45 protein-coding genes and 1 tRNA gene (2 of these 46 cut by a window edge) are annotated in these 57,671 nt (G+C 50.2%); 33 read left to right on the top strand and 13 right to left on the bottom strand.

Annotation, left to right across the window (positions count from 1 at the left end):
* Together BV405_RS15010 and BV405_RS15015 are read left to right on the top strand one after the other, a co-directional pair.
* Positions 1-123, top strand: partial view of a GMC family oxidoreductase gene (locus BV405_RS15010; protein ID WP_245832348.1) — the 3' end only. It extends 1,515 nt beyond the left edge of the window; only the last 123 of its 1,638 coding nucleotides appear in the window; its start codon lies beyond the left edge, outside the window; the stop codon is at positions 121-123.
* Between the two features lie 125 nt (positions 124-248).
* On the top strand, positions 249-440 hold the full coding sequence (locus BV405_RS15015; protein ID WP_086481711.1) for a hypothetical protein: 192 nt from the start codon (positions 249-251) through the stop codon (positions 438-440).
* Positions 441-523: 83 nt separating this feature from the next.
* Here BV405_RS15015 and BV405_RS15020 read toward each other — a convergent pair whose 3' ends face one another.
* Together BV405_RS15020 and BV405_RS15025 are read right to left on the bottom strand one after the other, a co-directional pair.
* Entirely contained in the window at positions 524-2,194 is a 1,671-nt protein-coding gene (locus tag BV405_RS15020; protein ID WP_086481712.1) for a leucine-rich repeat domain-containing protein, read from the bottom strand.
* A 136-nt stretch (positions 2,195-2,330) separates the two neighbouring features.
* A complete protein-coding gene (locus tag BV405_RS15025; protein WP_245832349.1) occupies positions 2,331-3,392 on the bottom strand; it encodes a GlxA family transcriptional regulator in 1,062 nt (353 codons plus the stop codon).
* Positions 3,393-3,869: 477 nt separating this feature from the next.
* On the opposite strand from BV405_RS15025, the gene BV405_RS15030 reads away from it, so the two are divergent.
* The 13 genes from BV405_RS15030 (at position 3,870) to BV405_RS15090 (ending at position 18,827) form a co-directional block, all read left to right on the top strand.
* The gene (locus tag BV405_RS15030) at positions 3,870-5,093 is read left to right on the top strand and encodes an aspartate aminotransferase family protein (protein WP_086481713.1); all 1,224 of its coding nucleotides are present in this window, start codon (positions 3,870-3,872) and stop codon (positions 5,091-5,093) included.
* A 245-nt stretch (positions 5,094-5,338) separates the two neighbouring features.
* On the top strand, positions 5,339-6,382 hold the full coding sequence (locus BV405_RS15035; protein WP_086481714.1) for a cation diffusion facilitator family transporter: 1,044 nt from the start codon (positions 5,339-5,341) through the stop codon (positions 6,380-6,382).
* Between the two features lie 17 nt (positions 6,383-6,399).
* Positions 6,400-6,717, top strand: coding sequence for an ArsR/SmtB family transcription factor (locus BV405_RS15040; RefSeq protein WP_086481715.1), 318 nt, complete (start codon positions 6,400-6,402; stop codon positions 6,715-6,717).
* Positions 6,718-6,875: 158 nt separating this feature from the next.
* Complete coding sequence (locus BV405_RS15045) at positions 6,876-7,721, top strand: ion transporter (protein WP_176330178.1); 846 nt, start codon at positions 6,876-6,878, stop codon at positions 7,719-7,721.
* Positions 7,708-9,231 carry a hypothetical protein gene (locus tag BV405_RS15050; protein WP_086481717.1) on the top strand — a complete coding sequence of 508 codons (1,524 nt, stop codon included), beginning with the start codon at positions 7,708-7,710 and terminating at the stop codon, positions 9,229-9,231. Before BV405_RS15045 ends, BV405_RS15050 begins: the two co-directional genes overlap by 14 nt.
* Positions 9,232-9,240: 9 nt before the next feature.
* The gene (locus BV405_RS15055; RefSeq protein ID WP_086481718.1) at positions 9,241-10,038 is read left to right on the top strand and encodes a hypothetical protein; all 798 of its coding nucleotides are present in this window, start codon (positions 9,241-9,243) and stop codon (positions 10,036-10,038) included.
* Between the two features lie 8 nt (positions 10,039-10,046).
* Complete coding sequence (locus BV405_RS15060) at positions 10,047-11,033, top strand: hypothetical protein (protein WP_086481719.1); 987 nt, start codon at positions 10,047-10,049, stop codon at positions 11,031-11,033.
* A 150-nt stretch (positions 11,034-11,183) separates the two neighbouring features.
* Positions 11,184-12,425, top strand: a complete 1,242-nt coding sequence (locus tag BV405_RS15065; protein ID WP_086481720.1) for a hydrolase — start codon at positions 11,184-11,186, stop codon at positions 12,423-12,425.
* Positions 12,425-13,432, top strand: coding sequence for an arginine N-succinyltransferase (gene astA / locus BV405_RS15070; RefSeq protein ID WP_086481721.1), 1,008 nt, complete (start codon positions 12,425-12,427; stop codon positions 13,430-13,432). The genes BV405_RS15065 and astA (BV405_RS15070) overlap by 1 nt, the downstream gene beginning before the upstream one ends.
* Before the next feature lie 195 nt (positions 13,433-13,627).
* Complete coding sequence (gene astA, locus BV405_RS15075) at positions 13,628-14,671, top strand: arginine N-succinyltransferase (protein WP_086481722.1); 1,044 nt, start codon at positions 13,628-13,630, stop codon at positions 14,669-14,671.
* 108 nt (positions 14,672-14,779) lie between these two features.
* Positions 14,780-16,291, top strand: a complete 1,512-nt coding sequence (astD, locus tag BV405_RS15080) for a succinylglutamate-semialdehyde dehydrogenase (RefSeq protein ID WP_086481723.1) — start codon at positions 14,780-14,782, stop codon at positions 16,289-16,291.
* 20 nt (positions 16,292-16,311) lie between these two features.
* Complete coding sequence (gene astB, locus BV405_RS15085) at positions 16,312-17,649, top strand: N-succinylarginine dihydrolase (RefSeq protein ID WP_086481724.1); 1,338 nt, start codon at positions 16,312-16,314, stop codon at positions 17,647-17,649.
* A gap of 209 nt (positions 17,650-17,858) precedes the next feature.
* Complete coding sequence (locus BV405_RS15090; protein ID WP_245832350.1) at positions 17,859-18,827, top strand: metallophosphoesterase; 969 nt, start codon at positions 17,859-17,861, stop codon at positions 18,825-18,827.
* Here the strand turns inward: BV405_RS15090 and BV405_RS15095 are convergent.
* Positions 18,824-19,237: a response regulator gene (locus BV405_RS15095; RefSeq protein WP_086481725.1), complete on the bottom strand. Its 414-nt coding sequence runs from the start codon at positions 19,235-19,237 to the stop codon at positions 18,824-18,826. The two genes, BV405_RS15090 and BV405_RS15095, sit on opposite strands and share 4 nt — an antisense overlap.
* 201 nt (positions 19,238-19,438) lie before the next feature.
* Here BV405_RS15095 and BV405_RS15100 point away from each other — a divergent pair, with 201 nt between their 5' ends.
* The 3 genes from BV405_RS15100 to BV405_RS15110 all read left to right on the top strand — a co-directional run bounded on the left by BV405_RS15100 (position 19,439) and on the right by BV405_RS15110 (position 28,529).
* Positions 19,439-22,477, top strand: a complete 3,039-nt coding sequence (locus tag BV405_RS15100) for a chemotaxis protein CheB (RefSeq protein WP_140054636.1) — start codon at positions 19,439-19,441, stop codon at positions 22,475-22,477.
* A complete protein-coding gene (locus BV405_RS15105) occupies positions 22,464-24,680 on the top strand; it encodes a sensor domain-containing protein (RefSeq protein ID WP_176330179.1) in 2,217 nt (738 codons plus the stop codon). Before BV405_RS15100 ends, BV405_RS15105 begins: the two co-directional genes overlap by 14 nt.
* A 102-nt stretch (positions 24,681-24,782) precedes the next feature.
* On the top strand, positions 24,783-28,529 hold the full coding sequence (locus BV405_RS15110; protein ID WP_086481728.1) for a PAS domain-containing protein: 3,747 nt from the start codon (positions 24,783-24,785) through the stop codon (positions 28,527-28,529).
* A gap of 108 nt (positions 28,530-28,637) precedes the next feature.
* Here the strand turns inward: BV405_RS15110 and BV405_RS15115 are convergent, their stop codons facing one another.
* Positions 28,638-28,985 carry an FKBP-type peptidyl-prolyl cis-trans isomerase gene (locus tag BV405_RS15115; RefSeq protein ID WP_086481729.1) on the bottom strand — a complete coding sequence of 116 codons (348 nt, stop codon included), beginning with the start codon at positions 28,983-28,985 and terminating at the stop codon, positions 28,638-28,640.
* 229 nt (positions 28,986-29,214) lie between these two features.
* On the opposite strand from BV405_RS15115, the gene BV405_RS15120 reads away from it, so the two are divergent.
* The 4 genes from BV405_RS15120 (at position 29,215) to arsJ (ending at position 33,045) form a co-directional block, all read left to right on the top strand.
* On the top strand, positions 29,215-29,562 hold the full coding sequence (locus BV405_RS15120; RefSeq protein WP_140054640.1) for a metalloregulator ArsR/SmtB family transcription factor: 348 nt from the start codon (positions 29,215-29,217) through the stop codon (positions 29,560-29,562).
* Positions 29,563-29,586: 24 nt separating this feature from the next.
* Entirely contained in the window at positions 29,587-30,633 is a 1,047-nt protein-coding gene (gene arsB, locus BV405_RS15125) for an ACR3 family arsenite efflux transporter (RefSeq protein WP_086481730.1), read from the top strand.
* 70 nt (positions 30,634-30,703) lie between these two features.
* Positions 30,704-31,711 carry an ArsJ-associated glyceraldehyde-3-phosphate dehydrogenase gene (locus BV405_RS15130; RefSeq protein WP_086481731.1) on the top strand — a complete coding sequence of 336 codons (1,008 nt, stop codon included), beginning with the start codon at positions 30,704-30,706 and terminating at the stop codon, positions 31,709-31,711.
* Between the two features lie 5 nt (positions 31,712-31,716).
* On the top strand, positions 31,717-33,045 hold the full coding sequence (arsJ, locus tag BV405_RS15135) for an organoarsenical effux MFS transporter ArsJ (RefSeq protein WP_086481732.1): 1,329 nt from the start codon (positions 31,717-31,719) through the stop codon (positions 33,043-33,045).
* Here arsJ and BV405_RS15140 read toward each other — a convergent pair.
* Positions 33,042-35,714: an EAL domain-containing protein gene (locus BV405_RS15140; protein ID WP_176330180.1), complete on the bottom strand. Its 2,673-nt coding sequence runs from the start codon at positions 35,712-35,714 to the stop codon at positions 33,042-33,044. The genes arsJ and BV405_RS15140 overlap by 4 nt on opposite strands.
* Before the next feature lie 237 nt (positions 35,715-35,951).
* Entirely contained in the window at positions 35,952-36,431 is a 480-nt protein-coding gene (locus BV405_RS15145) for an Lrp/AsnC family transcriptional regulator (RefSeq protein ID WP_086481734.1), read from the bottom strand.
* Between the two features lie 342 nt (positions 36,432-36,773).
* Between BV405_RS15145 and BV405_RS15150 the strand changes: the two genes are divergently transcribed.
* The 6 genes from BV405_RS15150 (at position 36,774) to BV405_RS15170 (ending at position 43,358) form a co-directional block, all read left to right on the top strand.
* Positions 36,774-37,841, top strand: coding sequence for an arginine N-succinyltransferase (locus BV405_RS15150; protein WP_086481735.1), 1,068 nt, complete (start codon positions 36,774-36,776; stop codon positions 37,839-37,841).
* A gap of 225 nt (positions 37,842-38,066) precedes the next feature.
* Entirely contained in the window at positions 38,067-38,948 is an 882-nt protein-coding gene (dapA, locus tag BV405_RS15155) for a 4-hydroxy-tetrahydrodipicolinate synthase (RefSeq protein WP_086481736.1), read from the top strand.
* Positions 38,949-38,965: 17 nt separating this feature from the next.
* Positions 38,966-39,979, top strand: a complete 1,014-nt coding sequence (locus BV405_RS15160) for a hypothetical protein (protein ID WP_086481737.1) — start codon at positions 38,966-38,968, stop codon at positions 39,977-39,979.
* A 91-nt stretch (positions 39,980-40,070) separates the two neighbouring features.
* Complete coding sequence (locus tag BV405_RS15165) at positions 40,071-40,850, top strand: MBL fold metallo-hydrolase (RefSeq protein WP_245832351.1); 780 nt, start codon at positions 40,071-40,073, stop codon at positions 40,848-40,850.
* A gap of 344 nt (positions 40,851-41,194) precedes the next feature.
* Positions 41,195-41,341: a hypothetical protein gene (locus tag BV405_RS17715; protein ID WP_176330181.1), complete on the top strand. Its 147-nt coding sequence runs from the start codon at positions 41,195-41,197 to the stop codon at positions 41,339-41,341.
* Between the two features lie 523 nt (positions 41,342-41,864).
* Positions 41,865-43,358 carry a 4Fe-4S dicluster domain-containing protein gene (locus BV405_RS15170; RefSeq protein ID WP_086481738.1) on the top strand — a complete coding sequence of 498 codons (1,494 nt, stop codon included), beginning with the start codon at positions 41,865-41,867 and terminating at the stop codon, positions 43,356-43,358.
* 161 nt (positions 43,359-43,519) lie between these two features.
* Here the strand turns inward: BV405_RS15170 and lnt are convergent, their stop codons facing one another.
* From lnt to miaB, 5 genes are all read right to left on the bottom strand, one after another.
* A complete protein-coding gene (gene lnt, locus BV405_RS15175) occupies positions 43,520-45,079 on the bottom strand; it encodes an apolipoprotein N-acyltransferase (RefSeq protein ID WP_086481739.1) in 1,560 nt (519 codons plus the stop codon).
* A 240-nt stretch (positions 45,080-45,319) separates the two neighbouring features.
* Entirely contained in the window at positions 45,320-46,168 is an 849-nt protein-coding gene (locus BV405_RS15180) for a CorC family transporter (protein WP_086481740.1), read from the bottom strand.
* Between the two features lie 46 nt (positions 46,169-46,214).
* The gene (ybeY, locus tag BV405_RS15185; protein ID WP_245832352.1) at positions 46,215-46,688 is read right to left on the bottom strand and encodes an rRNA maturation RNase YbeY; all 474 of its coding nucleotides are present in this window, start codon (positions 46,686-46,688) and stop codon (positions 46,215-46,217) included.
* Entirely contained in the window at positions 46,688-47,809 is a 1,122-nt protein-coding gene (locus tag BV405_RS15190) for a PhoH family protein (protein WP_086481741.1), read from the bottom strand. The genes ybeY and BV405_RS15190 overlap by 1 nt, the downstream gene beginning before the upstream one ends.
* A gap of 189 nt (positions 47,810-47,998) precedes the next feature.
* Positions 47,999-49,342, bottom strand: coding sequence for a tRNA (N6-isopentenyl adenosine(37)-C2)-methylthiotransferase MiaB (gene miaB / locus BV405_RS15195; protein ID WP_086481742.1), 1,344 nt, complete (start codon positions 49,340-49,342; stop codon positions 47,999-48,001).
* Positions 49,343-49,666: 324 nt separating this feature from the next.
* Between miaB and BV405_RS15200 the strand changes: the two genes are divergently transcribed.
* Both BV405_RS15200 and BV405_RS15205 read left to right on the top strand, forming a co-directional pair.
* The gene (locus BV405_RS15200) at positions 49,667-50,002 is read left to right on the top strand and encodes a DUF1820 family protein (RefSeq protein ID WP_086481743.1); all 336 of its coding nucleotides are present in this window, start codon (positions 49,667-49,669) and stop codon (positions 50,000-50,002) included.
* Positions 50,003-50,137: 135 nt separating this feature from the next.
* Positions 50,138-50,854 carry a thiopurine S-methyltransferase gene (locus BV405_RS15205; protein ID WP_086481744.1) on the top strand — a complete coding sequence of 239 codons (717 nt, stop codon included), beginning with the start codon at positions 50,138-50,140 and terminating at the stop codon, positions 50,852-50,854.
* Positions 50,855-51,010: 156 nt separating this feature from the next.
* Here the strand turns inward: BV405_RS15205 and BV405_RS15210 are convergent, their stop codons facing one another.
* The gene (locus tag BV405_RS15210; protein WP_086481745.1) at positions 51,011-53,056 is read right to left on the bottom strand and encodes a carboxy terminal-processing peptidase; all 2,046 of its coding nucleotides are present in this window, start codon (positions 53,054-53,056) and stop codon (positions 51,011-51,013) included.
* 320 nt (positions 53,057-53,376) lie between these two features.
* Here BV405_RS15210 and BV405_RS15215 point away from each other — a divergent pair, with 320 nt between their 5' ends.
* Complete coding sequence (locus tag BV405_RS15215) at positions 53,377-54,672, top strand: M18 family aminopeptidase (protein WP_086481746.1); 1,296 nt, start codon at positions 53,377-53,379, stop codon at positions 54,670-54,672.
* A gap of 201 nt (positions 54,673-54,873) precedes the next feature.
* Here the strand turns inward: BV405_RS15215 and BV405_RS15220 are convergent.
* Positions 54,874-54,949 (bottom strand) — tRNA-Asn (locus BV405_RS15220).
* Between the two features lie 164 nt (positions 54,950-55,113).
* Between BV405_RS15220 and BV405_RS15225 the strand changes: the two genes are divergently transcribed.
* The gene (locus tag BV405_RS15225; RefSeq protein ID WP_086481747.1) at positions 55,114-56,544 is read left to right on the top strand and encodes a tetratricopeptide repeat protein; all 1,431 of its coding nucleotides are present in this window, start codon (positions 55,114-55,116) and stop codon (positions 56,542-56,544) included.
* Between the two features lie 247 nt (positions 56,545-56,791).
* Positions 56,792-57,671, top strand: part of the annotated coding region (locus BV405_RS15230; protein WP_086481748.1) for a FecR family protein (this coding region is incomplete at its 3' end). Its footprint extends 907 nt past the window's final position; 880 of its 1,787 annotated nt are in view.

A 57,671-nucleotide genomic window follows, 5' to 3' on the forward strand; every position in this document is an offset into this window, starting at 1 on the left:
ATGGAAAATCTACGGGTGGTGGATGCCTCTGTTATGCCGAATCTGGTTAGCGGCAATACCACTGCAGCGACCCTTGCAATCGCCAGTAAAGCGGCGGAGCTGATACTTCGGCCTCTGGTTTGATAAGTTTTAGCGCTGAGCCTGACCTCCATGGGTGACAGATGAGCTTGGGTTGTTTATAACCTCTGTTAAGTAACGAGGTCAGCGCAAGCATGCTGGCGCAGAGATTCAGAGACAGGAGGTTTATTATGGTACGTTCTTTAGGTCTGGGCATTGCCCTTGCGGGTGTTGTATTTCTGACCGGCTGCTCTTCAGCTGCAGAAGATTATGCCCGCGCAAAGGCGGAAGCTGAGATAGCGCGTGAACAGAAAGCCAGTCAGCAGGAACAACAGTTGCGCCGTGATGCTGACAACGCTTTTAAGGAGCTGGACAAGCAATAACGCTTGCAGTCGCAGAAGATAAAAAAGCCAGCGGATTACCCGGTAATCCGCTGGCTTTTTTGCTTGTGCTGATTAGAGCGCGATTAGTTTGTCGTTATCGGTTGCTCTGTGTCAGCGGCAGCAGTGGATTGAGCTTCAGCGGGTTGCGCATTGGCCACCGGAAGATTCAGTGCCTTACGGGTTGCCGGGCTGTAATGTTTGTTTTCCGGTTTCAGGTCGTAATTCCAGCGCAGGTCCAGCAGCTTTAAGGATGGCAGATCCAGTTCCAGTTTTTCGTACTTACCATCACTCAGAATCAGTTCCTCAAGTTTAGGTTGATCCGACAAGGTCAGAGTCTTCAGAGATGTTTGGTTGATAAAGAGAATTTCCAGATTCGGCTGCGGGGCGATCTCCACTTTTTCCAGCGGATTTCGGGTCAGAGCAAGCATCTTCAACTTAGGATAGGTTCTGATTTTTACCTCGGTCAGCTTATTGCCTAACAGATCCAGATCTTCCAGAGCAGGTAGCTCCGGCAGGTCAATGGACTCCAGATGGTTATCATCCAGATCAATCTCTGTCAGGTAAGGGCTGGCAGGAACGGTAAGTTGTTTGAGCGATTTTCTGCGGCTGGTGATCGACAGCAGTTCCAGACCTTTCTGCTGACTCAGATCCAGTTTATCCACACCCTCTGGCATTCGCAGAACCAGACTGCGCAGATTGTTCAGAGGTTTAAAGGCATCAACCTTCAGATCATTACCGGTGCGGCAGTTCAGACTGAAAACTTCTACCGTGTAGTCCAGCGTATTGGCATCGATGCAGTAGAGGAAAAGACTGCTGTTGCCGAGGGCCTTATACAGATCCGGTAGTGGATTGTGCTTCACGTAAAGACGGGTCAGGTCTCGCTGAGCGTTCAGATCAAGATCCGTCAGCTGGTTATTGTCCAGATCCACTTCCTTAAGATTCGGAGCCTGGCTCAGATCGATGGATTTAAGCTGATGACGACTGATCACCAGTTGTTCCAGTTGAGGTGCTGCACCCAATTCAACTTCCGTCAGCTGACCTTCCTGCAGCCAGAGCTTTTTCAGCCTTGGCAGCTCGGCAAGGGTCAGTTTCTGCAGAGGTGTTTTTCGCACTTCAAGGTTGACCAGGTTCTGTGTATTGCTCAGATCCAGCCAGTTCAGCTGGGAGCGGTCAATATAGAGATCTTCTAACGATGGCGTATAGAGCGTCAGTTTTTTCAGCGCTTTGGTGCTGATAAAACTCAGTTTTTTCAAATTCGGCTGTTTGAGTTTAAGAGCGGTCAGATCCTCAAAACCCAGGGTGACTTCTTCAAGTACCGGCATTGCGGCAATGGCATCAACGGCAATCTCTCCATCAAGGCCATCCAGTGTCAGATGGGTGAGCTGAGGATACTGGCTAAACTTAGCGGCTTTCAGATAACTGCTTGGGAATACCTTAAGACTCTTCAGCTTGGTGTTTGCTCTCAGATCCAGCCAGCTGATCTCGTTCAGCCCCAGATCCAGCTGCTCAAGATTCGGGAAATAAAACAGCTCATCGGCGGACTGAATGCTTCTCAGGCTACAGTCCAGCTGAGTGATTTTCGCCGGATCAGAGATACCCTGTTCCAGAACGCAGGCTTTGAAGTTGTCATCCCGGAACGGAATCTGTTCAACGCTGTAGGATAGATTGGCCTTTGGCTGGGTGGCAACGCAGCCGGTTAATAACGTGGTAAGGGCTATTACAGAAACAAGCAGTGATGTGGGCGCGCGCAACACGACAGATCCTTTTGAGTCGAAGAGAGGTGGGTTTGAACGATGACGAGATGCCAATGTAGAGGATATGCTCCATTCTGTCGAGGTGATGACAGGGAGTCTTCGAGCAAGGCCTCATTTAGAGGGCTGTTGTCGTCAATCAGATCAGTTGGGAGCGCTGAGTCACCACGGGATGCGGATTAGTGTTGGCTTCCTGCTCCTGCAAGCGCTTGCGCTCTTCTCTTGGGGTCAGACCATAGTGGTTGCGATAGGCGGTACTGAAATAGGAGGCACTGGCAAAACCGCAGGACAAACCCACCTGAAGAATTGGCTTGTCGGTTTGGCGCAGCAGCTTGCGGGCATGTTCCAGTCGTAGTTCCAGATAGTATTTGGAAGGCACGGTTTGCAGATGTTTTTTGAACAGGCGTTCCAGATGGCGGCGAGATACACCTACATGACGAGCCAGATCGTCGGCGCTTAATGGCTCTTCGATATTGGCTTCGATCAGCTGTACTGCTTCGATCAGTTTTGGCTGACTGACGCCGATACGGGTTTTTAGCGGGATGCGCTGAGGGTCATCGCCGGTTCGCATACGTTCACACACGAACTGTTCTGAAATAGAAGCCGCCAGATCCATACCGTGCTGCTGACGGATCAGAAACAGCATCATATCCATCGCCGCCGTACCACCACTACAGGTGTAGCGTTTGTCGTCGATCTCAAACAGATTGTTGGTGACCTGAGTATGAGGGAAATCCTCGCGCAAACTTTCGATATCCCACCAGTGAATGGTTGCCTTGTGGTTATTCAGCAAACCCGCGCAGGCCAGGATATAAGAACCGGTTCCGATGCCACCAATCGCAATTTGATTGCTGCGTTGCTGACGTAACCAAGCGATAATGGCATCATTGCCCGTCCGGGCGATGGGGCTGGCTCCACAGACAAAAATAGCATCCAGTTCCGGCAGATCATCCAGACTGTGATCCACCAGTGTCTGCACACCAAAACTACTGGCAACAGCCTCCCCGTCGTGGCTGATCAGCGTAGTTTCATAAAGCTCTTCACCGGTAATCCAGTTCGCCATACGCAACGGCTCAATCGCCGAAGAAAAGGCGATTAAGGAGAAGTTAGGCACCAGCAGAAAGCCGTAGCGTTTGGCTCTGGCCTTGCCGTTTTCCCGTGTGGCGCTTTTTGTGGTTAGTGCTGACTGACTAGGTTGCAACGGGGTGATCTCCTGAATAATTGTCCCAGACAGAATGCTTCGGTGAGCTTTAGCAGAGCATTTGATGGCGCTAAGAATAACGGTTTATCTGCCCGATAACTGCTGGCAGATGATGAAATGTCAGCTTAGAGCAAGTTTGTGTCGCGCTATAACAAATCTGGCTATGTAATCCCGAGCCAGTTTTACCGATACTGTAATAACAGGTTTTCCGGACCTTTCCGGCCTTAAAAACAGACTGTTATGGAAAAGTGTTTTGCGCTTAAGCGACCTTTTCAGCATAGCCTGTTTTCACCCAAGGCTGAGAGACAGGTGCCGATGAAACAGAATAAAAGGCACAGGTTGCCGGGGTGCTGTTGGCATGATTCAGCCAGCAATCCAATAAGCGGCAACCACGCAAAGAAACGATAAACAGCCCCGCCCACTATCGCTTTTACTGAAGGCGTTCAGGTTCAGAGGGCTCACGAGGTAGAGACAGAGATGACAACACAAAACGTAACCCGTGCACTGTTCGATGAAGTAATGGTACCGAACTACAACCCTCAGCAGATGGTACCGGTTCGCGGTGAAGGTTCACGCGTTTGGGATCAGGACAACAACGAGTACATCGACTTTGCCGGTGGTATCGCGGTAAATGCTCTGGGTCACTGCCATCCTGAGCTTGTTGCAACTCTGAAAGCACAGGCGGATCAGCTGTGGCACCTGAGTAACGTGTTCACTAACGAGCCTGCACTGCGTCTGGCGAAGAAGCTGACTGATGCGACCTTCGCTGACAAAGTCTTCTTCTGTAACTCAGGTGCTGAAGCTAACGAAGCAGCGTTCAAGCTGGTACGTAAGTACTCTTACGACAACTTCGGTGCTGAGAAAAACGAAATTATCTCCTTCAAGCAGGGCTTCCACGGCCGTACTCTGTTCACCGTTTCCGTAGGTGGTCAGCCGAAATACCGTGAAGGTTTTGAGCCAGCGCCGGGTGCGATTGAGCACGCTGAATACAACAACCTGGATTCTCTGAAAGCGATGATCTCCGATAAGACCTGCGCGGTTGTTCTGGAGCCGACTCAGGGTGAAGGTGGTGTTGTACCGGGTAATGTTGAATTCCTGAAAGGTGTTCGTGAGCTGTGTGATCAGCACAATGCCCTGCTGGTATTTGATGAAGTTCAGACTGGCGTTGGCCGTACCGGTCACCTGTACGCTTACATGGAAAGCGGCGTGATCCCTGACGTACTGACCACGGCTAAATCTCTGGGTGGCGGTTTCCCGATTGGCGCTATGCTGTGCAGCGACAAAGTTGCGCCAAGCCTGGGCTTTGGTACTCACGGCAGTACCTACGGTGGTAACCCTCTGGCATGTGCTGTTGCGGAAAAAGTGCTGGATATCATCAACACCCCTGAAGTGCTGTCTGGTGTTGCGACCCGTAATGCGATCTTCAACGAAGAGCTGAACAAGCTGAACGAGCGTTTCGGTATCTTCAAAGAAGTTCGTGGCAGCGGCCTGCTGATCGGTGCTGAGCTGATCGAAGCGTGGCACGGTAAAGCTGGTGAGTTCCTGGCGGCAGCTCGTGCTGAAGGTCTGATGATGCTGGTTGCCGGTCCTAACGTACTGCGTTTTGCACCGTCCCTGATCATCCCTGAGTCCGATATCCGTGAAGGGATGGAGAAGCTGGGTGATGCGATTGCTAAGGTACTGGAAGCGGCTAAGGCTTAATCCGGTTCTTATCGGTTAATCCGGACAGGACAAGCAGTCCGAATCGGTATTGCTATCGGGCTGAGAGATCAGCCTGATAAAAAACGGCCACAGGTTTTAACCTGTGGCCGTTTTTGTTTCTGCTATTGGAAGCCTCTTCTCTTCATTCTTTCTTGAATTAACCACTGGATTAAAAGCAAAACTTGCCGTGAGAAATTTTATGTTTAATATATGAATACATATTCATAAGTTAAGGATGAGTTGCCATGACTCACTCGCACAGTGACCAGCATTCACACTCTCATGATCATAGCCATAGCTGCGGTCATGGCCACGACCACTCCCATGTGCCGGAGATGTCCGAGGCTAACGAGCGCAAGGTGCTATTGTCGTTCTTTCTGATTTTCAGTTTTATGCTGGTGGAGGTGGTCGGTGGTCTGATCTCGGGATCGCTGGCGCTGCTGGCAGATGCGGGTCACATGCTGACCGATGCTGCTGCGCTGGCGCTTGCCTATGCTGCATTCCGCTTTGGCCGTAAGGCCGCAGATACCCGCCGCACTTTTGGTTATCTGCGTTTTGAAGTGATCGCCGGTTTTATCAACGCCATTACCCTGTTTGTGATTGTCGGCTGGATCGGCTTTGAAGCCTGGGAGCGCTTCAGCGAGCCGCAGCCGGTGCTGGCGGGGCCTATGATGGCGGTGGCGATTGCCGGTCTTGTGGTCAATATTCTGGTGTTCTGGATTCTGACCCGTGGCGACAGCGAGCATGTGAATATTAAAGGTGCTGCGCTGCATGTGATGGGTGACCTGTTAGGTTCCATTGGTGCGGTTGCCGCTGCGGTGATTATTCACTTTACCGGCTGGACGCCTATCGACCCGATTTTGTCCGTCGTGGTCTCCCTGCTGATTCTGCGCAGTGCCTGGGCGCTGCTGGCGAAATCCCTGCATATCCTGCTGGAAGGTGCACCAGATCATGCAGCGCCTGAGAAGATCCGCAGTCATATCAAAGCGGAAGTTAAAGGTGTAACCGAGGTAAGCCATGTGCATGTCTGGTCGATCACCTCCGGTCGCGCTCTGGCGACTTTGCATGTGCGCCCGGAAGAGGATGGCATGGCACGGGAAGTGACTCAGGCAGTAGAACTGGAGCTGAAAAATAAATTCCGGATCGAACACGCCACTGTTGCCGTCGATTGGAATGAAGGCGGTTCCAGTGTCTGCAGCCTATCGGAGCCTTCTGGCGACAGCCACAACCGTAACCACAGTCACAACGACAACCACGGCCACGACCATTCACATCAGCATCAACATTAATCGGGGAGTTAGAGACCATGTCGGCACAAGATCATTATGACACTCTGTCCCTGCAGGACAGTACCATTCTGGCTGAAACCTTTCGCCTGCTGGGTGACCCCAGTCGGTTACGGATTCTCTTCTACTGCCTGAACGAACCTAAATCCGTGGGAGATATCGCGGAGCAGCTGGACCTTTCCCAAACGCTGGTCAGCCATCATCTGCGTTTGTTGCGTGGAGCGCGATTGGTTATCGGTGAGCGCCGCTCCCGTCAGGTGTTCTACGCACTGGCGGATGATCATGTGCGGGATATGCTGAAAGATATGGTTGTGCATATCAAAGAGGAAGAATTTTAAAATTAGTATTTCAGTGCGACATGGAATGTCGCTGAAATTTATATGATATAGGTCGCTTTCATACAACATTAGTTTGAAGCAAACATTCATGTTGTAGACATCAAAATTCAGTTAGTAGATGATGTTTTTCTAAAATGAAAAAGACAAGGATTAGTCGTTTGTTTGCCAAGGAAGTCCCGCCTACAGAAGCTGAAGAAAACCGAGATTCAATTTTCTTCAGAATATTTTTAAATGAGCGAATCACAGGCTTGGTGATTCTTGGCTCAGTCTTGCTTTCCTTTTTTAGCCATCACTGGTCAGCTTACGCAAATCTCGTCTTCGAATGGTATGTCGTAAGCTACTTCTTCTTTGAATTTATCGCTAAAGCCAGACGGCTGGGCTTAAACAGCTACTTTTCCCTCAGAGCTAATAAGTTTGACTTCACGGTACTTGGCTTAAGCATTTTATTACTGATAACTCCAGCCTTTACTTTTGGCAGCATGACATATCTTCGTGCCCTCCGATTAGTCACTATGTTGAGAGCTTTTCGTCTAGTGCCGAATGCGCATCAGATAATCCAGGGACTTGGGCGGGCATTAAGTGCCGCAAGAGCTGTTTTGCTCTTTATGTTCATCATGATGGTTGTATTTGCAATCACAGGCTATTCACTTTTTTCTCCCTATCTTCCTGAATACTTTGGAACTCCTCTTACTGCTCTGAATACAGTCTTTGGGATATTCACAATTGAAAATTGGGGGGCAATACCTGAATCCGCCCTTCAGTCGGATTTGCCGTGGCTTTTTTATGCAGTGAACAGCTATGTGATTTTGGTATTGGTTTTAGGTGGTTTTATCGCTTTGTCATTAGCTAATGCGATCTTTGTCGATGAGATGGTCAGTGACAACAATGATGACCTTATGCGGGAAGTGGAGCTGCTGAAGCAGCAGAATGAATCCATTATTGAATTATTAAAGCATCACCAGCTTGGGGTTAAAGGAACAGGAGCGGTTCATGGCAAAGAATGAAAAAAGAAATGTAGCAATAGGTCTGTCAACTGCTGAGTTATCAGGATTGCACGCCGAAGCGAGTGCTGAATTTCTTAAGGGCTACCGTGGGTATGATAATAAAACGGGTCAGGTTTTTGCCAAAGGCTTAAAAGGGATCAGTGAAGGTAAAGTAAACCCTGAATATGCCCAGCAGAATATCAAACAGCAGGCAGGTTACAGTGCAGAGGTTGCTGCAACCAGTCGGGATAATGCTGATGCAATCTTGTCGGGAGACCCTGTACGCACTAGTCGCAGTGATGATCTTTCCCAATACGGCAGAAATCATAATGTCGTGGATCGTGTTCAGATTCTGGATGGCCAAATTATTTCGGGTACAGAAACCCAGATGAAGTTTGTCGGCGATCGGGATCAGCTTTTAAAAAATATTGCTGAAGATTCAGCCAAAGGTGACGCAAAATTTGCCCGTTATCGCGGTGTAAAACTGGAACTGCCATCGGAGCAGGTACCCGGAGCCGCTGAGCATTGTCATCAACGTGCCGCAGAACTTAGGCAGCAGGCTGATGACGCTGCCGTCAAAGGTGCCCCCGATGAGGTCGTCAAACAGTTACGGGAGAATGCTGCTCATTACGATGAGTTGGCAGGCAATATCCTGGATTCAGATCTGACTACAGATGAAGCTATTTTCTATCGTGAACATCCTAAGTTAGCTACGGCTCTTGATATCGCCAGAACCAGCCATAGGGCTGGACTTGAGGGGGCTAAATTTGGTGCGGCAATCGGTGGCAGTATTTCACTGCTAACCAATGCGTTTGCTCTGGTAAGTGGAGAGAAAGAGTTTGCCGATGCGTTAGTTGATACCGTTGCTGATACGGCAACTTCCGCCGGAATCGGCTACGCAACCGCTTTCTCCGGTAGTGCCATCGGTGGTGTTATGCAGCAGTCCGGTTCTGAGACTGTTCGTGCATTGTCCGGTACGGCTTTACCGGCTTTAGTCGTTAGTACTTGCTTAGCCTTGGGTGGCAGTATCAATCAATATGTTCAGGGCAATATTGATGCTGCACAGCTATTAACAGATGTAGGTCAATCTGCGTCTGGTGTTATGGCGGCAAATATTGGCGCCACGTTAGGACAGATCGCAATTCCAATTCCAGTTCTTGGAGGGCTGATCGGCGGCATGATCGGCCACACAGTTACCTCCATGTTCTATCGGTCTACGGTTGCTGTGTTCCAGGAGGCGGACGCGGCAGAAGAACGTTATTGGCAGATTAAAGCCCGATGCGATGTATTGAATCAGGCTGTTATCGAATACAAAAAATCCATTGAGGATATTTTTGATAAAAAAATAGCTGAGTTTGGCAATGCGTCGGCAGATGTATTCTTGGCATTTGATTCTTTGCATGAGCTTTCAGCTGATGAGTTTTCAAAGAAAGTAAATGAATTCGCTGAGATAGTTGGTGAAAGCATTATTTTTTATGATATGGAAGAGTTCTCTTCTTTTATGGAAAGTGATGATGTATTTAAATTGTAAGGGGTTGCTATGTTTTTACACCTGTTAGATAGTTTTGAAGAGAAAGAATATTTTTACAAAGTATCTAAGATTTTGTGCATGTCAGATACCTTAGATGAAGAAAAAAAAGAAGAAATTAGACATGCTTCAGTTAGGCGGATGGTTCTCGAGGGTAAAGATAGTGTATCTGATCTCTTTGATATTTTTGTAGAGATGAATCTAAATGAATATGAAAGAAGGGTTTTTAATGGTTTTTTGTTTGAGCTGTCTTTAAGTGATTATGATATTGATCGTATTGATAGTGGTTTGAGACGACGCTTAGGCCAGATTTTATATGATGTTTTAGAAGAAATTGACGATAAAGGTTTCTTTTCAGAAGATGTCGGTGGTTCTTATTCTAAAGCGCTTAATTCATGGTATGACATATTTATAGATAATGAAATGAAAGAGATCGATGATGATCCAAGCTATGATCCATATTTAGACGAAGAAAATTATGATGTTGATAGTTTGAACAGGTTGGTCTTTACAGCCCCTTTCATGATTGATTCTCCTGGGGTTCGCGCGATGTTGGTATCAAGGTTTAAAGACTACTTGTTGGAAGAAATTTCTGAGGTGGATTTTGATTTTAATCAAAAAAAAGCAATATTATTTGAGCTGTTGGCTTTGGCCTTTTCTGATGGAAATGTTAGCGATGAGGAATTTGATTTCATAGAGGCTGTTCGAGTCAAAGTTGATTTGCCAAAAAGCTTTTTGCAAGAACTTTCAGACTGTGTGGCGAGTATTATTAGAGAGTCGGCAAAAGCTGAATTTTTGGTTAACGAATAGGAGTTTTTATGCCTTTGCCGTTTATTGTTGTACTTGTCGCAGGCGCTGCCGGGGTTTATGGTGCTGGAAAATCAATACAGGCTAGTTCTGATAATAGTAAAGCAAGAGAAATAAATGAAAGAGCAAGAAAGATAGTTGATTCTTCTGAATCATCTCTTTCTGAGTTGAGAAATAGAACCAATAAAAACCTTGATAGGTTAGGTGCTAAAAAGATTAGTGCAATTAGTTCTACGCTTACTAATTTTGTTTCTGCCTATAGTCAATTGAAAGGAGTGGATTTTTCAGAAGAGATTGATGATGGTTTTTTTGACTGGGATGAAGCCCCTTCAGTCGAACAAATCAGAAATGATTGTGAGCTTGTGTCTGGTGTTGTGACAGGTGGTGGTTTTGGTGCAGTCGTAGGCTCAGTCGCTGCTTTTGGGACTTATGGCCTCACAAGTTCTTTGGCTGCTGCAAGTACAGGTACAGGGATTGGAAGCCTATCAGGTGTAGCAGCCTCTAATGCTACTTTGGCTTGGCTTGGTGGTGGTAGCCTCGCCTCCGGTGGTATGGGAATTGCTGGGGGGACTATGGTTTTAGGTGGATTAGTTACAGGGCCTGCTTTGCTTGTTTTTGGTGCCGTATTGGGAGCTAAAGCCGAACGTAATTTAAGTGATGCTAAGTCTAACGAAGAGCTAGCGGTTGCATTCTCTAAAGAATGCGATGCTGCATCCGCCAAATTACTAGGTATATTGGCTATTGCTAAAATTCAATCTGATATCCTATCGCTGGCTAGGGCAAGCTGCCGGCGTTTAACGAATGAGCTGGGAGCTATCATTGATCTTGCGGGAACTGATTTCAAGATGTTCAGCCGAGAACAACAGGAGCTTGTTTTTAAAACAGTAAAGACTGCCCAGCTTGTAAGGTGTATTGTGGATATTGCTATAATGGATGAAGATGGCGCTATTTTGGGCGATTCTGAATCCAAATTGACAGAGCTTTCGGATTTTATCTGAACTCTGAAAATTGCCTGCAAATGTAGTGCAGTTTGGGAAACTGCACTTTTTCTTCAAGTGTCCCCAATCTAAAAAAAAGGTCGCATCCCGGACAGAAACTCTTGCGTGCTTCAACAATAATGAAGACAACGCAAAATAGGATGTCTTGAGATGAGTAACGACTTTACCCAATGGCTTGAGTGGATCGATTCACAGCACGACACCATGCTGGCCAATACCATTGCCCTTTCTGAAATCAACTCAGGTAGCCTGAATGCCGCCGGTGTAAACCGTGTTGGCGATGAGCTGATCCGAATTTGCGAGCCTTTAGGTGGCGACGTTGAGCGCATTAAGGTTGCGCCTTATCAGAGCGTCAACAATCAGGGCGTTGTTGAAGAATTCCCTCTGGGCGATGCGATCCGTATTCGCAAGCGTCCGGAAGCTCCGCTTCAGATATTCTTCTGCGGCCACATGGATACCGTATTTGCTATTGATCACCACTTCCAGACCATCACCTGGCTGGATGACGATACGCTGAATGGCCCGGGCGTTGCCGATCTTAAAGGCGGCCTAATGGTCATGCTGACGGCGATTCAGGCGCTGGAGCGCAGCCCGTTCGCAGAGCGTATCGGTTGGGAGATCCTGTTTAACTCCGATGAAGAGATCGGTTCTGCCGCTTCTGCACCTCTGATTGCTGATGCCGCCAAGCGTGTGCATCTGGGTCTTATCTACGAGCCAAGTTTCCCTGACGGCAATCTGGCCGGTGAGCGTAAAGGCAGCGGTAACTTCAGCGTTGTGATCCGTGGCCGTGCGGCACATGCCGGTCGTGAACACCATCTGGGACGTAACGCGATTCGTGCCATGGCGGACTTTATCGCCATGCTGGATGACCTGAACGGTCAGCGTGAAGGCGTCACCATCAACCCGGGTTTTATCGAAGGCGGTGGTGCGGTCAATATCGTGCCGGATCTGTGTGTGTCCAAATTCAATATCCGTCTGGAACGCCCTGAAGATGAACGCTGGTGTCAGAACCGACTGGCAGAGATTGTCGGCAAAATTCACGCCCGCGAAGGCATTCTGATTGAGCTGCACGGTGGCTTTACCCGTAAGCCTAAGGTGCTGACCCCGGCTAACCAGAAGCTGTTCCAACTGGCGAAAGATTGCGGTGCCGATCTGGGTATGCAGATCCAGTGGCTGCCAACCGGTGGTTGCTGTGATGGCAACAATCTGGCTGCAGCAGGTATTCCGAATATCGATACGCTGGGTGTTCAGGGCGGCAAGATTCACTCTGCCGATGAGTATGTCAAAGTCTCCAGCTTTACCAAACGGGCTAAGCTGAGTGCATTGATGCTGATGAAACTGGCCTCTTCCGATGATCTGGGCTGGTTGGGTGTTCAGAAGGAGAAAGTCTGATGCTGGTACTGCGTCCTTTAGCGTTTCACGATCTGGCAGGGCTTGAGCGCCTTGCTGTGATCTCCGGTGGTCGTATGACGACGCTGCCGGATAACCGTGATCATCTGAGCCAGCTGATCAGCAATACTCAGCAATCCCTGCGTAAAGAGGTCGAGCGTCCGGCAGGCGAGAGCTATCACTTTGTGCTGGAAGATACCGAGACCGGCGAAGTGGTTGGCGTTTCCGGTATCGAAGCGGCGGTGGGTATCACCTCTCCGTTTTATAGCTACCGTATCGATGATGTGGTGCATGCTTCCAGCGAACTTCAGATCCACAACCGTGTTCCTGCGCTGCATCTGTGTCAGGACTATACCGGTGCATCCCGTCTTTACACCTTGTTTATGGATGGCGAGCATCGTCAGGCCGAGAATATTCATCTGTTATCCCGCGCTCGCATGCTGTTTATCGCCGCCCATCCGGAGCGTTTCTCTCCGCGTCTGATCGTCGAACTGCAGGGCGTTGCCGACGAGAAAAACCAGTCGCCATTCTGGGAATGTCTCGGTCGTCACTTCTTCAACATGGATTTCAATAAAGCTAACTACCTTACCGGTATTAACTCCAAAGGCTTTATTGCGGACCTGATGCCGCACTATCCGGTTTACGTGCCCATGCTGAATCCTGAAGCTCAGGCGGTATTGGGACAAACCCGTGACGATATGCGTGATGTGCAGAAACTGCTGGAAGAGGAAGGTTTCGAGTATCGCCGCTACGTGGATATTTTTGATGCAGGTCCAACGCTGGAAGCCCGCACCGAATACGTTCGCTCTGTTAGCCAGAGCCGTTGTCTACCACTTGCGATCGGAGAGACAGCAGATGATCAGCCGATGGCGCTGATCAGTAATAACCAGCTGAACAACTACCGCTGCATTCTCGCTCCGCTGAATCCGGAGCAGCCGGTACTGACCGAAGCGCAAGCCGATGCGCTGGAGCTGGCATCCGGCGAAAGTGCACGGGTGCTTTGGCTGTAAGCAGATGGTTTTTGTAAGTGGGTGGTTGTTGTAAGTGGATGGCCATCCGATGGCTTCATCGTCTCTCAATAGAAGGGGGATGAGGTCATCAGCAGGAAGCTGAAATAACCTATAGCTATTAATAAAAAACGGTAACTGCCGGTGTTGCACTGCTGGCAGACAATCTTTCTGAGACTTTTTGAGGAGCAGCCCGCCATGATGGTGGTTCGTCCAATTCAGGCTGAAGATCATGCAGCCCTGCGAGAACTTGCTCGCAAAACCGGTCCGGGTTTTACCTCCCTGCAGGATAACGATGAGCAGGTAGCCGGAAAAATCGAGAGCGCTCTGGAAGCGTTTAAGCCGAACAGCATTCCCGATGAAGCCCTGTACCTGTTTGTGATGGAAGATACCGACACCGGTGATGTTGTGGGTATCTGCGGTATCGAAGCTGCTGTTGGTCTGAGCGAACCCTGGTACAACTACCGTGTGGGCACTCTGGTACACGCTTCCCGTGAGCTGAACGTGTACAACCAGGTGAACACCCTGACCATCTCTAATGACCACACCGGTTATTCAGAGCTGTGTACCCTGTTCCTGAGTCCTGAAGCCCGTCACAGCAAGAATGGCGCGCTGCTGTCCAAGTCCCGTTTTATGTTCCTGGCAGAGTTCCCGCAGCGCTTTAACGAGTACCTGATCGCAGAGATGCGTGGTTACTCCGATGACAAGGGCGTATCGCCTTTCTGGGAAGGTCTGGGACGTCACTTCTTCTCTCTGGACTTTGCCGAAGCCGACACCCTGTCCTCGATGGATAAGGTGTTTATCGCTGAGCTGATGCCGAAGAACACCATTTACACCAACCTGCTGCCAAAAGATGCACAGGAAGCGATCGGTAAAACCCACGAAGCGACGACCCCTGCCCGCAAATTGCTGGAAGCAGAAGGACTGCGCTACACCGGTTATATCGACATTTTTGACGGTGGCCCAACACTGGTTTCCCGTACCCATGACGTGCGTGCCGTACAGGAAAGCCGTTATGTAAAAGCCCACATTCTTGACGAGACAACAGAGCGTCAGCCTGAGGGTGAGCTATATCTGGTCAGTACCACTGACTTCGCTAACTTCCGCTGCTGCATGACGGCAGTTGATGTCGTTGGCAATCACGTTGTCGGACTGCCAAAAGCGGTCGGTGATGCACTTCAGATTACAGAAGGCACCACGGTTCGCATCGTGCCGATGGCCTCCGGCCGTAGCCTCTGGTAATCGAATCAGAGCTGAATGATTTGAAAAGGTGCTGATGACTGATCAGAAATCAGCACATGAAGTGATTACCCGTGAGAAAAGAATTAAGCCTTTTAGGGAGCTAAAACAATGACAGCTACAAACAAGTTTTCTGGCCAAGCTTTGATCGATGGCCAATGGCAAGCGGGTGAAGGTCCGGAATTCACCTCCCTGAACCCGGCAACCGGTGAAGTGGTTTGGCAGGGTAAAGAAGCCTCTGCAGCCCAGGTTAATACTGCAGTAGAAGCAGCCCGCACTGCCTCTGTTGAGTGGGCTATGACCTCTTTTGAAGCCCGTGAAGCGATTGCACGTCGTTTTGCCGAGCTACTGGGTGAAAACAAAGAAGAGATGGCGACCATCATCGCTGCGGAAACCGGTAAGCCTGTCTGGGAAACCCGTACCGAAGTTGGCGCTATGATCGGCAAGATCGCCATTTCTGTAAACGCATACAACGAGCGTACCGGTAGCCGCGTGAGCGCTGTTACAGGAGATCAGGCCGGTGCCCGTGCTGTTCTGCGCCACAAGCCACACGGTGTGGTTGCGGTATTCGGCCCATACAATTTCCCGGGTCACTTGCCAAACGGTCATATCGTACCGTCACTGCTGGCGGGTAATACCGTGCTGCTGAAACCCAGTGAACTGACGCCACACGTTGCGGAATTTATGGTTCAGCTGTGGGAAAAAGCCGGTCTGCCAGCGGGTGTTCTGAACCTGCTGCAGGGTCAGAAAGATACCGGTATCGCACTGGCAGCACATGACGATATCGATGGTCTCTTCTTCACCGGCAGCTCCCGTACCGGTCACATTCTGCATGAGCAGTTTGCCGGTCACCCGGGCAAGATTCTGGCGCTGGAGATGGGCGGTAACAACCCGCTGATCATCGACGAAGTGGCCGATATGAAAGCGGCCGTTCACGAGACGATTCAGTCTGCGTACATCACCAGTGGTCAGCGTTGCACCTGTGCCCGTCGCCTGTTTGTACCTGTTGGCGAGTGGGGCGATCAGTTTATTGCTCAGCTGCAGAAAGCGGTTAGCCAGATCAAGGTGGGTGGCCAGTTTGATGAAGACGCACCTTTCATGGGTAGTCTGATCTCGGAAGCAGCCGCTGACGGCATCGCGGCAGCTCAGGACAACCTGATCGGTCTGGGCGCAAGCCCTCTGGTGAAACTGGAGAAACTGAAATCGGGTACAGGTTTCCTGTCTCCGGGTCTGATCGATGTGACCGCTTTGGTTAACGCGGATAAGCTACCAGATGATGAGTACTTCGGCCCGCTGCTGCAGGTGATCCGTTTCAGTGACTTAGATGAAGCGATCCGTCAGGCCAACAACACCAAATACGGTCTGTCTGCCGGTATGTTCAGCGACAGCGAAGAGCGCTTTAACTACTTCTACGACCGCATCCGTGCGGGCATCGTGAACTGGAACAAGCAGCTGACCGGTGCTTCCAGTGCCGCTCCGTTTGGTGGCGTGGGTGCCAGCGGTAACCACCGCGCAAGCGCATACTACGCAGCGGACTACTGCTCTTACCCGGTAGCGGGTATGGAAGCAGACCAGCTGGTACTGCCTGAGACCCTGTCTCCAGGTCTGAACCTTGACGCCTAACCGACGGATGAAGAACTGATATGAAAGCGTTTGAAGCGAATTTTGATGGTCTGGTTGGACCAACGCACAACTACAGCGGCCTCTCTTTCGGTAACGTAGCGTCTGAGAACAACGGTGCGAATGCGTCTAACCCGAAACTGGCAGCGCTGCAGGGTCTTGCGAAAATGAAAGCCCTGCACGACATGGGCATGGTTCAGGGGGTACTGGCACCTCAGGAGCGTCCTGATCTGTTTACCCTGCGTCGTCTGGGCTTTACCGGATCTGATGCCGAAGTGCTGGCACAAGCTGCGAAAGAAGCACCGCGTATTCTGGCGGCTTGCTGCTCTGCATCCAGCATGTGGACGGCGAATGCTGCCACTGTATCCCCAAGTGCGGATACTGCAGACGGCAAGGTGCATTTCACACCGGCGAACCTGACCAACAAATTTCACCGTTCCATTGAGCATGAAACCACTGGTCGCATTCTGCAGGCGACCTTTGCGGATGAAAACCACTTTGCCCACCATCCTGCTCTGCCGGGTGTTGAGCACTTTGGTGACGAAGGCGCAGCAAACCACACCCGTTTCTGCCACGAGTACGGCGAGCAGGGTGTTGAGTTCTTTGTCTTTGGCCGCAGTGCTTTCGACAGCCGTTATCCTGCTCCGAAAAAATACCCGGCGCGTCACACACTGGAAGCTTCTCAGGCGGTGGCCCGTAGTCACGGTCTGAGCAACAGCCATGTGGTTTATGCACAACAGCATCCGGATGTGATCGATGCCGGTGTTTTCCACAACGACGTAATTGCTGTGGGTAACCGCGACATTCTGTTCTGCCACGAGCAGGCGTTCCTGGATCAGGCTGCGGTTAAACAGCAACTGACCGATGCTATGGGTGGCAGCTTCCGGGTGGTAGAAGTTCCGGCCAGCCGTGTATCGGTTGACGATGCGGTACAGAGCTACCTGTTCAACAGCCAGCTGCTGAGTCTGCCGGATGGCCGCACTCTGCTGGTGATTCCGGAAGAGTGTAAGAACAACGAACGCGTCTGGAACTACCTGACTGAGCTGGAAAGTGGTGACAGCCCGATCGATGAACTGAAAGTGTTCGATCTGAAGCAGAGCATGAGCAACGGCGGTGGCCCTGCTTGTCTGCGTCTGCGTGTGGCCATGAACGAAGCGGAACTGGCAGCATTTAATCCGGCAACCCGTATGAGTGATGAACTCTTCACTACGCTGAACAGCTGGGTAGAGCGTCACTACCGTGACCGTATTCTGGATGCGGATCTGGCTGATCCTCAGCTGCTGATCGAATCCCGTACGGCACTGGATGAACTGACTCAGATCCTGAAACTGGGTTCTGTCTATCCGTTCCAGCGGGTTTGATTGACCCCTGATCTTCCCTGCGAAGATTCATTGTAAGCCTCTTATTTTGCGCTCTTTTGTTATTTGCTGGTTTCAGCATTTATGAGCTTTGCCCCGGCCTGAAAAGGCCGGGGCTTTTTTGTGCCTTTCTGTCTGGTATAGAGACTTTGAACAATATGAAATTCTCGACAAGAGCGTAGACTCGATCTGAACCTGCCGGAGGATTTCCATTGAGTGAGAGAAAGCACATTTTAGTAACCGAGCAAACCGGCTATGACCTGATCGGAGATATTCATGGCCATGGTGATGCGCTGGAACAATTGCTATTGAAGTTGGGTTATCAGGATTCAGGTGCTGGTTTTTGTCACCCGACCCGCAAGGTTATTTTTCTGGGGGACTTTATTGATCGGGGAGAGCACCTGCGTCAGCACAGAAAAGTGCTTGGCATTGTCATGCCTATGGTCGCATCAGGTGCTGCGTTGGCTGTGATGGGCAATCATGAGTTTAATGCGCTGGCCTACCATACCTTTCATAACGGAGATTATCTCCGCAAACATACGCCTAACAATCAACGGCAACACCAGGCTTTCCTCAATGAGTTTGACGATGAGCCTGAGTTAAAGGCTGAAGTTTTAGCCTTCTTTTATCAGTTGCCGCTATGGCTGGAGGTTGATGGTATTCGTGTGGTGCATGCCTGTTGGGATCAGGCGTGCATCGACAAGCTGGATAAGCTGTTAACCGATCAACGCTTGCTGCCGGAGCATCTGGTGGAGTCTTCCACTGATGGCAGTTACCTCTTTTTTGCAGTTGAGCGTCTGCTCAAAGGGGTAGAAGTCTCTTTGCCGGAAGGGATCGTCTTTCACGATAAAGACGGTCATGAGCGTCATGCGATCCGGGTGCAGTGGTGGCGGTCAGATGCTGAAAATTTGGGTGAAGTTGCCTTGCCGCTGGGTGTTGATATCGAATCCGCAACCGGGCTGCCTATACCCAAGGATGTGCCAACCTATCAGCCGGATTTGCCAGCCTGTTTTATGGGGCATTACTGGTGGCAGGGGAAACCTGCTCCGTTAGCGCCGAATATCGCCTGTCTGGATTATTCTGTCGCTAAAGGCGGCCCTTTAGTGGCGTATCGCTGGCAGGGGGAACAGGTGCTTTGCTCTGAGCACTTTGTCAGCTGGAAAGACGATACTGAAATTTAATGGGTTAACAGCTGTTCCAGCTCTTTTTTACGGGCGATGTGATAACGCATTCGCATCATCACGCGGGCGGGTATAACAGGTTTGCAGATAAAGTCTGCAGCGCCGGAGTCAAAGGCCTGCCCCTCAAAAACAAGGTCTTCAAACCCGGTCAGAAAAATCACCGGAATATGCCGGGTTGCCGGGTTGGCTTTCAGCTGCTGACAGATCTTAAAACCAGGGATATCCGGCAGTTCCACATCCAGCAGAATAAGGTCAAATGCCTGTTCTTTGATCAGATTCAGGGCATCGGTGCCGTTAGTGGCACAAAACAGATCAAATTGTTGGGACAGAACTTCACTTAATCCCTGAAGTGCCGACAATTCATCATCAACGAATAAGACTTTATCTGTTTTGTTTAACTCATTAGGCATTTCATTGGTTCCGGGTTAACAATTTCTTCCTGAAGTCGGTAGAATGAAATCTGACCGTTTAGCAGGTTAGAGTAACATTACTTGTTATAAACAGTATATCATTTGATTAATTAGGGTCTTTCACGGATAACCTTTATTTCAGACCTTTCCAGCAGGGTGCTGCTGGTCTGGTGTGACAGCCTTTTTGCCACGGAGTGAGCAGTGAATACAGAAGCCGACATGACTGATCAGCCGGAAGATATGCAGGATGTTCTTATATCCGAAAGAGAATCAGAGTCATCTTTAGTCATTGTTGGTGTTGGTGCCAGCGCCGGTGGCCTTGAAGCGCTGCAGGCGGTTTTCAACAATATGCCAGACGATATCGATATGGCATTTGTGGTGGCCCAGCATCTGTCACCTTCTTATAAAAGCCTGATGGTTGATCTGCTGTCCAAAGATTCGACCATTCCCATTCTGACCCCTACCCATAAACAAAGCATCCAACCCGGCTATGTTTATATCTGCCCGCCGAATAAGAACATCACTGTTGATGAGTTTGATCAGATTGTTCTGAGTGATGTTGATCAGGAACGACACTTTCCGCGTCCTTCTGTTGATATGTTGTTTGAGTCTATCGCGCAGGTGAAGGGTGACCAGGCGGTTGGTGTGATTTTGTCCGGAACCGGTAGTGACGGCACCCGGGGAATTCGGGCGATTAAGGCGGAAAACGGCTTTGCTCTGATTCAGGACCCGAATACGGCTAAGTATGACGGTATGCCCCGTTCTGCTATCGATTCCGGCAGTGTGGACATTATTGTTCATCCGGAGAATTTGGGCACAGAGCTGCGGAACCTGCTGAGTTTCCCTCGTCACAAGATCGATAAAACCAGCATTGTGGTGCCTACGGAGATTTATCGTTCCATACTCCGCACCCTGAAACGACACTGTAAAGTGGATTTCGGTCTTTATAAAGAGACCACGATTCTGCGACGCATTGAACGTCGTATGACGGCGTTGCGCATTCTGACGGTAGAAGAGTATCTGCAGTATCTTAAAGGTGATGAAACCGAAGCGGCCATGTTGTTCAACGACATGCTGATCGGGGTAACCTCCTTTTTCCGTGACCCGAAAGCCTATGAAGTGGTTAAAGAGCAGTTGGCAGATTACATCGAAAACCGTGAGTCGAAGCACCTACGCCTCTGGGTGGTTGGTTGCTCAACCGGTGAAGAAGCCTACTCGGTTGCGATGTTGCTGGCAGATATTCTGGGTGAAAACTTGCATGAGTATAAGATCCAGATTTTTGCTACGGACATTGATAAGAAGGCGCTGTCTATCGCCCGTATGGGGCGCTATCTTCCGGGTTCATTACAGCACTTGCCCCGGGAGTATATGACTCGCTTCTTTACCGCCAATGATGACCAGTTTGAGGTGATCAAAGCGATCAAATCCATGGTGATTTTCTCGGTGCATGATGTCACTAATGATCCACCATTCCTGAAGCTGGACTTTGTTTCCTGCCGGAATCTGATGATCTATTTCACGCTGGAGCTGCAGCGTCAGATCTTCCCGATTTTTCATTACAGTCTGAACAGCAAAGGTGTGCTTTTCCTTGGTCAGTCGGAATCGACCGGTGTATTCCAGGAGTATTTCCGCCCGCTGTCCCGTTCCGCCAAAGTGTATCAGTCGGTATTCCTTGGCCGTAAAATCGCGCCGAAGCGTAAGATGCCGGATCGTTCCGAGAAAGTGCCGATTGTTATTGAAGATCCGGATCGTCCAAAGCGCAAGGAATCTCACGCTGATCGCCTTGAAGGGCTGATCTACCAGCAGATGCAGAAATCCTTCCTTCAGAACGTGGTGCTGATTAACGAGAACTATGATCTGATCTTTACCAAGGGTAATAACCCGTTACTGGTGCGTTCAGAAGGTATCCCGAGCAACAGTATTTATAAGAACCTGCATCAGGCCTTTATTATTGATCTGAGAACCGCCCTGCATCAGATAGATGAAGGCGAAGAGATGGTGCGAACCTCTTTCCAGACGGTTGTCCTGAATAATCAGAGCCGTATGTGCCGCCTGATTGTTACGGATCTGTCCAACATTCAGGGCTATGGCCGCCTGTTTATGATCTTTACTCAGGTTGAAGATCCGGCAGATATGCCTGCTCTGAAAGTGGATCGTGGTGATCAGACTGACCGCATCATGTACGAGCAGGAGCTGCAGCTGAAGAAAACCAAAGAGCAGCTGCAGGCGGTGATCGAAGAGCTGGAAACCTCGAATGAGGAGATGCAGGCGATGAATGAGGAGCTGCAAAGCTCCAACGAAGAGCTACAAAGCTCAAACGAAGAGCTTGAGACCACTAACGAAGAACTTCAGTCTACCAATGAAGAGCTGCAGACCGCTTATGCGGAACTGCGTATGGCCTACGAGGATAAAGAAACCCAGCGTTATGAGTTGATTAAGCTGAAGGGTGAGCTTGAGCATACCAATCGTTTGCTGAAAGATGCCGAGCGTATGGGGGGGATGGGTTCCTGGTTATGGAGCCTGAATAATAAGTCCGTCTCGTGGAGCCCGGGTTGCTACGATATTTTTGGTTTGGATGAAGAGCATTTTACTCCATCTTATGAGGCCTTTATCGGCATTGCTCATCCGGATGATCGTACCCGTCTTGAGAAACATCTGGCGGACTTGCTGAACAATACAGCCAAGCAGCCATTTGTCTTTAAGGCACTGGACCGTAATAAACGGGTGATCATGGTGTCGATGGAATCCGTGGTTTCTTATAACGACCTGAAACAGCCGGAAAAAGTGATGGGCACCATCACCAATATTTCTGAGCGTATCGCCCTGCAAAAAGAGAAAACTGTTTACAAAGAGAAGGTGAATTACCTGCTGAATAACGAAATCAGCGGCAACTATATTTTTTCTGTTGAGGATTTCTCCTTCAGTTTTATCAACCCTGTGTTCAGTGAAGTACTGGGTTACAGTCTGGAAGATATTGTAAAACTGAATCGGGATGAGGTTATGGCATTGGTTCATCCGGATGACAGGGCGGATTTTGAGGCTCGTTATATCAATCTGACGGATTCGCTGAATACCAAGCTGCCACCTTTCCAATATCGTTTTAAACATTCAGTAAGCGGTGATTATATTACCCTCATTACCAATGAAGTCCCCTTTGAGGTAAACGAGTCTGAAGGCTCGATCAGTAAGGTGTTCGGCAGCTTATTTGCGTGGAATGAACAAGGGAATGACAGACTTTAATTTTAAAGACACGCACTACTGGCTGACTCAGTTAGCCCGTTTTAAGTCTTATGTCACTGATAAGGTGGCTTATCAGTATGAAGAGCGGCATGAGCTTTTAGCGATGATCGATCAGTTGGAAGGGCTGATCGATGATGGTGGTGTTTCTGCTGTGAAGGAAGTCCATGCACCGGAAACGTCTTCAGAACTTTATGAGTTTCTGGAGAATGCTCCGGAGCCCATTATCGTCTGTAACACCAAGCTCAACATTATTTATGGCAACCATATTGCCATGGAGCTTCTGGGGCTGGATAAACCCAACTCGCCTGTTCGCCGTTACCTGCTCACCTTTCTGGTAAAAAATGTTGCTGAGTTTCTGAACTGGGTTTCCGGCAGCAGCACTCATACCGTCATTCAGGAGCTGTCCACTATCAATGGCGTGATTGCCTTTGAGGTTAATAAGCAGCGTATCCGCATGAAAGGGGAAACGCTGTTTATCCTTTCCATGCATGTCGCCAGTGAGGCGATGGATGAATCGATTCGCCAGTGGGAGCTTTGGTATCGCAACGCCTTCACCTATGCCCGGGAAGCGATGTTTATTCTTGATGCAGAGCGCAGGTTTATTGCGGTAAATAATCGTTTCTGCGAGATCACGGGTTATACAGAAGATGAAGCTTTAGGCCAGTCACCGACGATGCTGACCTCCGGCAGTCACGATGAAGGGTTTTATAAAGAATTCTATGAAACCCTTTACGACACGGGCATCTGGGAAGGGGTGATCTATAACAAAGCCAAGTCCGGCCATTCCTATCCTCAGGATCTGCGTGCTGTTGCCCTCTTTCTGAATGATGAATCCAGTCGCCCTGATGGTTATATCGGAATCTTTGAAAACATCGAAAGTCGTGTTCGCCATGAGATGGATCTGAAAGACGCTTCAGAAACAGATCCCCTGACCGGCCTGATGAACCGCAATGGTTTCAACAGCACCATGGAGCAGCTGTTTGCTGAAGCCGAACGCAATGGCTATACCCTGACCCTGATCTATATCGATATGGACAGGTTCAAACAGCTGAACGATACCCATGGGCATAGCTATGGTGACGAGATGCTGCGGGTTCTGTCCGGTCGTTTGCGTCATATTATGAAGTCCGATGATATTCTGGCTCGTCTTGGCGGCGACGAATTCGTGGTGCTGCTTGAAGGCGAGCTGACCGAGGCGATGCTGGAGAGCATCCTCAACAAGTTGCTGCGACATCTCGGTGAGCCTTACCGTATTTTCGACACGCTGCACGACAGCAGTGCCAGTCTCGGTGTTGCCCGTTACCCTAATGATGCGCTGAGTATTGATGGGCTTATTCAGGCTGCGGATGCAGCGATGTACCAGGCCAAAAAGAACGGTCGTAATTGTTATCAGTTTTTCGATAAGAATGTGTTTGATCAGGAGTTTGCTCAGGAAGAGTTTATCAATCAGATCAACACAGGTTTTATCCGGGATGAGTTTATCCCCTATTTTCAGCCTCAGTTCAGTCTGATTGGTAAAGAGATTGTTGGTTTTGAATCCCTTTGTCGCTGGCTGACGCCCGGTGGCAAGGTGATTGCGCCCGGCGGCTTTTTACCTGAGATGGAAAAAGATAAAAACCTGATGACCAAGCTGGCGCTGAGCATGATCCGCCATGTTTTCCGCACTGTGGATATCCTGATTCGCCATGACTTCCGCTTACCGGTTGCACTGAACCTGTCGGCGACCCAGTTAGCCTCTCCACGGGTGATAGAGCATCTGATCTTTATGTCGGAGACTCACCCGGATGCTGCCAAGCTGATTGAGATTGAGATCACTGAAACGACTCTGTTTGAGGGTGATCCGGCGATTCTTGATCACATTGAGCAGTTACAGGAGATCGGCTTTGAATTTGTGCTGGATGACTTCGGCACGGGTTTCTCCTCTATCTACAGTCTTAAGCAGATCCGCTTTAAGAAGATCAAGATCGACCGCAGCTTTGTGATGGATATTGGTGACCGTCACAACACCAATCTTCTGGATGGCATGATCGGCCTGATTCAACAGCTGGATCTGGAGATTATCTGCGAGGGCATAGAGACCGAAGAGCAACTAAACTATCTGGTAGCTAAAGGCTGTCGGGTGGGACAGGGCTTCTATTACTCACCTGCGGTATCGACTACCGAAGCCGCTAAGATGCTGCATCTGAACATCTCGGATGTATGACCTTTTATTCAATATCTAACTGGTTTTTGAGGTGTTAAAGGGAAGTGTTCAGCTTCCCTTTTTTATCATTAAAAACAGGCCGGAAATCGCAGGAGAGCTGTTGTGAACGAGGGTGTGGAATCAGATCAGGCCAGGCAGAACTGGACACGATGGCTCAGAATTGAGTTTCTGGTTATCCCGCTGTTTATTATTGCCGCCTTAACGCTCTATTGGGTGGATTCCATTCGGGTAGGGACTCTGGTTCAGCGTATTACCCATGAAGAACAGGAGATTTTCCAGCGCGATACCGTCCATCTGGCGATGGGGTATGGTCGGGTTATGGAGGAGCTGATAGCTCTGAACCGCCAGCTGAATGATGCCGGAGCTGGAGCCTCACCGGATCAGGTCTTACTGATGGGAATGCAGGCGCTGATGATGGCAAATCCCCATCAGATGCAGGTGCGTTGGATTGATGAGCAGGGCAGAGAGCGCATCCGCTTTGATCGTGAAGATGACCAGGTTTTGCGGATTTCTGAGGATCAGCTGCAAAGCAAAGCTCACCGGGACTACACCCGTAAAACACTGGCATTAGCTCCCGGGCAATTCTTTATCTCAGCCATTGACCTTAATGTTGAGCACAATGTGGTTGAGCGTCCGTTTAAACCCACTTTTCGTATAGCCCTTCGGTTAACCAATGCCCGTGGTTTTCTGATTGTGAATCAGAATGCCGGCTCTATCTTTGAGTCCCTGCAGGCGAAAGATGAACTGATCGATACCTGGCTGATTAACAGCGAGGGTGATTGGCTGAAAGGACCTCAGCCTGAATTGGATTGGGGCTTTATTCTTGGGGAGCATCATCATATCCGGGATATTTTCAGCCCTCAGGTCAGCGACCTGATTCTAAAAGAGCCCTTAAGTGCCTCAGTCGCCGAAGATAAAACCATCACCCTGAGTTACAAGCTGCCTCTGCAGGCTTTAACTTCCCGTTACGCTCTGATTGATGATCAGCCGATTCTGATCCGGCAGGTTCAGGCGGGATATTTCCATCAGGCGAATGCCCAAAGTCGTTTTGCACCTCTGACAATGCTGATTCTGTTTCTGGCCTGTCTGATACTCTTTCTGTTTTTGCGACAGTGGCGAAAGGCATCTTTGATCCGGTCTGAGCGTAAAGCCCGTGGAGAAGAGATGGGACGACTTCACGGTATTGCTAACCTGTTGCCCCAGCTCACCTGGACCTGTACCCCGGAAGGTAGCTGTGACTTTATCAGTCAGAGTTGGGCGGATTATACCGGCAGTACGCCTGATCTTCTGATCGGCACGGGGTGGGTGGATTTCGTACACCCTGACGACCATGAAGAGTTGTTTCGTTGCTGGACCCATTCGGTGAATACCGGTGAAGACTTTTTTATCCGTTTTCGTATTCGCTCCAAAGCAGGCCAGTACCGGATGTTTGATACCCGGGCCAGAGCGTTGAAAGACAGCAATGGCAGTGTGCTGCAATGGTTTGGTTCCAATACCGATATCGAAGACACCATCAGCTATGAAAAGCGTCTGGAGCAGGAGCGTGAACGCCTGAGAGCAGAGCTGCAGATCAGTGATCAGGAAAAGCAGAAAGCGACAGAGCGTTTGCAGCTGGCAACCCTTGCTGGTCAGGTGGGAATCTGGGAATACGACATGGTGACCCAGATGCTGATCTGGGATGAGCGCATGTTTGAGTTGTACGGCGACCGCTATTCAGCAGAAGCTCTGCCGTTTACCCATTGGCAGCATCGGGTGCATCCGAAAGATCTGCCAGGGGTTGAGCGCATTATGGGAGAGGCGCTGGAAAACGGGGACTCCCTGATTTGTGAGTTCCGGATTATTCGTCCGGATGACAGCATTATCTGGGTGAAGGCAGATGCCTTTATTGTCCGTGATGAAGCCGGTAACCCTCTGCGTATGGTGGGCAGTAACCGGGATATTTCAGAATCCAAGCAACTGATGGCGGAGCTGGAAGAGGCCAATGAACACCTGACAGAAGCGCTGGATCAGGCCAAGAGTGCAACCCGGGCAAAATCCTATTTTCTTGCCAATATGAGCCATGAGATCCGAACCCCTATGAACGGTATTGTCGGCATGCTGGCGCTGTTGAATCAGGATGAGACGCTCAGTCCCCAACAGCGGGAATACTGTCAGCTGGCCTATCAGTCCTCTGAGCATCTGACGGAAATTCTGAATGATATTCTTGATCTCAGCCGGATTGAGAGTGGTCGGGTGACGCTCTCGATGACGGACTTTTCTTTACAGACGTTGCTGCAGGAAGCGGTTGAAGTCTTTGCCTTAAGTGCCCGCCAGAAACAGGTTGAATTAAGGACTCATATCGCTGCTGGTACACCTGATCTTCTGATCAGTGATCCCCTTCGGGTCAGTCAGATCGTCAGCAATATCGTGGGCAATGCCGTTAAGTTTACCCCTGAGATGGGACGCATTGATGTCTCTGTTGCTGTTGTCTCCGGGGCGGAAAATTCACCATCTCCCTCTTTGCTCAGAATTGCCGTGAAGGATACCGGTATCGGTATTTCCCAAGCGCAGCAGGGAGAAATTTTCAAAGCCTTTACTCAGGCAGATGTCAGTACCACCCGACGTTTTGGTGGCACCGGACTGGGGCTGACTATCTGCCAGCAGTTAGCGGAGCTTCTGGATGGTTCGATAGCGGTTAACAGTGAAGAGGGCGAAGGTACGGAGTTTGTTCTGCAGGTGCCGGTTCAGATTTCAGAGCTGAATACACCGGATACCCTAGCGAGTGGTGAGGGTGTTTCTTCTGTGTCGGAAAAGACAACCACCCTTTCCCTCAGTGGTCTTAAGGTACTGACCGTTGATGATCAACCCCTGAATAATCTGGTGGTGGAAGGCCTGATGCGTTATGCCGGCGTTCCGGTTCGTGTTGCCGGTTCCGGTGCCGAAGCGGTTAGCCTGCTGGAAAATGAAGCCTTTGATTTGGTGCTAATGGATGTCCACATGGAAGGTATGAGCGGACTGGAAGCGACTCGTCGTATTCGTCAGCTGAAACAGATCCGGCAACCGCTGATCTTTGGCCTTTCCGCATCTGTTATGGAAGAAGATCAGCAGCGCGGACTGGATGCGGGTATGGATACCTATCTGATGAAGCCCTTCAAACTGGATGATCTGTTCGAAGCGTTATCGGCCTATCAGGAGCGCTTATCTACTCTTAATGCTGTCAGCCTCATGTCCCGGAGTGATAGCGAACCGGCTTCATCCAATAAAGAGGCGGAGTCTTTCAGTTTGCCGGAGTGCATTGACCCGGAAGACTTTAAAGGGCGTTTGAAAGGTGACTACGATCTGTTGATGCAGTGCATACAGGCTTTTGTGCAAAGTGCTAAAGACGAAGAGCTGCCAGAACTTCATGGCAGTCAGCCTTATCAGAGTGAGGCTGTTGCTTTCAGCCATAAGATCAAAGGAGCAGCCCGCTCCATTGGCGATACAGAGCTTGCTGAGACCGCTTTCCATGCCGAGATGTTGTCGAGGGATGAGGCATCCGATCCCATAGAGCTAACGGATGCGCTGAAGGAAACAGAAGCCCTGCTGCACAAGCATCTGGCGTTGTTAAAGCCTGCGATCAGACAGTGGCAGGGAGAGAAAACGGCAGCTACCTTAGCGCCTGATCTTTTTCAGCAGCGGGGTGAAAAACTCTGGGAGCTGGCCGATGCCCATCGTTTTATTCCCACGGATTATTGGCAGCCGTATGTTGCAACCCTGAAGGCACAGGGATATGTCGCAGAAGCAGAAGCACTGGCGAATGCCTTTGTGGCTTTTGATAATCAAAAAATCACAGATCTTCTGGAAAGCCTGCAGACAGAGTCCCGGCATTAGACCGGGAGTGCATAGCCTTGAGCGGGTTTAAGGCTCAGGGCTATGTCTGTTTTAACGCTGCTTCTGGTTAAAGGGGAACTGGCCTCCGGCTCCTTACTTCTCAGAACCTTATTCCCGGTTCAGAGCTTCGAGCAGTTCAATCTCAAAGATCAGATTACTGTTCGGTGGAATCTTGTCGCCAAAGCCGCGTTCGCCATAGCCCATCTCGGCAGGCACCTGCAGTTTGCGCTTGCCGCCAACCTTCATACCTTTTAAGCCTTCAACCCAGGCGGCGATCACTTTTTTACGGCTCAGTACCACCTGAAACGGTTGGCCTTTGTCGTAGGAGTTATCAAATTCGGTGCCGTCTTCCAGCCAGCCTCTGTAGTGAGCGGTGACTAGAGCGCCGCCCTTTTTAACTTCGGTGCCTGTGCCTTCAATCAGGTCTTCGATGATGAGTTCGTTCAGATCGGACATGGTGATTCCTGTTTGGCTGTTCTTTTACTTAGTCGCCGTAATGGCTGATTTCAGACTGATATGGCGGGCAGATTAGGTGTTCACCGCCTTTCTTTCAAGCGAGCGTGAACCAGAAGGATGTCATAGAAGTGTCATGTTCGGAATTTAATATCTGTTCAACCATATATATGTTTTTTCATATATCTCTTCAGGTATGATGAGCACTTACTTTTTTCAGACAGGCAGGCCGATGCTGGACCCCGTGATATTTTTCAAACAACTGGCGGATGAAACCCGACTGAGGGCATTGCTCCTGATCACACAGGAAGAGGAATTGTGTGTCTGCGAGCTGGTGGCGGCGTTGGACGAAAGCCAGCCGAAAATCTCCCGTCACTTGGCGCAGTTGCGTAAAACCGGCTTGCTGGAAGATCGCCGTCAGGGGCAGTGGATCTTCTACCGGTTAAGCCCGCAATTGCCCGAATGGTGCCGGGTTGTGTTATCCACAACCGCCTCTGCCAATGCTGATTATCTGCAGCAGGCTAAGACACAGCTGGCTGATATGGGCGACCGACCGGAGCGGCTGAAAAGCTGCTGCTGATTTTGACTCTGCAAGGAAAAGACGATGGGATTTTTTGAACGCTATTTATCGCTCTGGGTGGGGCTGGCGATTCTTGCCGGCGTCCTGTTGGGTAACCTGATGCCACAGGCATTTGCGGCGGTGGCGGCCCTTGAGTGGGCGCACGTCAATCTGGTGGTGGCGGTACTGATCTGGGTGATGATCTACCCGATGATGGTGCAGATCGACTTTGCCGCCGTTAAAGATGTCGGCAAGCGCCCGAAAGGGCTGCTGCTGACCTTAGTGGTGAACTGGCTGATCAAACCCTTTTCGATGGCGGCGCTCGGCTGGTTATTCTTTAAGGTGCTGTTTGTCGACTGGGTTGATCCGGCCAGCGCCAGTGAGTATATCGCCGGTATGATTCTGTTGGGTGTCGCACCCTGTACCGCCATGGTGTTTGTCTGGAGCCAGCTCACCAAGGGCGATCCTAACTATACGCTGGTGCAGGTCTCTCTGAACGACATCATTATGGTGTTTGCCTTTGCGCCGATTACCGCCCTGTTACTGGGTGTGAGTGATATTCAGGTACCGTGGGAAACCTTGTTGCTCTCGGTGGTGCTCTATGTGGTGCTGCCTCTGGCGGCAGGTGTTTTAACCCGTCGAATGCTTCAGCAGGCAGATACTGTTAATGCGGCAAAAACAGCAGATACCGGAGACAGCCGTGTGCAGTCTTTTCTGGCGGCAGTAAAACCCTGGTCGATTGTTGGCCTGCTGGGCACTGTGGTACTGCTGTTTGGTTTTCAGGCGCAAACGATTCTGCAACAGCCACAAACGATTCTTCTGATCGCCATTCCCCTGATGCTTCAGACCTACGGCATTTTTGCTCTGGCTTATCTGGCCGCCCGCTGGCTGAAACTGAAACATGATATTGCGGCTCCGGCCTGTCTGATTGGCACCTCTAATTTCTTTGAGCTGGCGGTTGCGGTGGCTATCTCCCTGTTTGGCCTGCACTCCGGTGCGGCGCTGGCAACCGTGGTCGGTGTTCTGGTTGAAGTGCCTGTGATGCTGAGTCTGGTCTGGTTTGCCAACCGCACCCGACACTGGTTTGCCTGACGATTATTGATACACGAATTCTTATTCACCGTTTTTTGATTCACCTTGTTAACGATACCGAGACAGAACTATGACCATCAAAGTAGGTATTAACGGCTTTGGCCGTATGGGACGACTGACACTGCGTGCGGCTTTTGACTGGCCGGAGATCGAGTTTGTGCAGATCAATGATCCGGCGGGTGATGCGGCAACGCTGGCGCATCTGATCACCTTCGATTCGGTCCATGGCCGCTGGCACCATGAGGCTTCAGCGGAAGGCGATACGATGCTGATTGATGGCCAAAGCATCCGCTGCACTCAGAACACCGCTATCGCTGATACCGACTGGTCCGGTTGTGATCTGGTGATTGAAGCTTCCGGCAAGATGAAAACCCAGAGCCTGCTCAAGGCTTATCTGGATCAGGGCGTGAAACGGGTTGTGGTGACCGCCCCGGTAAAAGAAGAGGGTGTGCTTAATATCGTCATGGGTGTGAACCATCACGAATACGATAAAGCGCAATACCCGATTGTCACGGCAGCCTCCTGCACCACCAACTGTCTGGCGCCTGTGGTGAAGGTGCTGCATGAGAAGCTGGGCATTGTGCATGGCTCCATGACCACGATTCACGATATCACCAACACCCAGACCATTCTGGATGCGCCCCATAAGGATCTGCGTCGCGCCCGCGCCTGCGGTATGAGTCTGATCCCGACCACCACCGGTTCTGCTACGGCCATCACCCATATCTTCCCGGAGCTGAAAGGCAAGCTGAACGGCCATGCGGTACGTGTGCCCCTGGCGAATGCTTCCCTGACCGATTGTGTGTTTGAGGTCAGCCGCCCAACCACAGAGGAAGAGCTGAACGCCCTGTTTAAAGAAGCTGCAGAAGGTGAGCTGAAAGGTATTCTGGGTTACGAAGAGCGTCCGCTGGTGTCGATCGATTACCGTACTGACCCGCGTTCTACCGTGGTGGATGCGCTGTCGACCATGGTGATTAACGGCACTCAGGTGAAAGTCTATCTGTGGTATGACAACGAGTGGGGTTATGCCAACCGTACTGCGGAGCTGGCGCGTTTTGTTGGCCTGCAGGATCAGTAAGTACCATGACCGAGCAATCACCCAAGCGCCCTCAGACGACTAAAGCCTCGCTGATTGAGAAACTCAGAGCGCTGCCGGAAGGTGTGCGCCAATACCTGATCGTCACCGGTAACTACTGGGCCTTTACCCTGACCGATGGCGCCCTACGTATGCTGGTGGTACTGCATTTTCATGGTCTGGGTTTTTCGCCGCTGAATATCGCCATGCTGTTCCTCTTTTATGAGTTTTTCGGCGTAGTGACCAACTTGATCGGCGGCTGGTTGGGGGCACGACTTGGCCTGAACCGCACTATGAATATCGGCCTCTTCCTGCAGGTGCTGGCGCTGTCGATGCTACTGGTGCCTGCGGATTGGCTGACCGTGTCTTTGATATCTGTACCTTGGGTGATGGCGGCACAGGCGTTGTCCGGCATCGCCAAAGATCTGAATAAGATGAGTGCCAAAAGCTCAATCAAGCTGCTGGTGCCAAAGGGTGAGGAAGCCAAACTCTACGGCTGGGTAGCGGCGCTGACCGGATCGAAAAATGCCCTGAAAGGCATGGGCTTTTTCCTTGGTGGTCTGCTGCTGACCCTGTTGGGTTTTCAGGGTGCGGTGTTGGCGATGGCGCTGATGTTGTTACTGGTCTGGCTCTCCAGTCTGGTGTTGCTGAAGCAGGATCTGGGCAAAGCGAAAAACAAGCCCAAGTTCTCTGAGATCTTTTCCAAAAGCCGGGCGGTAAACCTGCTGTCTGCAGCGCGCCTGTTCCTGTTCGGCGCGCGGGATGTCTGGTTTGTGATCGCACTGCCGGTATATCTGGCGGCGGTATTTGGTTGGGATCACTGGCAGGTGGGCGGCTTTCTGGCTGCCTGGATTATCGCTTATGGCATGGTACAGGGTTTTGCCCCCCGGATTACCGGCCGAGATAAGTCAGCCAAGAGCGAAGGCGATCAGGCCGGAACTGTGCCGGATGGTAAAGCGGCTTTGTTCTGGGTGGCCTTGCTGGCGCTGATTCCGGCGGGTATCGCGCTGATGCTTCCAGCCGCTGACAGCGCAGTTGCAGGTTTTGTACTGATCGCAGGGCTGCTGCTGTTTGGCGCTGTTTTTGCGATTAACTCATCTCTGCACAGCTATCTGATTGTCAGCTACGCCCGGGATGAAGGTGTGTCCATGGATGTGGGCTTTTATTATATGGCCAATGCTGCGGGGCGTTTGCTGGGGACGGTATTGTCCGGCTGGTTGTATCAGGCTTATGGCGAGGGCGCGGCAGGACTTGTGGCTTGTCTCTGGATCTCTGCCGCCATGCTGGCGCTGACGGCGGTGATCTCGATAGCGCTGCCACGACATCAGACTGTTTAGTCTGATGTCGGTACGCGTTTGCTGTTGGGTTTAACGGTAGGCAGATTGAGGCGGCCAACAAAGTGATCCCAGGGTTCAGGTTTGGCTAGCAGGTAGCCCTGAATCAGCTCTGCTTTTTGTTCACTGACAAAATTGAACTGCTCATCGGTTTCCACGCCTTCCACCACAACACGCATATTCAGTGTGTGTGCCATGGCAATGATGGTTCGCACCAAAGGAGCATCTTCGTGATGCTCCAGCGCCTGAATAAAGCTCTGATCCACCTTGAGTTCATCCACCGGCAGATCCTGCAGATAGCTGAGGGATGAATAGCCGGTACCGAAATCATCCAGTGAGATCTCGACCCCCAGCTCCCGAATCTGGCTGAGCTTGCCTTTCACTTCCTGATCCATCATCAGAGACTCAACAACCTCTAAGGTCAGCTGATCCGGTGAGAACTGGTAGCGCTGCAGAAGGGTTGCGATCTCTTCGACAAAGTCCTTCTGTTTCATTTGCAGAACAGAGATATTCACCGATAGGCGAATCGTGTGCCATTGCAAAAGCTGGCAGGCGCGGTGCAGAATCCAGCGTCCCAGTGGCAGAATCAGTTCGGTCTCTTCCGCCAGTTCAATAAAGTGAGCCGGTGAAAGCAGTCCCCGCTCCGGATGTCGCCAGCGCACCAGTGCCTCTGCAGAGATCAGCTTCCTGTCACAGTTAAATTGCGGCTGGAAGAAGAGCTCAAACTCCTCATTTTTAATGCCGCGTTCCAGATCTGAGATCGCTTCGTTGCGGGCTTTAAGGCCTGTGCTGACATCCTGAGAATAGACTGCGTAGCTAAGCCCCGGAGTGGAGCGAACATGCTGCAGTGCCAGTTTGGCACGGTGCTGCAGGGTTTCCGGGTCCTGACCATCTTCCGGATAACGGGAGAGCCCCATCTGTAGTTTCAGGGTGTAACTTTTCCGCTGAACGACCCAGTGTTTGCTTTCCAGTTGACGGATCAGCTGTTCCAGAAACCCAGTAATACGGGACTCTTCACCTTCAATAAAAAGACCTAGCCTATTAGCAGGTAGGCGAACCAGAAGCCCTTCCGGAGACCAGGCTTCAAGCTTTTGCATCAGGCATTGAGAGAACTGACGGAAGATATCGTTACCGCTGTCAAAGCCGTGCAGCTCATTAATGATATGCAGCCCCTGTATTCTGAGAACCACCAGAAATCCCTGCTTCTCGCTGAGCAGATCCGGATATTCATCCTCGATATAGGTCAGACGGGGTAAGCCGGTGATATCGTCAAAATGGGTTTGCTGGTAAAGATCCTCTTCCATGGTCTGACGCTGGAAAGATTCACCAAACTGGGCCACGACTCCCGCAAAAGCTGAGCAGGCGTAATGATCAGAGTCACTCCAGTTACGGGCATGTTGGCTGCCCAAGGTCAGGATTCCCCGCAGCTCGCCGCCCAGATAAATAGCGGTGACCAGCAGGCTGCTGACTTTATGATCCTGGAAGAAGCCGATCAGAGACTGGCTATGATTTTCCTGAATCAGGTGACGGGTATGGGGGATCTCAATCAGAGTTACCGGACGCTGCTGCAGTTGATTCAGGGTTGCTGACATCTCTTTCATCAGCAGTTGGCTTCCCTTCATGGAGGCGTTGCTGGCCTGGCAGGTGAGGTGCTCCCCGGAAGCATCTAACAGCCATACGGAGGTTATATCTGCACTGGTCAGATGACCGGCTTCCATGATCAGTTCCTGCAGGAAGCCTTCCTGAGTGTGCTGCCCCTGAAATTGCTGACGCAGTTTCTGCAGGGCAATTTGTTGTTGGCCGAGATCCTGTCGGGTGCGGGCCAATGCCTGCATCTCTGACAGGCTATGTCGACCCTGACGCATAATGCGTCGAATCAGCAGATAAGTGGCAAGGGTCAGAATCAGCAGTAATGCTGTGACATCCGGCATCAGGCGATGAAGCAGAGCGGTTCCGGGATGGGCTGGATTCCAGTTGATATAGCTCAGCGTCTGCCCCAGTTGATCTCTGACTGCGAAGCTGGCCATATCCTGGATCGGCTGGGGGCTGGCAAAAGCCTGAGCTGTGTCGGTATGAATCTTAAGAACTCGAATGACTGAGTTAGCAATACGCTTGCCGAAGACAAAGGCACGGGGACTGACCTTGGGAAGCTGATGTTCATTCTCCGGCTGAACCGGATGCGAGCCCAGTAACCAGAGTTCATTGTTGATCAGAAAGAGGCCGCTGGCGTTCTGATCCAGTTGGTAGAGCTTTTCCTGAAAGGCTTCAATATCCGGTGGGATGCGCGTGGGAATGCCCTCATAGCTGCTGAGCAGGAGTTTGCGGTTCTGATCGGTGATAGCGGACCAGGCGATATCCAGATTCTCATACAGGCTGAGTCCGAAGTTACTGCTGATCCAGTCGTCATTGGCAAAACCGTCTACAACCCAAAGCTGATAGGCCTCATCCCAGATTGCATAGTCACGCAGCTGTGCTTCCAGCAGGGACTTTTCCTGTCTCAGGCTTTCGATAATGGTGGCTTCGGTATGATGGATATCTTCCTTATCGACCGCTTTGGCTGCGCCCCAGACAGAGAGTCCGATCAGGAAAAAACAGAGGGCGAACAGTACCAGAATCCATACCAGGGTATGGGAGTACTGACGCGACAACTGGGTTTGCAGTGTGTTGTTCAAGGTGTCAGCCCGCAATTAGCTTAGGGGAAAACCGAGCTTCGTTATTTATTGAATTGGTAGCCCAGTCAGGCGGATATTAACATTCTTTTATTATGTATCAATTGAAAAGTTTATAAGTAATAGCTTATTAAACTTGCACCTGAATCCGTTTAAGCGGTTTTTTCCTGCTCTTCCTGATCCCTCGAATCTCTCTAATTTCTCTGATCTGTCTAATGAATTAAGAGGGGCAGAGTCAGTTTATTCACCATCAATCAGCTCGTCTAAAGGATAGCCTCTGAATGGTTTTACGGTGGTCAGAACCACATGGCTACTGATATTGACCATACCCGGCAACACATCCAGCAGCTGATCGTTAATTTCGTTATAGCGCATCATATCCGGTGCCACAATGCGCAGGAAAAAGTCGAAAGTGCCGCTGACGGTATAGCATTCAACCACTTCCGGATGGCTTTGAGCCGCCTGCTGAAAGGTGCGGAAGGCATCGGTACTCTGATCTTTCAGACTGACCGTGACAATCACTTCAACACTTCGGCAGATCTTAGGCAGATTCAGGGTGCTGAGATAGGGACCGATCAGACCAGCTTCTTCCAGCTTTCGCACTCTGTTCAGGCAGGAGCTGGGGGATAGGCCAACGCGATCCGCCAATTCCTGATTGGTGATGCGGGCTTCCTGCTGCAGGGTCGAAAGAATCTTTCGGCTAATCTTATCCAGTTGCATTTTATATGCTCTTTTATCGTTATCTTGGTTGGTCTGTCGTGATAATGCGATGACTCAAGTATGGACTTAACTGATAAGAAAGCCGCACTCTATCGATGTCGAGGGGCTAGTTTGCGTATCAGGATAGCTCAGCGCAAGCCTTTTTGCTGAGACCGAATTTTATTCGGTATGTGTTGTCGGTTTCTGCAATATCTGCATTTTTTACCTGAAATCAGACAGCTCATTTTGTCACTTCAGCACTAAAATTAGCTGCATAAACCGCATTGAGAACGGCAACCGCAATAACCAGAACAACCATAACCGCGAAACAACGTGCGGGCAGGAATAAAGGTAGGAAGGCTTATGTTAATTATTCGTCCATGTCAGTTGGCTGATCTTGAAGATCTGATGGCTCTGTCCAAAGCTGTGGGACGGGGAATGACCTCTATGCCGGCGGATCGTGAAGCCTGGCTGAAAAAGATTGAAGCCACTGAGCGCGCTTTTTCTGAATCGGGTAAACAAGATCCGATGAGCACCTATTTTATGGTGCTGGAAGATCCTGAAACGGGGCGTGTGATAGGTTCTACCGCTATCTATACCGGTATCGGTCTGGATCGCCCTTTCTATTCCTACAAAATCTCCACTCTGGTGAGTAGCTGTAATGATCTGTCGGTAACCCGTCAGGCCCGCGTGCTGAGCATGGTGAACGATTACACAGGTGCGACCGAAGTGGGTTCACTGTTTGTGTCTCCGGAATACCGTAAGCCGGGTATGGGGCAGTTCCTTTCCCGTGCACGTTTTCTGGCGATGGCGGATTTCCCTGAGCGCTTTGGCGAAACCGTGATGGCAGAGCTGCGAGGCTGGCAGGATGAAGCCGGTAACTCTCCGTTGTGGGAAAATCTGGGGCGTCAGTTCTTCGGTATCGATTTTCAGGAAGCGGTAAATACTGTGGCTCTGAAAGGTACGCAGTTTATCTCCGATCTGATGCCGAAATATCCGATCTATATCGATCTGCTGCCTCAGGAAGCCCGTGAGGTGATCGGTAAGCCTAACGATTCTTCAGCTCCTGCGCTGCACATGCTGAAAAAAGAAGGCTTCCAGTTTGCCGGTTACGTGGATCTGTTTGATGGTGGTCCGTCGGTGCAGTGTGCCCGTGATGAGATCCATACCGTTCGTGAAAGCCTGAATGGTGATGTTCGTGTCAGCAGCCACGTTAAAGCTGACGATGCGCTCTTTATGCTGAGTAACGGCAGTGCCGAGAACTATCGTGTGGTGCTGGCTCCGGCGCGTTTAGCCGCCGATGGCACCCTGCTGATTCAGCAGGCCGCAGCAGATGCGCTGCTGTTGGATACCAGTCATGATTTCAGTTCGGCTGAAGTTCGTTTTATGCCTTTCAATCAGAAACGTCAGGCGGCAGCACACGCTGCCTGATCGTTCAGCCTATCCTTAAGCGGGCTCTTCTCTGGCCCGTTATCTGTTTTCGCAGTATTTACAACCGGTTAGCAAAGAGCGCTTGGCATGAAAATAAGCGTATCTGCCGCTGTAGTGATTGTTGCTGAATTCGCGTTTACCCCCATGCGGGTGCTTGTGTTAAGACAAGGGCAAAAGTACCATTAGGCCTTTCGCTTTTTTACGCGTTTTTTTCGGAGACGACAGATGATCAAAGGCAGTATTGTTGCATTGGTAACCCCAATGACCACCTCGGGAGCTATCGATTGGGAAGCACTGCATCGTCTGGTTGAGTTCCATCTGGAAAACGGTACCGATGCAATTGTTGCAGCAGGTACAACAGGTGAACCTACCACGATGTCATTTGAAGAGCACTTTGACGTCATCCGAAAGGTGGTTGAGCAGGTAAATGGCCGTATCCCTGTGATTGCAGGTACCGGTGCTAACTCAACTTCTGAAGCGGTAGAGCTGACCAAATTTGCTAAGAAAGTAGGTGCGGATTACTGCCTGTCTGTAACGCCTTACTACAACAAGCCGACTCAGGAAGGTTTGTTCCAGCACTTTAAAGCGGTAGCTGAAGCCAGCGATCTGCCGGTTATTCTGTACAACGTACCGGGCCGTACTGCGGTTGATCTGCACAATGAGACCGTGGTTCGTCTGAGCAAGCTGGACAACATCGTTGCACTGAAAGATGCCACTGGTGATGTTGAGCGTGGTAAAGAGCTGATGGGCCGTCTGGAAGGTTCTGACTTCCTGCTGTTCTCCGGTGATGACCTGACAGCTGCAGACTTTATCTTGCAGGGTGGTCACGGCAATATCTCGGTAACCGCGAACGTTGCACCGCGTCAGATGTCTGAGCTGTGTGCTGCGGCTCTAAATGGCGATGCATCTACTGCTCACCAGATCAACACTCGTCTGATGCCTCTGCACCGTGCACTCTTTGTTGAATCGAATCCGATTCCGGTTAAATGGGCTGTTGCTGAGATGGGGATGATGGAAACCGGTATTCGTTTACCTCTGACCGTTCTGTCCGAGCAGTACCATGCAACCGTACGTGAAGCACTGCAACACGCCGGAATCATCGGATAACACATCAGGAATAAACAATGTCCAGAAAGGACTTGCTAAAACTGACAGCCGGCAGCCTTGCGCTGACCGGCTTTCTGTTAACAGGCTGTAGCTCATCCGGTTATTACTACGACCGTAAAACCGATTATGTTGATGCCAAAGAGTATCCGGCGATTCAGTTGCCGGCGACGGCGGATGCCTCTCAGTTCAGACAGGCGATGCCGCTGCCGGATATCGCAGCACAGGAAAAACTCGATGATGAGTTTGTTGTGCCACGCCCGGATGCGCTACCTGTTGTTGATGAAGATCTGCCTACGTCTGAACTGCGTGAATTTGCCGGTACAGAAGGTATCTCTTCCCGTCTTTGGTTGTCGATCTCTAACGGCCCTGCTGTTGCCTGGCCGATGTTGCAGCGTCAGTTTGAACAGCTGAACTGGGCGGTTAAAACTGCAGATCCATCCACTGGTCGAATCAGTTTCGTGCCGGATACCCAGATCAATGCTCAGCCGGTTTCGGCGAAGCTGCGTCAGGGACTCCGCGGTGGTTTCAGTGATCTTGAACTACTGAATCAGGATGATCAGGTACGCACCGACAGTGCGGCTAAAGCACTGTTAAGCCAGATTAGTGCTGGCCTTGCGAGTCAGGAATCCGGTTCTCAGAGCGTGTCTCTCTTAGCGCAGAATATCAGCCGTGAGAAAACCGTTGTTCTGCAGGCCGCGGGTGGTCAGGATCCGGTACTGAAACTGGGTACTGATGCTGATCGTACCTGGATCGGTCTGGAAATTCTGCTGACCGACCAGTTTAAAGAGAATGAGCAGAAGCTCTTGTCTGCCGATGCAGCAAAACGTCAGTTTACGATTGTCTGGGTTCCTGAAGAGGAGCGCAGCAGTATTCTGACCCGCTGGGCAGCAAGCCCGGGACCTGAATACCAGTATCAGCTGGTTCTGACAGGTTCTTCTCCGGTATCTATCCGGGTTCAACAGAACGGACGCGCCGTTGATCCCCGTAAATCCCGTCAGGTTCTGGCAGGGGTTCGTAAACTGTTGAACTGATCCGTCAGGCCATCCGGTCTGGTGTGTCTAAGCTTGTATGACAGCGCCCCGAAACCTCTGGTGTCGGGGCGTTTTTGCTTCGGAAAATGCTGTGACTGCAATTCGTTTTGCCTCCCTCGGTAGTGGTAGCCGGGGAAATGCTACCCTGATTGAAAAAAACTCAACACGTATTCTGATCGACTGTGGTTTTGGGGTGAAAGATACCCGCGCCCGTCTTGAACGCTTGGGGTTGGCGCTGGAAGATATCGATGGGGTATTGGTGACCCACGAGCATGGCGACCATATTGGTGGCGTCGGAAGAATTGCCCGTGCCAGCGGTATGCCGGTTTATTGCAGCCATGGCACCTATCTCACCGGACGTCTGGGTGAAGTGCCGGATCTCCGTCTGATCAGCAGTCACAAGCGGTTTGCCATCGGCGATCTTGAGATCGAACCGGTTCCTGTTCCCCATGATGCCAAAGAGCCGATTCAATATGTTGTCGGCGATGGCGATACCCGCGTTGGTGTTCTCACCGACCTTGGCAGTATTACCCCACACATCCGTCACTGTTATGCCCGTTGTGAAGCGCTGATTCTGGAAACCAATCATGACCCTCAGATGCTGCAGCAGGGGCCTTACCCGCCAAAGCTGAAGCGTCGGGTGGGTGGTGCTTATGGCCACCTGAGTAATGGTCAGGCCGAGGCTTTGTTGCAGGAACTGCAACACGATAAGCTTCAGCACGTTGTCGCAGCCCATATCAGTGATAAGAACAATACCGAAGCCTTAGCGAAAGAGAGTCTGGCAAGGGTTCTGGGTTGTGGAGTTGATGAAGTACCTGCGATCGATCAGGAAGAGGGCCTGCACTGGATGAGCCTGAAGCCCGCTTTCTAGTTATTTCTTAGTCTCCCTGCCGGACTTTTGCTTGGCTTATGCCGCACCGCTTCTGTTGAACTTTGTTGCTGATATGATCTGTAGCAATAGTACGAAAACCCTATCTTCCTGTCTGAAATTTGCTGCACTGCCGTTTCACAGAGTGTCACAAAAAAATCATCCGTCTTAAGAAAACCCTAAGCAACTGGTAATACAGTAATTTTTATCCGTTAAGCATCAGCCCTTTGTTTATAAGGGCTTCAGCGATGCTGAAAAGCCTTGCCGTATTCTGAAACCACCTATACTCAGAATGTGTCTTACTTAAAAGACGCAAAAATTCATCGGCAGAGGGAGGACGTCTTGCCATGTATTATTCGGAAGAGTTAGAGGTTCTGGATCTTTGGATCTCAGATATGGAAAACGTTGTTGACTGGGAGTCAGCCTGGCTCACCGAGGGTGTTGATGCTGAATGTTTCTACTCAATCGCATCGGATCCAATCGCACCGGAATAGGAAGCCACGAATCATTCAGTAATTAGCCCGGAACTTATGCAGCCTGTCTGTGACGTTCCGGGCTTTTTTTATTGCTGAACCCATCACTTTTCTGCAGGCAAAAAAAAAGCGTTTATCGATACTGGGGACAGCAGCGATAAACGCGGATTCAAAAGGCAAATGCCTTGAATAATAAGCTAAGTACTAACAACCAAGTCCTGCGTTGGACATCTCTTATTCTGCATAGCGTGTGCCATAAAAAATAAAATCCAATTAAATCAATGTGTTGCTGGGTTGCTGTGGTTGCAGATACTGAGTTGCTGGTATTTGGCACATTTTTCTTCTGGGGGGTGGCGCAATTTTGCTCCTAAATGGTGCGTTATATTTGCTGCATGTGCACTAATGGGTTGAAATTCATCTGGGTCCATTTCTTTTAATCTGTACCTATTAAAAATAAATTTTTTAGGCCTGATCCTTATTGCTCTGACTCAGTATGCTGCGCTGAATCGGATTGCACTAATTACCTGAACCTAGAGATGACGTCATGCAGCAAATTCCTGTTAACCGAGTGCGCTCAGACTCGGAGATCATTGAACGCCCGCAGAAATTCTATGTGCGACTGACCGAAGGCCGTTTTCAGAACTGGCGACGCTTGGTTAGTGGCCCTCTGATTATCGCTTTTTTCCTGCTGGCCTGGTTGCAGTGGGATGGTCAGCCACTTTTACTATTCTCTTTTGAAGAGCGACGTATCTATCTGTTTGGCGGACAGCTGTCTTGGCATGACCTGCCGCTGATGGCGGGGCTGATGATTGCGGGAGCCTGCCTGCTGTTTTTTATGGCTGTGGGTTGGGGGCGTGTCTGGTGTGGTTTCGCCTGCCCGCAAAGCATCTGGACATGGCTGTTTATCCGCATTGAGCAAATGACAGAAGGTAAAGCCAGTCAGCGAGCGAAGAATGATCATTTGCCGTTAACGGGTAAACGTCTTTTGAGGCGTCTGGCCAAACACCTGCTTTGGTTAGCTTTCTCCTTCTTAACTGCGCTTACCTTCACTGGCTACTTTCTGCCGGTTCAGGAGCTGTTTGTCGGCTTCTTCACTCTTGATCTGTCTCTTGCGGTTTGGGGCTGGCTGATCTCGATGGCAGCTCTGACTTATGTGAACGCTGGGTTGGTACGGGAAAAAATCTGTCTGCATGCCTGTCCGTATTCCCGCTTTCAGGGGGTTATGTTTGATCAGCATACCCGTACCGTAAGCTATGACGCTGCTCGCGGTGAACCTCGTCGTCTACGGGGTAAAAACGGACAGGATGATCTGATTCCGGCGCTGAATCTTGCGGTTGCTCCCATGCAGACTGAAATGAAAAAGAGTGCCGCTAACGATAGCTCGATTGCGGACATAAAAGCCTCAGCCGGTGACTGTGTGGATTGTACGATCTGTGTTCAGGTTTGCCCGGCAGGTATCGATATTCGGGATGGGCTTCAGGCGGCCTGCATCGATTGCGGTGCCTGTATCGATGCCTGTGATCAGGTGATGGATAAGATCGGCAAGCCAAGAGGCTTAATTCGTTTTGCGTCTGAGGTGGAATTGGCGCGTCCGGCAGAAGAGGCCGGCAAGCAAACATTGATGCGCCCTAAACTGGCCGGTTATGCCGCGGTTATGCTGTTAGCGCTGGGCGCTGTAATGCTGGGCTTTACTCAGACCAAGGATCTGCTGCTTGAGATTCGCCGTGATCGTGGTGCGCTATACACCCGTCTGGATAACAACCAGATCTGCAATCACTACAAGATCAAAGTGGAAGGCTATCAGCAAGGGGTACAGAGTGTTCGCATCAGTACAACAGGTCTTGATGGACTGACCCTATATGGTGATCAGAGTCTGAACCTAGATGATAATAACGCCGGATGGCGTGCTTACCGGGTGTGTGCCCCGGAACCTGCGGGTCTGACTCAGGAGATTCGTTTTATTGTGGAAACCGATGGTGCTCAGGTGCCTTTGTCCCGAATCGAGAAAACCACGACCTTCCTGACCGGAAGTCGCTAAGATTGTGAGGCTGGAATGATACAGCCGGAAAAGAAAAAATAGCCGGTCTGGCCTGAAAGCAGGGTGTGGAGATATTCACATTCGCCGACCGGCTGAGGAAAAAGGGCTGAAGCATTTGCTTCAGCCCTTTTTACGTTGAGGGTTTTAAAGCTGGTTCATGATCAGTGAAACAAGTGCAGCTGAGGTTGGCGTCGGCTCTGCACCAGCTGAATCAGCAGAATCAAAGCACAGAAGATCAGCAATGGCTGACTGCCAAACTGGGCAAACAGTGTCTGCCCGACCATGCCGTGAACTTCACCCCGGACAATTGCCTGCTCAAACTGAGGCGCACTGGCGACAATACGCCCATGAGGGTCAATAATCGCAGTGACACCATTGTTGGTACTGCGCAGCATATAGCGGCCATTTTCTGCGGCTCTCACCTGCGCCATCTGCAGGTGTTGCAGAGGCCCTACGGAATGCCCAAACCAGCTGTCGTTAGAGATGGTGATCAGCAGATCGCTTTGTTGAGCCTGTTGGCGAACAAACTCCGGATAAACCACTTCGTAACAGATAAAGGGGGCGATCTGCATGCCCTTAGCGCTCAGTAGTGGCTGATCACTGATGCCGGGGGCAAAGTTAGACATCGGCAGGTTAAAGAAGTTAATTGCGCCCCGCAGCCAGGATTCCAGAGGTACGTACTCACCAAAAGGCACCAGCTTTTGTTTCTGGTACAAACCTTCACCAGCACCTTTGACCATGATGCTGTTGTGGTACTGAATAGGTTCGTTGCTGTCCGGGTGAGCCTGTTGAGGGATGCCGGTTATCAGAGCGGTATCGGATGGCAGATCCGCCATAACCTGATCAAAATAACCGTGAGAGTAGCGATAGAGCACAGGTACTGCGGTCTCCGGCCAGACGACTAATCCGCTGCTTTGAACATCGAGGGTCAGGTTGTAATAGAGCTCCAGAAACTTCTGGCGGTATTGCGGCAGCCACTTTTCATTCTGATCGATATTGCCCTGAACCAGAGCCACTTCAATAGCGCCCCGGGTTGAGGGCACTGTCCATTGAATATTGTTCAGCAGATGACCACCGGCAAAAACCAAAACAACCCAGGCGGTAAGCGTCCGGGTTTTCAGCTTTTGTTGAGTAAGCTGAAACAGCAGGCTTCCGGTCATTACCAACAGAAAGCTGGCAAGATAGACCCCGCCTACCGGCAGCCAGGCGGCCAGTGGCGAGTCCACTAAGCCATTGCCCAAATAGAGCCAGGGAAAGCCGGTCAGCAGCCAGCTGCGTAACCATTCAAAGAGCACCCAGAGTGCGGGGAAACTCCAGACCGGAGAGGTTTTAGAGAAGAAGCGCTGAAACACGCCGATCTGCAATGCCGGCAGCAAGGCAAGTCCCATCGCAAAGAGTGTTGTCAGCAGCAGGGCCAGCGGAACACCGGTGAATCCATAGTCATGGATGCTGACATAAACCCAGGAGACGCCGTTGCCAAAAAGGCCTAGGCCAAAGAACCAGCCCAAGGTGAAATTGGCTTTAAAATGGCCGCTTAGCTCTACAGCGGAGCGTCCACCTTTCATGGCAATCAGCAGCAGGCAGATCGCAAATGGAGTGATAAACCAGTAGTTGTAAGGGGCAAAAGAGAGAGGAAGTAACCAGCCTGCCAGTGTAGCAAGCAGATAACGGTGCAGTCCCTGTCGGTTGGAAATTTTCTTGAAAACGCCTGTCAGTGCCATGACCTGATTGAGTCCAATAGTTCTTCGTATCAGGCAGACTATCAAATGGCTATCTGGCTGAAAACATGTAGATTTCCTGACCGCTTCACTCGGCTACTCCGATCTGTCATTTCATCCTTTACCTTACCTATATATTACCTATATAGGCTTTGTCTGATCCTGTCGGTTAGCATTTTGAACAGACAAAAAAATACCGGTGCGGATAGCACCGGTATTTCAGGACTTCTTGCAGAAGTGAGATTAACCCGAGTGGGTGTTCACCTGCAGCAGACGAATGCGTCGGTTATCCGCATTCAGTACCTTAAACTCAAGACCTTCCAGCATGGTGGTTTCGTTGCGGTTTGGCAGATGGCCAAAGCGCTGCATTACGATACCGCCGATGGTGTCGAACTCTTCATCACTGAAGTGTGTGCCGAAGCTTTCGTTGAAGTCTTCAATCGGTGTCAGCGCCTTAACGATAAACTGACCATCGCTGATGGCACGGATATCCATGTCATCTTCTTCGATATCATGTTCATCCTCGATGTCACCCACGATCTGTTCCAGAACGTCTTCAATGGTGACAAGACCGGCTACACCGCCGTATTCATCCACTACGATCGCCATGTGGTTACGCTTTACACGGAACTCACTCAGTAGGCTGTTGAGGCGTTTGGATTCCGGAATAAAGGTCGCCGGGCGGAGAATGTCGCGGATATTGAAAGCACCGGGTTCGCGCTTCAGAATCAGCGGCAGCAGATCTTTCGCCAGCAGAACGCCGATCACTTCATCCGGATTCTCACCGATAACCGGGAAGCGCGAGTGGGCTGAGTCGATAATCAGCGAGAGGAAATCTTCCGGTTGCTGGCCGTCTTTTACCGCGACCATCTGCGAACGAGGAATCATGATATCCCGAACCTGCATCTCATTGATCTGCAGTGCGCCTTCGATGATGTTCATCGCTTCAGCATCCAGCTGAAGGCGCTGTTCCGCATCCCGGATAAATTCCAGAAGCTCCCGGCGGGTTTTAGGTTCGCCGGTCAGGGAAGTCATAATATTTTGAAGCCAGGATCTTTGACCCTGACCGTTGCTCGATCGGTCTTCGCTCATCGTCGTGTGATTCCTTAGTGTCCCGTTCTCTGTGGCCAGTGGATGGTTAGTCCAGATGATAGGGATCTTTTATATTGAGGCTTGCCAGAAGTTCTATCTCAAGAGATTCCATCTCTTCGGCTTCCTCTTCTTCTATATGATCATATCCCAGTAAATGCAAGCATCCGTGAATGATCATATGTGCCCAATGGTCGTTCAGGGCTTTGTTCTGTTCGATTGCTTCCTGTGCCACAACATCAGCACAGACAATCAGATCACCCAGTAAGGGTAATTCAAGTTCCGGTGGTGATTCAAAAGGAAAAGATAAGACATTCGTCGGCTTCTCTTTTCCCCGATACTGATGATTCAGTTGCTGACTCTCTTCCGGCGTCACGATCCGGACGGTAATTTCGTTGCCGGTGTCCTCGTGAGCATTGATCACTTTCTCTGCCCAGAGTTTAAAGTCCGCTTCCTGAGGCAGGTCGCTGTTGTCACAGGCGATCTGCAGGTCGATTATCGCTTCTGTCATCGGCTTGCTCATCAGCTGTCTTTGTCTTCAGATGAGGTTTGGTTTGCAGCAAGTGCCGCTGCGACCGCTTCCTGACGAGCCGCTTCACGGGCTTCACGCTCGGCTTTCTCTTTGGCCGCAACTTCAGCTTCGTGATCGTCGTAGGCTTCAACGATACGCTGAACCATAGGGTGGCGAACCACGTCCTTGGAATCAAAGCGAGTTACGCCGATACCTTCAACACCGTCCAGCACATCCAGTACATGAACCAGACCTGATTTCTGGCCTTTAGGCAGGTCGATCTGGGTAACGTCACCGGTAATGACTGCCGTTGAGCCAAAGCCGATACGGGTCAGGAACATTTTCATCTGCTCCCGGGTGGTGTTCTGACTTTCGTCCAGAATGATAAAGGCGTTGTTCAGAGTACGGCCACGCATATATGCCAGAGGCGCAACTTCGATCACATTACGTTCGATCAGTTTCGCAACCTGCTCAAAGCCCAGCATCTCATACAAGGCGTCGTACAGAGGGCGCAGATAAGGATCGACTTTCTGGGACAGGTCACCCGGCAGGAAACCGAGTTTTTCACCGGCTTCAACCGCCGGACGAACCAGCAGAATGCGGCGGACTTCATCATTGCTCAGGGCTTCAACCGCACAGGCAACAGCCAGATAGGTTTTACCGGTACCTGCCGGGCCTACGCCAAAGTTAATGTCGTTGGTCAGAACCGTACGAACATATTTCTGTTGGTTAGGGCCGCGAGGCTTGATGGTGCCTTTGGGAGTACGCAGGGTGATAAATTCGTCAGCAGAGCCTTCGCTGTCCTGCTGGCTTTTACCAACCAGTTCTGCGATGCCGGAGGTTTGCAGGTGCAGATGGATCGATTCCGGTGTCAGCTCCTCTTTGGCGGTATCCTGATAGAGAGCTTCCAGCAGGTTCGCTGCAGCTTTCACCAGATTCAGTTCACCGGCAAGCTGGAACTGATTGCTGCGGTTGCGGATGATGATATTCATCCGGCTTTCGATCAGGCGCAGATGTTCATCGTGCAGACCGCAAAGATTGGCCAGACGCTGCGCGTCGTTGGGTTCTAAGTCGAGCTTTAAAATATGGGTTTGGCTGTTATTGTTCAAAGCGTTACCTGTAATTGCCCGCATCCTGTTGACCCTGAGTGACCTTGGTTAGCGGTCAGTGTGACTCATGGGTGTGACAAAAGGCTTAAAGCATCATGGGTTTAGAATTAAGTATAGCGGAGGGCGACTGCCGCTTGGGGCAGTCGCTTGTCCGGCCTGATTTCATCTGATCTTATCTGGTCGCACCGGCTATTTGGTAGCTCAGGTTGCTGATTAGTAGCTCAGGTTGTCGATGCGTTCGGCGCGCAGCGAGTTCGGGAACGCTTCTGTGATCTTCACATCAATAAAGCGGCCGATCAGTTCCATCGGGTCTTCAGTACGGAAGTTCACCACACGGTTGTTTTCGGTACGGCCTTGCAGTTCACCGGGATCGCGCTGGGAGAAGCCGGTCACCAGAAGACGCTCGACATTACCCACCATGCGACGGGAGATCTGCATCGACTGCTGGTTGATACGGTCCTGCAGAATCTTCAGGCGCTGTTTTTTGGTCTCTTCCGGCGTGTTGTCTTCCATATCGGAAGCCGGAGTACCCGGACGCGGGCTGTAGATAAAGCTGAACGAATGATCAAAACCGATCTGGGCGATCAGGTTCATGGTGTCTTCAAAGTCCTGATCCGTTTCGTTCGGGAAGCCCACGATAAAGTCCGATGAGAAGCTGATATCCGGGCGGTTAGCGCGGATACGTTCCATCTTGCTGATATATTCATCACGGGTATGACCACGTTTCATCGCGGCCAGAATGGTGTCAGAACCGCTCTGAACTGGCAGGTGCAGGTGGCTTACCAGCTCTGGAATATCTTTGTAGGCTTCGATCAGGCTGTCGCTGAACTCTACCGGATGTGAGGTGGTAAAGCGGATACGGTCGATGCCATCAACAGCAGCCACAAAGCTGATCAGCTCTGCCAGATCGATCTCTTCACCTTCTTCGTTATGACCCCGGTATGCGTTTACGTTCTGACCCAGCAGGTTAATCTCACGGACACCCTGTTCCGCCAGATGTACCACTTCGGCAACCACGTCTTCAAACGGACGGGAAACTTCTTCACCACGGGTATAAGGCACCACACAGAAAGTACAGTACTTGCTGCAGCCTTCCATGATGGATACGAATGCGGTGGCACCTTCTACTTTGGGTGCTGGCAGACGGTCAAACTTTTCGATTTCCGGGAAGGTTACATCAACCACAGAGATCTTGTTCTGCTTGGAGGCGTCAATCATCTCCGGCACACGGTGCAGAGTCTGAGGGCCAAAAATCACATCAACGTGGTTAGCACGTTTACGGATATTGTCACCTTCCTGACTGGCGACACAGCCGCCTACACCGATCACCAGATCAGGGTTTTTCTCTTTCAGTTTTTTCCAGCGGCCCAGTTGGTGGAAAACCTTATCCTGAGCTTTTTCACGGATCGAACAGGTGTTCAGCAGAACAACGTCTGCTTCGTTCTCGTCGTCGGTCAGCTCCAGGTCGTGACTTTCACCCAGAAGATCAGCCATACGAGCGGAATCGTATTCATTCATCTGACACCCGTGGGTTTTGATGAATAATTTTTTAGCCATGGAAAACACCTGTTCGTTTTTGTACGGAAAGAAGTACGGAGTTAAAGCGTAATGGTCGCTTGTCACGTAATGGTTGCCCATCACGCAGTGGCCAGCCATTACGGGTAAAAAACGCACCATTATACGAGCCGATAGCCCCAGCGCATAGCTTTGTAGCGAAAAACTCAAGGGCATAATCGCCTCGTAGGAGGCTTTGATGTCGGCGGCCTTGTAAAGCCGGACTCCGCCCACAAATAGAGAGAGCTATTTGGGGATGCAGCGCGGAAAATTCAAGCAGATCCGCTTGTCGTGCATTCAGGTTGTCAGATCATTTGAGGAGCTTTTATGGCTGATTCTTCGACGGTTTATCGGGTTATTTTTCTGAACAAAAATGAAGTCTTTGAGGTTTATGCCCGTCAGGTTTTTCAGAGTGATCTGTTTGGTTTTCTGGAAGTGGAAGAGTTTGTTTTTGGTGAGCGTAGCCAGGTACTGATCGACCCGAGTGAGGATAAGCTCAAACAGGAGTTTGCCGGGGTTAAGCGCAGCTATATTCCTTACAATGCCATTGTCCGAATCGATGAGGTTGAGCGGGAAGGTGTCCCTAAGGTGAGTGAGTGGAAGTCTGATGGCAATGTTGCTCATTTTCCCGGTCGCCCGGTTCCTGTTCCGCCGGGCTCGTGAGTCTGTCAATTTAACCCAGAGGCTGTATGATCCTTCTACCGATCTTTAAGATGGCTGCACTGGTCTAAAGCAGCAATGATTTTTGTAACAGGCTCGTTCACCATAGGTGAAAAGACCTGAACAGTGGAACTCAGTATGGATAAAGCATTCTGGCATCAGCGATGGGAAGAGGGGCGAATCGGCTTTCATCAGGATGAAGTGCATCCGGCGTTGCCTGCCTATTGGAATAATCTTCCTGAAAAGCTCAGAGTATCAAGCGGCGATGTCGGGCAGGTTGAGCCTGTTGCCCAGAAAGCCAAGGTGGTATTTGTCCCTCTGTGCGGCAAGTCTAACGATATGGTTTGGCTGGCAGAACAGGGCTGGCAGGTTATTGGCGTTGAACTCAGCGAGCTGGCGGTTAAGGAGTTCTTTGAAGCTCAGGGACTGAACCCGGTGCATACTGAGGTTGCTGATCAGTTGAGCTGTTATCAGGCAGGGCCTTATCAGCTTTATTGTGGTGACTTTTTCCACTTGCACCGTCAGCACATGATCGATGTGACTGCGGTATATGATCGCGCATCTTTGGTGGCTTTACCCAAAGCAAAGCGCCATCGTTATGCTTTCCATCTGGCGCAGATGTTGTCTCCGGCCGTTGAGATGCTACTGGTGAGTCTGGAGCACCAGAAGCCATCCGGTCCGCCTTTCACCGTGAAAGCCGATGAGATTGAATGGCTGTTTGGTGCCAATTTTGAGATCGAGCAGTTGGCCCGTCTTGAAGAAGATGACCGTCAGGTGACGGATGTGGTTTACCGCATGATGCGTAAAGGCCTGAAGTCAGTATCCGGCCGTAAGCGAAAAAGTCCCGGGCTTTAATTAATTCGCTTCGGATTGACCTGAAAAGTCAGTCGCCTGATTCAAAAGTAGTATTCAAAAAAATCCCCGGTGATCTGAGATCATCGGGGATTTTTTTCGAGAAGTTAATTTTTAGCGAGCGGTTTATTTTACCGAGTCGTAAAGCGGGCGGAAGCTTTAGTCAGCTTTTGCCATAGCGGTATCTGCCAGTTCGATCATATCCAGAAGGATACGGCCACTTTCCACCAGCTCGATATCCTGATTCGGATCTTCGTTGTGATCCGGAATATCGTTTAGCTCTTCGATTGGCTCAAGACCTTTTGCTTTGCGGCGTTGGTTTTCCAGCGCCAGTTGCTGAGCATCAAGACGTTCGCTTTCAGCCTTGCGGGCAGCTTCGTTCAGACTCACCTGTTTAACCGAGCGCATCTCTTCAAACAGATCCTGCTGAGCTGCAAGATATTTCAGGTCCGGATCTTCTTCTGCCCGTACCTGATGACGCTCTTTCAGTTCTGGTAGCCAAAGTTGCAGAGGGCTGTATTCTTTATGGCGAACAGCCTGAACCTTATCCCAAGGGAGGGCAAACTCAAGGGAGCTTTCGCCCACCTGATCCGCATCTACCAGACTTGGGTACTGGATATCCGGAACTACGCCCATATGCTGGGTGCTTTCACCTGAGATACGGTAGAACTTGGCGCGGGTCAGTTTTAGCTGGCCATGTTCCAGTGGCGTCACGGACTGAACCGTACCTTTACCAAAGGTCTGGCTACCAATCACGATGCCGCGTTGATAGTCCTGAATTGCACCGGCAAAAATCTCAGAAGCAGATGCGCTCAGGCGGTTCACCAGAACAGCCAGCGGGCCATCGTAGGCAACGTTCTGATCCGGGTCGCCCAGAATATCGATACGGCCTTCAGCATTACGAACCTGCACGGTTGCGCCACGCTCGATAAAGAGTCCCACCAGAGAGTTGGCTTCCTGCAGGGCACCACCGCCATTGTTGCGCAGATCGATGACGAGACCATCAATGTCTTCTGCCTGCAGCTCCTGAATCAGTTTCAGAACATCGCGGGTTGTGCTGCGGTAATCTTCTTTACCCTGTCTCCAGGCTTCAAAGTCGACATAGAAAGCCGGGATATCGATAACGCCGATCTTCTTCGCTTGCCCATCTTCTTTCAGGGTTACGATCGACTTTTTAGCGGCCTGATCTTCCAGTTTCACGGTATTACGGACAATGGAGATCACTTTGGTCTGGCTGTTATCTTTGGCGTTAGCCGGAATCACCTGCAGGCGAACGGTACTGGCTTTTGGGCCTCGAATCAGGTCGACAACCTCATCCAGACGCCAGCCGATGACGTCCACGATCTCTTCGTTATCCTGCCCTACACCTATGATCTTATCCGCAGGCTTGAGTTCGCCTGCCTGAGATGCCGGACCGCCCGGTACCAGACTAACCACCTTGGTGAACTCATCTTCGGTTTGCAGCAGGGCTCCGATACCTTCCAGAGAAAGCTTCATACGGATGTTGAAGGTCTCTGAGCTACGAGGGGACTGGTATTGGGTGTGCGGATCGTAAAGCTGGGTATAAGCGTTCATATAGATCTGGAACACATCTTCATCACGAGTCTGAGTGATTCGCTTCAGTTGGTTTTCCAGACGACGATTAAGCGTCTTTTTAGCATCTGCCAGATCTTTGCCAGAGAGCTTCAGGCTCAAAAGACTGTTTTCCAGCCGTTTGCTCCAGAGCTTATCCAGTTCATCATCATTCGCTGCCCAGGCAAAGTCTTCACGGTCAATCATCAGGGCGTCGTTACGATCAAAAACGTAATCTTCCGGGAAGTCTTCAAGCAGCTTCAGTTGGCTTTTTATACGGGCAACAACCTTTTCCTGGTAAAGATTGTAGATCTCAAATGCCGCTGTCAGGTCGCCCTTTTTCAGATCATCATCCAGGCGCAATCTGTATTTGTCGAACTGCTGAATTTCCGGCTGGGTGAAGTAGGCCTTGTTGCCATCCAGCTGCTCCAGAAAATGATCATAGATTTCAACCGAGAGCTGATCGTTAAGCTCAACTTCCCGGTAATGACCGTAGTTCAGGCGCTCGACGATATCCTGAGCAGCCTGTTGCTGTTCTTTAGTCGGTATGAGGTTTTCAGCATAGGCGCTGCTGAAGGTTAAGCTGCTGGCCAGTAACAGGGGCAGCAGGCGGCGGGTAACCGTGGTTATCATTCAACTCTCCGGGCCGGAGGTCTGCTTCGGAACTGAAGAAAACCTGTAGCAATCTTATGATTCGAATTTCTGCTAAATACTTTCTGAGCTAACGCAATGACTCTGCCAACTCTTTATCAATACAGAGAATATGGCTTCTGTTCTCTGAGAATCAAGGTTCAGGACAGATTAACAGATTGATTCTTAAGTCAGTATTAAACGTTTAAATTCACAGAGTCATCTGAAAGGGTAATTTTGTTATAGTACACCATGACGTTTGTTTTGGTTCAGTTAAGAACTGCAAAGGTTCTGGCTGACGCTTAATTTGCCCCGGGGTATCCATGACTCAGAATGATTTCAATCAGCAGCTGCTGACGTTTCTTGATCGCTCACCAACACCGTTCCATGCGACAGAAAATATGGTTGCAGCCTGTGTTGCTGCTGGCTTTGAGGTGCTGCAGGAACGTGACAGCTGGTCTCTGAAGCCGGGCGGACGTTACGTGGTGACCCGAAACCAGTCTTCTGTGATTGCCTTCACTTTGCCTGAAGACAGTAATGCTGTTGAAACCGGTTTTCGTATGTCCGGTGCCCACACCGATAGCCCGTGCCTTAAGGTCAAAACCAACCCGGATATGAAGGGACAAGGGTATCTGCGCTTAGGTGTGGAAGTTTATGGTGGTGCACTGTTGAGTACCTGGTTTGACCGGGATTTGTCGATTGCAGGTCGCGTTTCTTATCGGTCTGACAAGGGGGCAGTAAAGCATGCTCTGGTTAATTTTGAACGCCCTGTTGGTACGGTTCCGAACCTTGCGATCCACCTGAACCGGGAAGTTAATAATGGTGTTGCGATCAATGCTCAGACGCATCTGCCGATTGTGCTGATGCAGCAGGAAGATGATGCCGCAAGCTTTAATGATCTTCTGATTGCTCAGTTAAAGGTTCAGGGCGTGACTGATGTCGAGGAAATTCTGGAGCATGAGTGTCTGGCTTATGATACCCAGCCGGCAGCTCTGATTGGATTTAAGGAAGACTTTATCGCTTCTGCACGACTGGATAACCTTCTCAGCTGCTTTATCGGCCTGAAAGCGCTTCTGGATAGTAATCAGGAGGTACCGTCCCTTCTGGTTTGTAATGACCACGAAGAAGTGGGCAGTCTGAGTGCTTCAGGGGCGCAAGGCCCGTTCCTGCAATCGGTACTCAAACGCATTGCGGGCACTGAGGAGAGCTATCAGCAGATGATGGCGGCTTCTATGATGGTATCCTGCGATAACGCTCATGGCATCCATCCGAATTACGCCAGTTATCATGATAATAATCATGCGCCGTTACTGAACGCCGGACCTGTCATCAAACTGAATGCTAATCAGCGTTACGCTTCCAACAGTGAAAGTTCAGCTTGGTTTAAACTGGCTTGTCAGCAATCAGGTGTCGAGGTGCAAAGCTTTATCATGCGCAGCGATCTGGCTTGTGGAAGCACGATTGGGCCGATCACATCTGCAGAGCTGGGGGTTCGTACTATTGATGTTGGTGTTCCGCAGTTTGCGATGCATTCGGTTAGGGAGCTGGCAGGTAGTCAGGATGCCTATAAGCTCTATGCTGTTCTGAAAAGTTTTAATGCTTTGAAAGAAATAGTCTGATTTAAAGCTAAGTATTTCAATTGAGGCTGGAGATTAGACTCTGGCCTTTTTTGTGCCGACAATATCTGAGGCTGATAACGAAAGAGGTTTTCTGAGAAGAGGCTGGCTACAGTGAAGATAGATCTGGTCAGAAGTGTTGTCGTGTTGTATTGAAAAACAACAGGCGAAAAAAAAACCGGCCTTTAGCCGGATTTGGAAAGTTGGCTCCCCGAGCAGGACTCGAACCTGCGACCAATAGATTAACAGTCTACTGCTCTACCAACTGAGCTATCAGGGAACTGTGCTCAACTTTCGAGAACGCATTATAGGGATAGAAAAAAAACGGTCAAGTCTTTTTTTGAAAAAACTCTAACTTTTTAATGACTTAGCCATGGCGATCATAAAAGGTTACAAAAAAGTCAGAGCTCATTAGAAGTAAGCGGGGGACAGAAAGGGTGCTGTATGTCAAAATTTTCCCCTTTGTTTCAAACTTTTTCAGGATGTGTCGGAAGCGTGCACTATTTCAAAGTTTTTGTTTGTCTTTTGTTCTTTAATACCCTCATAGGAATACAGGGTGTTGGAGCTAATGTATTAGGAAGTGAAGAAGAGCTGGTTCGCTTAAAAGAACAGGCAATTTATTATCTTTCTAAAAAACAGCCCGACAGAGCCTATGAAACTTTGAAGCCTGCTGAGTTGGTTTATGCTGGTGATGCCCAATACAACTACTTGCTGGGTATGGCGGCAATTGACTCAGGGCATCCTGAAGATGCGTCTTGGGCTTTTGAGCGTGTTGTTGCTGTCATGCCGCATCATGCTGGCGCCCGGATGGATATGGCTCGAGCCTTCTTTCAGTTGAAAGATTATCCCCGTGCAGAGAAAGAGTTTCAGTTGTTACAGGCGATGAACCCGCCTGAATCAGCTCAAAAAGCGATAGCCTTTTATCTGGCTGAGATTGATCGCTTATCGGATCGACATCCGAAGTGGATTCTGACCGGAAGTGCCTATAGTGCTGTCGGTTATAGTTCCAATGCGACAGGTGCGCCAAGCGAAGATAACTATATTGCTGCTTTTGCTGAGATGTTTTCCATGACGGAAGACACCGTTCGTCAGCTGTATGATGTGACGGATGGTGAGTTTGAAGCAGCAGATGGCTTTATAGACTTGGGGGTATCGGGAGTTGCAACGTATAAACGTCCAGGGCCTTGGTCCTTTTATGCGGCTCCTACTCTTTCAAGAAAAACCATGTTTTCCAAAAGTGACTACTCCAGTTTGAGTTTGGGAGCAAAGCTTGGGGGGCGCTGGAAAGAGAAAAAGTCGGATTTAAACGGTTATTTGCAGTATAGCGCCATTGAGCAAAGTGGAGGTAGCTCCATTTCGGTGCAGACGGCAATGATTGATTATGGCTATCTTTTGAACAGCCGTTCTCGATTGGGCGGACAGGTCTCTTGGGCTGGTAATAGTTATCAGGATAGCCCCAGCAACAATAGCCAAACGACGGGCATATCGATTTACGGTAGCTATATTTTTGGTCAGTACCGCCCTTTTGTTTTACAAACTCAGATCTCTGTATCTAGTGATGAAGCTATCAACAACCGCACAGATGGAGATAAAGACCTGCTGGGTGTTTCTGTTTTTGGGCAATACATTTTTAACCAGGAGCATATCTTTTTTGGAAGTGTGAACTTTTTGGAAAGTAATTACACGCTAAAAAGGTCTTTATATAACTCTCCCCGAGAAGACACTCAAATAGCCTATGGTTTGGGCTACTTATGGCAGGTGAACAAAGCTATCAGTGTCAAAACCCAGATCAATCATACCGAAACTACGTCGAATATCGCGTTGTATGATTCCGCTAAACAGGATGCTTCAGTTCGCTTGAGCTATAGCTTTTAGCCCTGACATTAGGTTCCTTCAAATGATCACTTCGATAAGACTCAGTTTTCACCGGCTTGCAGTCCTTTTTCTTGCATTTGCTATGTCAGCTGTAGCATCAGCAGCTGAAACCCAGAAAATAGCGGGTACTATCCTATTCGTCCATGGAGATGTTTCTGTTGTTTCGCCTTCTGGTGACATTAGGTCTGCATCTAGGGGAGGGGCTGTCTACGAAGGTGAGCGGATCATTTCTTCTGCGGCTAGCAGTATGCAGCTGAAAATGGTTGATAGTGGTTACTTGGCTATTCGCCCTTCTACTGAGATTCGTATCGATAAGTACCGATTTGAGCAAGACCAGGAAGATAAAGCTGAAACTTCTCTTTTAAGAGGTGGTTTACGCTCTATCACAGGAACTATAGGCAAGACCCGCAAAGAGAGTTTCAAATTACGAACTCCGGTTGCGACTATCGGTATCCGCGGAACCGATCTTGAGGTTTTTTATGTCCCCTCCAGTCGAAATGAGCTTTTGGCTAAGGGGGCATATTTACGGATTAACTCTGGAAAAGGTTATCTACAAACCTTTGCTGGTGTGCAGTTTGTAAACCCGAACCAGACAGGTTTTGTTAGCACCAAGCAGAGTGTGCCTCAAATTCTTAAAACAGCTCCTGAGATTTTTAATCAGCCAGAACTGGACTTTATTCCAGAGGAAAAAGAGGCTGATGATTCTGCTGGCTTTAATGATTCGGAAGAGCGTGCTCAGCCAGATAACAATTCATTAGAGAATGAGTCGCGAGCTAAACAGAGAGAAACGGACTCGGTAGCAGATGCTTTTGAAGAAAATAATGCTCAGATTCCAGCAGAAGATGATGCTTCTTTTGCAGAAACAGATGAGCTTGTTGATTTAGCTTTACCTCCCGATCTTCTTGATAGTTGGAATAGCGACTCAGAGTTATCGTCAGAATCTGACCCTGAACTTCCTGTTGAAGATATTGAACTTGGTGTCATTGGAGAGGCTACTCCTGAAACAGTTGTCGCAGCTCAGTCCGGAATCTTTAGCTATTCAGTCCCATCAACTGGTTTTGGGGTTTCTGAAGGAACCCTTAATACCGCTGGTAGTAAGACAAATCTGACAATCGATTTTGACAAGG

The organism is Oceanospirillum sanctuarii, assembly GCF_002150805.1.
GTDB classification, from domain to species: Bacteria; Pseudomonadota; Gammaproteobacteria; order Pseudomonadales; family Halomonadaceae; genus Oceanospirillum; species Oceanospirillum sanctuarii.

Bases quoted from the DNA above. Each gene is read 5' to 3' on its own strand.
- BV405_RS15015 (WP_086481711.1), top strand. From the start codon at position 249: ATGGTACGTTCTTTAGGTCTGGGCATTGCCCTTGCGGGTGTTGTATTT.
- BV405_RS15030 (WP_086481713.1), top strand. From the start codon at position 3,870: ATGACAACACAAAACGTAACCCGTGCACTGTTCGATGAAGTAATGGTA.
- BV405_RS15035 (WP_086481714.1), top strand. From the start codon at position 5,339: ATGACTCACTCGCACAGTGACCAGCATTCACACTCTCATGATCATAGC.
- BV405_RS15040 (WP_086481715.1), top strand. From the start codon at position 6,400: ATGTCGGCACAAGATCATTATGACACTCTGTCCCTGCAGGACAGTACC.
- BV405_RS15050 (WP_086481717.1), top strand. From the start codon at position 7,708: ATGGCAAAGAATGAAAAAAGAAATGTAGCAATAGGTCTGTCAACTGCT.
- BV405_RS15055 (WP_086481718.1), top strand. From the start codon at position 9,241: ATGTTTTTACACCTGTTAGATAGTTTTGAAGAGAAAGAATATTTTTAC.
- BV405_RS15060 (WP_086481719.1), top strand. From the start codon at position 10,047: ATGCCTTTGCCGTTTATTGTTGTACTTGTCGCAGGCGCTGCCGGGGTT.
- BV405_RS15065 (WP_086481720.1), top strand. From the start codon at position 11,184: ATGAGTAACGACTTTACCCAATGGCTTGAGTGGATCGATTCACAGCAC.
- astA (WP_086481721.1), top strand. From the start codon at position 12,425: ATGCTGGTACTGCGTCCTTTAGCGTTTCACGATCTGGCAGGGCTTGAG.
- astA (WP_086481722.1), top strand. From the start codon at position 13,628: ATGATGGTGGTTCGTCCAATTCAGGCTGAAGATCATGCAGCCCTGCGA.
- astD (WP_086481723.1), top strand. From the start codon at position 14,780: ATGACAGCTACAAACAAGTTTTCTGGCCAAGCTTTGATCGATGGCCAA.
- astB (WP_086481724.1), top strand. From the start codon at position 16,312: ATGAAAGCGTTTGAAGCGAATTTTGATGGTCTGGTTGGACCAACGCAC.
- BV405_RS15095 (WP_086481725.1), bottom strand. From the start codon at position 19,237: ATGCCTAATGAGTTAAACAAAACAGATAAAGTCTTATTCGTTGATGAT.
- BV405_RS15105 (WP_176330179.1), top strand. From the start codon at position 22,464: ATGACAGACTTTAATTTTAAAGACACGCACTACTGGCTGACTCAGTTA.
- BV405_RS15115 (WP_086481729.1), bottom strand. From the start codon at position 28,985: ATGTCCGATCTGAACGAACTCATCATCGAAGACCTGATTGAAGGCACA.
- BV405_RS15120 (WP_140054640.1), top strand. From the start codon at position 29,215: ATGCTGGACCCCGTGATATTTTTCAAACAACTGGCGGATGAAACCCGA.
- arsB (WP_086481730.1), top strand. From the start codon at position 29,587: ATGGGATTTTTTGAACGCTATTTATCGCTCTGGGTGGGGCTGGCGATT.
- BV405_RS15130 (WP_086481731.1), top strand. From the start codon at position 30,704: ATGACCATCAAAGTAGGTATTAACGGCTTTGGCCGTATGGGACGACTG.
- arsJ (WP_086481732.1), top strand. From the start codon at position 31,717: ATGACCGAGCAATCACCCAAGCGCCCTCAGACGACTAAAGCCTCGCTG.
- BV405_RS15145 (WP_086481734.1), bottom strand. From the start codon at position 36,431: ATGCAACTGGATAAGATTAGCCGAAAGATTCTTTCGACCCTGCAGCAG.
- BV405_RS15150 (WP_086481735.1), top strand. From the start codon at position 36,774: ATGTTAATTATTCGTCCATGTCAGTTGGCTGATCTTGAAGATCTGATG.
- dapA (WP_086481736.1), top strand. From the start codon at position 38,067: ATGATCAAAGGCAGTATTGTTGCATTGGTAACCCCAATGACCACCTCG.
- BV405_RS15160 (WP_086481737.1), top strand. From the start codon at position 38,966: ATGTCCAGAAAGGACTTGCTAAAACTGACAGCCGGCAGCCTTGCGCTG.
- BV405_RS17715 (WP_176330181.1), top strand. From the start codon at position 41,195: ATGTATTATTCGGAAGAGTTAGAGGTTCTGGATCTTTGGATCTCAGAT.
- BV405_RS15170 (WP_086481738.1), top strand. From the start codon at position 41,865: ATGCAGCAAATTCCTGTTAACCGAGTGCGCTCAGACTCGGAGATCATT.
- lnt (WP_086481739.1), bottom strand. From the start codon at position 45,079: ATGGCACTGACAGGCGTTTTCAAGAAAATTTCCAACCGACAGGGACTG.
- BV405_RS15180 (WP_086481740.1), bottom strand. From the start codon at position 46,168: ATGAGCGAAGACCGATCGAGCAACGGTCAGGGTCAAAGATCCTGGCTT.
- ybeY (WP_245832352.1), bottom strand. From the start codon at position 46,688: ATGAGCAAGCCGATGACAGAAGCGATAATCGACCTGCAGATCGCCTGT.
- BV405_RS15190 (WP_086481741.1), bottom strand. From the start codon at position 47,809: ATGCGGGCAATTACAGGTAACGCTTTGAACAATAACAGCCAAACCCAT.
- miaB (WP_086481742.1), bottom strand. From the start codon at position 49,342: ATGGCTAAAAAATTATTCATCAAAACCCACGGGTGTCAGATGAATGAA.
- BV405_RS15200 (WP_086481743.1), top strand. From the start codon at position 49,667: ATGGCTGATTCTTCGACGGTTTATCGGGTTATTTTTCTGAACAAAAAT.
- BV405_RS15205 (WP_086481744.1), top strand. From the start codon at position 50,138: ATGGATAAAGCATTCTGGCATCAGCGATGGGAAGAGGGGCGAATCGGC.
- BV405_RS15210 (WP_086481745.1), bottom strand. From the start codon at position 53,056: ATGATAACCACGGTTACCCGCCGCCTGCTGCCCCTGTTACTGGCCAGC.
- BV405_RS15215 (WP_086481746.1), top strand. From the start codon at position 53,377: ATGACTCAGAATGATTTCAATCAGCAGCTGCTGACGTTTCTTGATCGC.
- BV405_RS15225 (WP_086481747.1), top strand. From the start codon at position 55,114: ATGTCAAAATTTTCCCCTTTGTTTCAAACTTTTTCAGGATGTGTCGGA.